The organism is Chitinophaga sp. 05T412, from assembly GCF_056396465.1.
The window spans coordinates 288357-346027 of sequence record NZ_JBFTLN010000006.1 but is presented as its reverse complement, the minus strand read 5'-3'; the positions used below and the strand labels follow the sequence as shown (position 1 = coordinate 346027).

Below are 57671 nucleotides of genomic sequence, written 5' to 3'. Positions count from 1 at the left end.
TTTCACCGATCCAGAAACCTACCACCATTCCCAGGAATACAATCACGAAAAAGAACAGCAGAAAAGCCATCGTTAATGAGAAAAACAATCCCAAAGCTTTCGATAACTTTCCTGCTGCCTGGAGCTTAATCAGGTCCAGTCTGGTTTCCAGGTATTCCCTGGCTACTTTTCCCGTTTGGTTAAAGTAGTTGCCGAAATTATCTTCCATGCAAATAAATTTATTCAAATGGGGTTTACGCCAACTCGTTCTCTAACTCATCCTGAAACTGATCTTTCTTTTTTCTCCATTTTTCTTTCAGCTTGTCAGACTGATCTCTCAGCTTTTCTACCAGCTCATCTTTTTTGTCTGAATTCAGAAAATAACCTACTGCAACGCCTACGGCTGCGCCAACGATAAATGAAACCACGGCTTTTGAACTGTTACTCATAACTAAGGTTTTAAAGATGTTATAAATTAGGTTTTCTTTTTTTGTACCATGGATTCAACAAACATTATTCCATAAATGACAATTATACAAAACTTGCGTGCCAAATCCCCGCTTTAAGAACAAGCACCCTGCAATTTTGTTTACTGCTTAGAGCGGCATCTCCATTGCTGTTGGTCTGCTTTTTGACATTCGGGAAAATTACACGATATTATGTACTATGAGCTATCTTGATAATGACCGCCTTAAACAAATCGGCTTTCTGTTACTGATCCTATTCCTTGCCATTCTCCTTTTTCTGGAGATGTTTACCTTTTTCCCCGGCTTTCTAGGGGCTGTAACCCTGTACGTGATTTGCCGGAAGTGGATGTTCCGGCTAACGGAACAACGCAAATGGAATAAGAGCCTGGCTGCCACGCTATTGTTGGTGCTTTCCTTCCTCATCATCCTGCTCCCGGTAGGCATGCTCGTTAACATGCTCACCGCCAAAGTAACTTATGCTGTTGGTCACTCTACGGAGTTGATTAACAGCCTGAAACAAACCAATACCCGACTGGAAGAATACCTTGGATTTGGCTTGCTCACGCCCGATCGCATCCAAAAGCTACAGGAAAAAGTTACCGCCATACTACCGGGCTTCCTGGGCGCCACCTTCAATACCCTCACCTCCATTGCCATGATGTATTTCATGCTCTTTTTTATGCTGGTAAACGGACGAAAAATGGAGGAAAACCTGTATGAATATATTCCCCTGAAAGATGAAAATGTGGAACGATTGGGTAAAGAGTTCAACACCCTGGTCATTGCCAATGCGGTGGGTATTCCGCTCATTGCGATTGTGCAGGGCATTGTGTCGCTGATTGGTTATTTAATATTCGGTATCCCGCAGCCCTTCTTCTGGTTTGTGGTCACCTGTTTTACCGCTATGCTGCCTGTTATTGGTGCGGCGGCGGTATATGTACCATTGGGCGTATATCTGCTGGCGGTGGGCAATACCTGGCAGGGTGTTGCTATACTGGTGTATGGGTTTGGTGTTGTGGGTACTTCCGATAATATTGCGCGAATGCTGCTGAACAAGCGGATTGCAGATGTACATCCGCTGATTACCATTTTTGGGGTAATCATTGGCGTTAGTCTGTTTGGTTTTATCGGACTTATTTTTGGGCCATTGCTGATTTCCATGTTCATCCTCTTACTGGAAATATATGGAAACGAGTTTGTGGTAAAGAGAAGAGATCTGACCACCAAAAAAGCAGCCGCCAAAGATACCGATTAACGGTAATAGTTATTGTCGCCGATATATTGAATCACATTGTCCGGCACCATAAAACGTACCGACTTCCCTTCTTTTATCCATTTGCGTACATCCGTGGCCGAGATATCCAGCATAGGGGCGTCCAGTATTTCTATTTGTGCACCAAAGGTATCTGTAATATCATGCCCCGGGCGGCGGTATACATAAATCGGATAGTTTTTTACGATGTGCTCATAATTTTTCCAGCGGGGCAAATTTTGAAAACTATCGCTACCCATAATGATGGCGAATTCCTGGGTGGGGAATTTTTCACCGAGGTAAGCCAGGGTATCTACCGTATAAGAGGGTCGTGGTAAAGAAAATTCGATATTACTGGCGCGCAGGCGTGCTTCGTCTTTGATGGCCAGTTCCACCAAATGAAAGCGATCATGCTCGTTGAGCAGTGCTGACTGGGGTTTCAACGGATTATGCGGAGAAACCACCAGCCATACTTTATCGAGATCAGTATTGTACGCTACGTAATTGGCAATAATCAAATGCCCCGTGTGTATAGGATTAAAAGACCCAAAATACAAGCCTATTCTCATGTTTCGTCGTATAAATTGCCAATGGCGACATCAAATAATGCGTGTAAAAATAGGTATTTAAAGCGGGAACATAGAAATAAGGCTTATTCCAGTGGCTTAAACTGCTCAAACACTTGTCCACATGCCTTGCAAAAATGAATCGCCCGGCAAAGCGTAGAACCAAAAGGAGAACGTAAATAGGTTTGTTCGCTACCACAATGCGGACAGGGAACTTCCAACATTATTTCTGTACTTACTTCTCCGGTTAATACCTTCGGAGGCGCAATGCCAAAGTTTTTCAGCTTCTCTTTGGCAGCAGGCGTCATCCGGTTGCTTTGCCAATGTACCTGTTTATCTACTTCAACACTTACGTGGACGCCTAGTTCATTTTCCAGGGTTGTTTTTATGTTATGCTGGATATAACTCACAGCCGGACAGGCCGCAAATGTGGGAATCATTTTCACATGTACGCCAGCGTTACCCAGGTCCACTTCCGTGATCATACCCAGGTCCATGACACTTAACACCGGTATTTCAGGGTCCATCACATGTTCCAGCGATTCATATACTGCCGCTATTGTTATTTTGTGAGACATTCTTTACCAGCTGGCCTCCGCATCCAGGTTAAACACTTCGCTCATTTCTTTTAGCAAGGGCTGCAGGTGTTCCGTATGAAATCCCTGCCGGCCGCCATACACCGGCGTAATGCTTTTCATATCCGGCAAATTAAGCGACGCCTGCACCAACACCGGGTAAATACGATCCATCCAGCGATGAAACAGCTCTTTCTCTCCCGGATATACTTTATCTGCTATCAATACCGATTCATGTTCCGGAGAAGCTTCAAACAAGCCAGCTGCCAACGCGAATGTATCATTCAGCGATTGCTGCATCCGGTGATAACTCTCGTCTCCTGCTTTACTGAGTTGCATTAACCACGCATTGGCGTGGAGGGTATGATATTTCAACTCTCCCTTTACTTTTATACTCAGCATCCGGAATGGTTCAAAACTGCTATCCAGCAAGCTTTCATAACGGATCGCTTCTGCATGGTCAAACAAGAAGTGTCTTATCAGGCTAAAGTCGTACTCACCGTTAGGCATCTCTACCAGGTGCGCCGATTTGAATTCCTTTTCCGGCCGCAGGAAGGCAAACTTATCCGGATCAGGACCGGCCAGGTCTTCATGAAGAATACGGTACAATGCCCAGGCATGGCCTATTTTGTCCTGTGCCATGGAAGAAAAAGCAATGTCTTCTTCCATCACAGGTCCTAACCCTGTCCACTCAGAATTCCGATGTCCCTGAATCAGTTCATCATCGGCCATTTTTATGATCAAATCCGATATTGCTGCGTTATTCATTATTTGGACTGTTTGAATTTATTAATCTTCTCCATCACTTTAAAACCGCTGGCATCACGATAAGTTTTCTCCATGTTGTTGGCAAACATATCTTCGTCTTCCACATCAAAAGCCAGTATATCTGCACTTCTTACTACCCAGAGATTTACACATTTCTTGCGCCGGGCAAATTGTTCTTTGGCAAATACCAGCGCCAGTTGTGGGTCGGGAGCATGCACACATCCCACATGTTCGTGATGGGCGCCTCTTTTCTCCTGGTGAAATACTTCGTATACATTCCAGTTTTCCCCTTCTTCCACTTTCACTACTTCTCCCGCTTCGCCTAATTTCAGCCTGTTTACGCGGGGATCTAAAGAATCGTTCGACATGAATTATTGCGTAGTTTAAAATAGTAATCAGATGCGCTATGCCACTGGCAGGGCTCTTTTTTCTGTTGGTCTCATTAACGCCTTACGTACCCAGCGGCCTTGTTCTTCCGCCCATTTACGCACCTGTAAACGTTCTGCATTGCAAGGACCACCGCCATTAATGACCCGGAAAAACTCGTCCCAGTCGGGGTCGGTATATTCCCATTTGCCGGTTTCTTCATTTTTCTTCAACGCCGGATCAGGCAATGTCATGCCCAGCTCACGGATTTTCGGCACATATGATTCCAGGAATTGATTGCGCATATCATCGTTGCTGGCCATTTTCACTTTCCATTGCATCAGCTTTTCGCTGTGGCTGGAAGCTTTATCCGGTGGGCCAAAGAAGTGCATGATAGGCTGCCACCAACGATTCAGGGCATCCTGTAGCATCGCCTTTTGCGCCGGCGTACCAGTAGCCAGTTCAATAAAGGCATCATGACCTTGTTTCAGGTGAAAGCTTTCTTCATAACAAATACGCTCTAATGCCCTGCAATAGGGCCCATAGGAGCCTTTTGCATTGGCCACCTGGTTTACAATGGCGGCCGCATCTATCAGGAATCCAATTACGGCCACATCGGCCCAGGTTTCGGCCGGATAATTAAACACGTTAGAGTATTTGGATTTTCCACTGAGCAGATCGTTGATCATGGCCTCCCTGGACTTACCCAGTGTTTCGGCTGCATTATAGAGTAATTGTCCATGGCCTATTTCATCCTGGACTTTGGCAATCAATGCCAATTTGCGCTTAAATCCCGGCGCCCTGGTAATCCAGGTGCCTTCCGGTAACGCGCCAATGATTTCAGAGTGAGCGTGTTGTTCAATAAGGCGTATCAGCTGCCTGCGGTATTCTGTGGGCATCCAGTCGCCAGGTTCAATCTTTTCCCCTTTGGCAATACGTTCCTCGAATGCAGCGAGTTTTTCTGGCTCGTCATGCTGTTCTTCTTCACTCAACTGTTTCCTGTTGGGTTCATCGAAAATATATCCACCGCCGTACATAGTGCGATTGTTTTGGTCGAGAGTAATTTACGGAAAAAAGCCCGTTTTAGCCCGAAATCATTGTCAAATCCTTATCAATGAAATGTTATAGAATCGCCAAATTTTCCCGGTATGAAACAGATAGCCCGGTATTACATTAATTTTATTCCGGTCTATTTCGCTCATGCTATCATATACCGCTATACTGTGCTCACTGTTAATGTCCAATGGACAGCACCAACCGTGCGTTCCTCCGGTAAAGCACCACCAGTTTACGGTGATACAGCTGAATTTTGAGGAAAAACAAGACGGCGCCTCTCCCACTTCAGATACCGTTTTTTACACCCCCAACCGCCGGCTGGAATGGACCGATTTCCTGGCCCAACCATCGCCTTCCGGCCCCAGCGCAGCCGTGGCATACACCAGCTTCGCCTACGATGGCAACAGCAACCTGGAAAATGATACGCTACGCATCACATTACGACTGCAGGTATTTTTCATCAAAAGCGCTTCGTGGGTAAGACCAGATGCCAGAAACAGCTATGCCCTGGCACATGAACAATTGCATTTCGATATCACCCGCCTGGTAGTAGAGCGGTTCAAACAAAAGCTCCGGCAAACAGCCCTCAACCGGGACGACTATGATAGTATCATACAATATCAGTATCTTCAGTCCTTCCGGGAAATGAATAAGCTGCAATACAAATTTGACCAGGAAACCAATCACGGACTGAACCCTGCCGCACAATTGCGCTGGCGGGATAAAGTAAATGTAGGCCTTAGAAATAATGGCGTACTCCCTGAAGAACTGGGTATTGAAGGTAACGTCATCATACCGGACCGTTAAACTATGCCTTACGTATAACCATACGCGTTATACAACCTAAAAACTATCATTACATGCAACCTGGCCACTTTAGCAAAACACTGCTCGGAGCGTTTTTGGTGTTTCTGACCCTGCAAGCCTGCAACAAAAACGATACTATCACACGGAACCGGAATACCGGAAAAGGCATTTATGACAGCCTCTTTTTCATTTCCAAAGATATTTACCTATGGACAGATGCGTTGCCCGATTCCGCCACATTCAAACCGAATGGCTTCTCAGACCCCAAAAAGATGTTTGATGCGCTAATGTCTTACAAGCGGGATAAAGATAACAACTACCTGGACCGGTATAGCTTTCTGGATAATGGCGGCACTTCACGGGTGCTCCAACAGGGCATAGCCGGTGATATTGGCTTTGAAGTGGGGTTCCAGACCGCAACCACCCTGAATGTGGTATACGTGTATCCCGGATCACCGGCAGATAAAGCGGGTATAAAACGTGGCTGGCAAGTGACAGCGGTGAATGGAGTTACCAGCTTCCAATATCGGACTGATAATACCAACAATTTACTGAACAACGCTTTTTCCAGCAACAGCGCTACATTTGCCTTCCGTAAACCAGACAACTCTACACAGCAACTTACGTTGAATGCGGCTACCTATAAAGTAAATCCTATTCTTTATTCACACATATATGATTTCAATGGTACTAAAACAGGTTACTTTGTTTTCAATAATTTCCTTGCTTTAGATCAGGTCAAAACCTCCATTGATACCACTTTTAACGCGTTTGCCAAAGCCGGCGTAAAACAAATTATCTGCGACCTCCGCTATAATGGCGGTGGCGCATTAAATACCGCTGAATATCTCGCAAATAAACTGGCGCCGGCCGCCAAAACAGGTACGGAAATGTATACACAGTATTTCAATAATAATGTGAATACTCAAAAGTTTAGCCCGTATTTCCAAAACATGAAGGCGGTACCCTACTATCCAACCTATAACTGGTCTGAAATCTTTTATCAGGAAGCCACTACTTATAAAACGGCTAAGTTCCAGAAAGAAGGCGCCATGGAATTCACCAAAATAAACTTCCTGGTAACAAGAAGTACGGTGTCTGCCAGCGAAATGCTGTATAATGTGCTGAAACCTGTGATGAACGTGCAATTGGTAGGCGATTCTACCTATGGTAAGCCAGTAGGATTTATTGCTATTTCCTTTGGCAATTATGATATGTATGCAGTAAATATGCAGCTTAAAAATGCCGCTGGTCAAGGAGACTACTTCAAAGGGCTACCACCGGCAATTAAAGCCAAGGATGATTTTTCGCTTGATTGGGGTGACTTAAGTGATCCCCTGCTTCGTGCTGCGTTAATAGATATGGGCGCACCAGCAGCAGCTTTGGGACGTACTGCTAACCTTTCTGCAGACAGGCTGGCCCAAACACCGGCTAACAGACTGGATGCCACCCACTTTAAAGGCATGATACAGACATTCAAAAAATAAGTGCATTATTTGCAGCTGCAGTAGATAGCCGGCGTTATACATCTCCCGAAACTACCTACTGCAGCTATTTTTATTACATTGTTTTTGCCTCACTAAACTTATTCTCCGGCATATCACTATCCATTTTTTTCACTACCGATATAATTGTTTGCACCGCCCTATAGTAAAACGAATGATTAATCCGGGAATACTCATCCGAAACGTGGTGATAATCGGGATGGTCTTCTACGCCAAAATAAAGGAAAGGAATTTTTTGCTTAAAAAACTCGTACTGATCACTTTGCGAGATCCAATTATCTGCGCCACTGTCGGGCTTATCATGTCCGGCAATTAGCTGTACACTGCTGCTGGCAGCTATTTCATCAATATATTTTTTGGTATCCGGAAACTGGGTAGTGCCACAAACATATAGTTCGTTCTTATCATTATGGGCAATCATATCCATGTTGATATTCTGACGGATCTGTTGTAATGCAATGGGAGGCTGTGATACAAAAGCTTTTGCTCCCTGCAGCCCTTCTTCTTCCCCATCCAGCGCTGCAAAGATGAGGGTATAACGTGGAGGGTGTTTCTTAAAGTAGGCCGCCAACGCCAATAATCCTCCTATGCCGGAAGCATTATCATCCGCGCCGTTATAGATAGAATCAGTGCTGTTGCCGGAACTGCGTATCCCCAGGTGATCATAATGCGCAGAAATAACAATGACCGTACTTAATTTACCGGGAATATAGCCGTAAAGGTTAGTTCCCATGACCTTCTTATCTCCATCCTGGAAATAAAACGGATACTCGTAGGTGTCGTGATATGCAGAGATGCCTATCTCCTTGAAGCGGTCGATAATATAAAACTGCGCCATGCGACTGCCACGGGTGCCGGTTTTACGGCCTTCAAATTTATCGGCCGAAAGCGTGCGTACGTCTTTCATGAGTTGGGAAGAGTCTACTGTACTTTTTTGGGCCACCACGGGTAGCGCAAATAGCAGACAAAAGCTATAACAAAGCAATTTCATAAACATCGCATTTATGATGAACGATAAATGCAATGTACAAGATATTATTTGAAGATATTAAAGATGATGAAACTGCAGATATAGGCCAGTGAAGTCATATACAATAGCTGTATGGCCGGGTATTTCCATGATTTTGTTTCACGTTTAACAATGGCCATAGTACTCATGCACTGCATGGCGAATGCGTAGAAAAGCATTAACGACAATCCGGAAGCCAGCGTATATACCGGCGCTCCATCCGGCCAGGTGGCAGATGAGAGCTTTTCGCGCAAAGTGGCGTTATTGTTATTCGGATCTTCTCCTACACTATAAAGCGTTGCCATGGTACCTACAAATACTTCGCGGGCAGCGAAAGAAGTAATCAAAGCAATCCCTATTTTCCAATCGAATCCTAATGGGCGAATAGCTGGTTCAATCGAGTGTCCCAACATTCCTGCATATGAATTAGATAACCTGGCTGATTGGAACTCCTTATTCAGCACGGCCGCTTCTTCGGATTTGGGATCTACTTTTGCTAATAACGGCTCGTATTTCTGATGTACCGGCTGCATGCGGCTGGCAGGGCCATAAGAGGCCAGGAACCACAATACCACTGATATCACAACAATCACTTTACCGGCGTCTTTCACAAATATTTTTGCCTTTTCTACCATGGTAGTACCTACGTTAGCCCAACGGGGAGAACGATAAACCGGCAGCTCCATGATAAAATAACTCTTCTCTTTAATACGCACAAACAACTTCATCAGCGCCGCAATAAAGATGGCCATGAAAAATCCGAGCAGGTATAAGCCCATCATCACCAGACCTTGCAAACCAAGAATACCAAAGTGTTTATCTGGTATTACCAACGCAATCATCATGGTGTAAATAGGCAACCTGGCCGAACAGCTCATCAATGGTGTTACCATGATAGTGATGAGTCGTTCCTTTTTATTTTCGATGGTGCGGGTAGCCATGATCGCGGGTACTGCACAGGCAACGCCACTGATGAGCGGCATCACCGATTTTCCGTTTAGTCCTACCTGCCGCATTAAGCGGTCGGTTAAGAAACTGATGCGCGCCATGTAACCGGTATCTTCCAGGATGGTGATCAGCCCAAACAGGATCATGATCTGTGGAATAAATACGGCAAAGCCGCTGATACCAGCCAGTATACCATTAATGAAGAAGTCTGTGACTTTATTATCGGGCAGGGTACTGCTGAGCCATCCACTCAGCGCGCCGAAACTGCCTTCAATCCAATCCATTGGATAAGAGGCCAGCCAGAAGATGCTCTGGAACAGGAGGAACATCACCACCAGCAAGATGGCATATCCCCAGAAACGGTGCAGGAGGAGGTCATCAATTTTTTCTGAACGCAATTGTTTTTGCAGCGGATCATTTTCCACTACGGTTGCTTTCATGATATGTTTGATACGGGCATACCGTTGTACGATTTCCTCTGCCTGTATCTTGGTTTTATTAAACGGGTGGGTTTGCAATGCAGTTTTGATGGACTGCTTCTGCGTATTGTTGATAAAGCTGAGGTCTTCTACGTTAACGGCTATATGTAAAGCACCGTAATCGCTTTTACAACCTGGCACTGCACTCTTCACTTCGTCAATCACCTCTTTGGCCAATGCGCTGTTATTAATAAAATCCCTGGGCGGGGTTCTATATTGGGAGCGGATCGCCAGGTCTATTACTTTTTTGATTTCAGTTACCCCTTTGTTCTTCCTTGGGTTGATGGCTACCACCGGTACGCCCAATTCTCTTTCCAGACCATCGAGATCTATTTCCACCCCTTTCTTGCGGGCAATATCCATCATGGTGAGTCCAATGATCACGGGTATTTTCAGGTCTATGATCTGGGAGCAAAAGAGCAGGTTACGTTTCAGGTTAGAGGCATCGGCCACGATAATGACCAGGCGGGGGGTATCTGCGCTGTTTTGATCAATCAGCACATCGTATGTCACATATTCATCCGCACTTTTAGGATACAGGCTATAGGTTCCGGGCAGATCAATAATATTGGCGGTGACGCCAGCAGCGATCTGAGCTGTTCCTGTTTTCTTATCTACTGTTACTCCGGGGAAGTTACCCACCTTTTGATTTAAGCCGGTGAGTGCATTAAAAAGGGAACTTTTACCACTATTCGGATTTCCAACCAGCGCGATGTTTATTGGTGCCTGCATTCCTTATCTTATCCAATTGTTAATGTTGTGACCTGAATGTGCAAAGTTAAACATTAATCAGCCGGTTGAATGATCCGATCGGGAAAATCTGACGGATGGGGTATGTTAAAAAAAAGTGAAGTGAAAACATGGCGGCGTTTTCACTTCACTTTATTCGTTATTAAGACATTATGCTTACTAACTATTATATCTATTTACCATTACAAACCTCAGAAATGCAACGTTCACATCGAAAGAGTCTGTTTTTTTGACGGCTTTGATCGTGTTTTGAGCAGAAGGGCCTTTGTAGCGATATCCTTCGTGAGAGGTAGAATCACTTTTCTCTTTCGGAGTAGTTGATTTTTGCTCATCCATATCATTGGCGCCATCTGGTGTCATTTTCAGGTTCAGTGGACCGTTTTCATCATTATCGTAGTTATCGCTGTCCCAATCTTCGTCACGGCTGTTGCGGCTCACAGAGTAGTTGCGGGATACTTCCCGGTCAACGCTGATGGTTTTACCCACCGGCACTCTGATCGTAACGATCACATGTTGATTACGATATTTGGTACCCCGTGGCAAAGAGAATCCTTCTGGCAGGTAAAGAATAGAATCCTTTTGATTCAGGCGGAAGGAGATATCATCTGCGAATTCTTTTGCCTGTGTTACGTTACGGCCTCTTGATATACGTGCTACCTCAACGGTAAAGCTGTCGGTAGGACTTTTCAATATTTTTATACGGATGTCATTAATGAGTACGGTATCGTCAGCAATCAACAAATGATCATCGAAGAAGGCGAAGTGTATGTCATCATCTGATTCCGTGAGGATACCACCTGGTGCTCTTTTCAGGATCAGTTTACCCTTTGTTGGCTGTTGAACAGCAAAGGTTTCAGTTTCCGTAGCGGGTCTTCTGAAGTCTTTTATCATGGAGGTAGTTACCACGGCAGCAAATACCAGTCCCAGCAACCAAAGGAAAGTCAGGGTATAGCCAGCGTAGCGGTTAGTTTCTTTCACTCCGGTGAGTTTACGGATGATGAAAATAGCCATTGCAACAATTGGAATACCGATAATCAATCCAAGGGCAGGCCATAACAGCATACTTTGTCCGCTGGTGAACAAAAGACTTTTCATTGGGAAAACGGCCGCGGAGAACATTGCCATACCAATAGCTGCTATAACGAAGCAGATCAGTATAACTACCAGGATAAAATAAAAGATTCCTTTGGTAACAGTTACTAACACCTGTCCTAAACCATTTGCGAGGTTTACGAAAAAGCGTTCAATGTCGCTACCGACTTGCTTTCCGCGGCCCTGAGAAAAATTTCGGATATCATCTCCTACATTTTTCGCCTGACCTTTAATATGATTTAATTCTTCCTGGATGGTAGATCTGATGTTATTCAGATCTACCTTTTCGCCTCTCATTTCAAGTTTCTCCGCAGCTGTATCTGCAGATGGGGTGGCAATCCAGAGGATGAAGTATACCAACACGCCGGAGCCAAATCCACCAACGGCCAGCAGGGCGAATATGATACGGAATATAACCGGATCTATATTAAAATAGGCGCCTAAACCGCTACATACACCACTCAGCACTTTACTCTCCGGATCACGGTATAGTCGTTTACGCGGACGGGGAATGAAGTTATCATCAGCGGTATCCTGTTGCTGTTTCGTATTTTCAGAAGAAGCGGCATCGTCAAACTGCTCAGGGGTACCCATGGAAGCTTTTACGGCTAATACATCTTCATCGGTAATGCAATGTGCACCTTTCTTAAGTTGGTCCTGGAACACTTCAGCAATACGGCTTTCAATGTCAGACACAATTTCATCTCCACCCTCCTCTTTCGAAAAATATTTTTTCAGGCTGCCAAGATACTGACTCAGTATCTCGTACGCGCTATCCTCTATGGGGATAAGGCGGCCTGAGAGATTTATATTGATGATCTTTTTCATTACTAGTTCATTTAGGTTTTAGGTAAGTCTTCTCTTAAAGAGGTGTACTATTTTGCGTTAGTTGATGTACTGCGTTAGCCAGTTCATTCCAGGTGCTTTCCAATTCTTTATAAAAGGTTTCGCCTTTATCTGTCATGGAAAAATATTTTCGTGGAGGTCCAGAGCTACTTTCTACCCAGCGATAAGTGAGTAGTTCCGCATTTTTCAATCTTGTTAATAGGGGATAAAGTGTGCCCTCCAGGATATCCAACTTTGCTTCTTTCATCTTTTCAATGATATCTGAAGGGTAAGCTTCTCCCTGCTTAATGATGGACAATATGCAAAACTCCAGCACTCCTTTCCTCATCTGCGATTGTGTGTTGTCAATGTTCATGGCAAGTGAGCTTTAGTTTTATTAATGGTGGTTTCTGACAGTTTGTATTTAAAGTGTAATAGCTATTGTTTCATTTCTACAACACAAAAATAGGAATTATTTACTACTATGCAATACACAATACCATAGAAAGCAAAATAACTTGCTTAGGCTATTACCTGTTTGGGGAGCTAAAAATGAATACTGGCGTGTGTTTTCTATACACAGGCAGATAAAAGTGGCAACACTTAAAAGTGATGAACGGTATTATTAAGGGATAAATGGATATTTACGACAAAAGCGGTTTTTTGTGTTAAATTGCTTTAACATTTTTTTAATTAACCATCATCACCATTTATGCTTTCCCTCAATTACATTTGTACAAGCGTATTATACACATGAAGAAAATTATCGGCATATTCCTGCTGGCACTTATGGTGTCTCAACTGCTTCCTATCAAGGAAGTAGGGAAGTTGCTGTTTAATAATCAGATTGTGGAAGAGCACCCGGTTGACTGTGGTGCTGATCATGTAAAAATTGCGAAGGACCTGAAATTCTGTAAGCAATTTGATGAAATACAGTTCAATCCGCTGCTCATTATTGGTATTATGCAATATCAATTTATGGAAGATATTCCGAGTAACCCAGCTCAGGAAATACACGCTCCCCCTCCCAATATGCATATCGCATAATTTCTATTGCAGTTGTACGCACAACCGCTGACGTTTCTATTCATTTTATTTTATTCATCTTATTACTGCATGGACTTCGTGTATCCGCTAACGTGATACGTGTATCAAGTCTTCAACAGTAGTATCATTCTTCCTGGTTGTTTCCACGGTGGCGGCATTGACGCTATCCGGAAGCGCGATTCCTAAACGGAAAAGCTTATTTTATGAACAAGCAAACCTCTTTATTCTCCAATATAAAAGGCGATTTTTCAGCCGGACTTGTTGTATTCCTCATTGCGGTGCCACTGTGTCTTGGTATTGCCCTGGCTTCCGGCGCTCCCCTGTTTGCCGGTATGATTTCCGGTATTGTGGGCGGTATTGTCATCGGCTTTCTGAGCGGCTCGCAATTGAGTGTAAGCGGTCCTGCGGCCGGCCTTACAGCAGTAGTACTGGTAGCCATCACCAAACTGGGCATGTTTGACGTATTCCTGCTTGCCGTGGTGATTGCCGGCGCCCTTCAACTGGTGCTGGGGTTAATTAAAGCGGGTACCGTAGCCAATTACTTCCCCTCCAATGTTATTACAGGGATGCTGACGGCTATCGGTATTATTATTATCCTGAAACAGTTACCCCATGCTTTTGGCTATGACGCCAACTCAGAAGGTGATTTTACCTTTTTCCAGGTAGATGGGGATAATACTTTCAGCGCACTATTGTCTGCTGTTAATCACATCAGTATTGGCGCCACATTAATTACCATCATATCCATTTTCATTATTCTGTACTGGAGCAAGATCCCGAAACTCAATGTAGTGCCAGCGCCGCTGGTAGCAGTAATTACCGGTATTTTGCTGAATATGGCATTTTCCGGCAGCGACTTGCTGGCACTGGGATCTAACCATTTGGTAACCTTACCCGTTCCCAGCAGCTTCGGTGATTTTCTGAACCAGTTTACTTTACCCGATTTCAAATCCATCACTAATAAAGAAGTGTGGATAACTGGTATTACCATTGCGATCGTTGCCTCTGTAGAAACATTACTGAACGTGGAAGCCACCGATAAACTGGACCCCATGAAGCGCCACACCTCTCCTAACCGGGAGTTGAAAGCACAAGGTATTGGTAATATGGTCAGCGGTTTAATTGGCGGTTTGCCCATCACCTCGGTGATTGTTCGCTCCAGCGCCAACATCAATGCCGGAGGAAAAACCAAAATGGCAACCATGGTACATGGCGTGCTGTTGCTGGTATGTACCGCATTGATTCCTGTTGTACTGAATAAAATTCCGCTGGCTACGCTGGCTGCTGTATTACTCGTAACAGGATATAAGCTGTGTAAGATTTCCATCTTTAAAGAGATGTTTAAAAACGGAAAATACCAGTGGGTACCTTTCGTGGTCACAGTAGTAGCTATCGTGTTTACAGATCTGCTGGTGGGTATTGCCCTGGGTATGGTAGTAAGCGTGCTGGCTATTTTACGCGGTAATATGAAAAGCTCTTACTTTTTCCGCAAGGAAAAATACCATACTGGCGATAACATCCGCCTGGAGCTGGCACAGGAAGTTTCTTTCCTGAACAAAGCCAGTATCCTGCTCACGCTGGATCATATGCCAAGCAATATTACCCTGGTAATAGATGCACATAAAACGGCTTACATAGATTTTGATGTACTGCAAACCATTCGTGAATTTAAAGACATCAAAGCACCACAGAAAAATATCAAAGTAATCCTGACGGGTTTTAAGTCGGTGTATAATATCCAAAACACACCCGACCTGACGGCTGAAGAGCAATCGAGACTTACCTCCATGCAGGTGCATACGATTTCTTCCGGTAGCCACAGAGAGTTACTGAAAGAATTACAATTAAACTAAGGCATAGGCCCACGGGCCTGTACGCTGATTCGAATAAAACGGAACCATGCTTATATCTCCGTTCATTTTCTCAATTTCAAAAAATGACAATCATGAAAACATTAAATAAAGTTTCTCAAGCCAATATAACACCTAAGAAAGCACTGGAATTATTGAAAGCCGGTAATGGTCGCTTTGTGGATAACCTGCGTATTAACCGCAACCTGCTGCAAATGGTTAACGATACCTCCGATGGCCAATGGCCTATGGCTGCTATTGTTAGCTGTATGGATTCCCGCACCTCTGCTGAATTGATTTTTGATCAGGGATTGGGCGACATCTTCAGTATTCGTTTAGCCGGTGGCGTTATTTCTGATAACGTATTGGGTAGCCTCGAATATGCTTGTAAAGTAGCTGGTTCAAAATTCATCGTTGTATTGGGTCATACCAAATGCGGTGCTATTAAAGGCGCCTGCGACGCCGTAGAACTGGGCAACCTCACCGGATTGCTGAATAAAATTGCGCCAGCTGTATTTGCAGAAAAAACTATCAAAAACGAACGTAACTCCCACAACAGCCAGTTTGTGGAAGCAGTAAATCACATACACGTAGAACGTTCTGTACAAGCCATTATGGAGCAAAGCAACATTCTGCGCGACATGATTCAGAAAGGAGAAGTAGGTATTATTGGCGCCGTATACGATGTAGAAACAGGTGTAGTGGCTTTCAAGGAACACACCTTAATCCTTGAAACCGCAAAACCGGCGGCCACAACAGCGGTAGCGGTATAATAAAATGTCTTTTATAACAGGGGAATAAATTTGCTTTTTCGTAAAAAGAAGAGGGCTTTAATAACCCGTTTGATCCATTTTTTAAAGGCAATGGATCAAACAGTTATTAACAGCCTTCTTTTTTTTTAAATGTGTATCAATTTCGCAGCGGCCTGCTCCAGCGTGGATTGTTTTTTAGCAAAACAAAAGCGGATCACATGGTCATCTTTTCCATCCTGGTAGAAAGCAGATACCGGTATTACGGCCACGCCAAAATCTTTGGTGAGGCGGATAGCAAATTCTTTATCTCCTTCTTCCGAAATCCGGTCATATTTCATCAGCTGAAAATAACTTCCCTGGCTGGCCAGCGGCGTAAAACGGGTATCCTTCATTAATTGCAGGAAGTAATCCCTTTTTTGCTGGTAAAATGCCGGCAACTCCAGGTAGTGAGCCGGCGTTTCCAGAAACTTAGCCAACCCATATTGCATGGGGGTATTCACAGAGAAGCAGAGGTATTGATGTACCTTCCTGTATTCCTTCATCAGGTGCTCTGGTGCTACACAGTATCCCATTTTCCAGCCGGTGTTGTGAAATACTTTACCAAAAGAAAACGTCACAAAGCTGTTGCGGTAAATGGCCGGGTAGCGCAAAATACTATGATGTTTGGCGCCATCAAAAATCAGGTGTTCATATACTTCGTCCGACAACACCAGCAGATTAAATTCCGCTACCAGCTTTTCCAATTCCACAATATCATCTTCCTGTAAAATGCTACCCGTAGGATTATGCGGTGTATTCAGCATGATCATTTTAGTACGGGGCGTAATTTTACTACGGACTTCTGCCCAGTTGATACGGTAATCAGGAAAGGAAAGTGATATCAGCACGGGCGTTCCGCCATTTACCAATACGTTGGGAATGTAGCTATCGTATGCCGGTTCAAAAATAATCACCTCATCACCCGGATGTATACACGTAGCAATGGCCGTAAAAATAGCGTAGGTACCGCCTGGAGTAATGGTAATTTCTGTATCCGGATTAATAGATTGCTGATACAGGTGGCTTATTTTATCTGCGATGGCTGTGCGAAGTGGCATTAATCCCGGCATGGGTGCATACTGGTTATGTCCTTGCTGCATGGCTTCATTGACCATTGCTTTCAGGTCATCATTGCAGTCGTAGTCCGGAAATCCCTGGGAGAGGTTAATGGCTTTGTGAGCGGCCGCCAATGTGGACATGACGGTAAATATAGTGGTGCCAACCTGGGGCAGTTTTGAGATCATTTTCTATTTTTTGATATTGAAATTTAGGCATTTAGTGTTAAAAGCGAATGCCTTTGGCCTGCTAAATATCTAAATTTCAATATCAAAAAGAGAAAAACCTTAGAGGAACTTTTCGCCTTTATTGCGTTTTATTTCTCCTACGTATTCTTTAATCTGTTGTTCATTTTCTTTTTTGCAGATCAACAGTACATCGTTGGTATCTATTACGATGAACTCATCGAGGCCCTGCAGGAGTACCAATTTTTCGTTAGGCACTTTAATCATACACTTGGTAGCGTCGATCACTACAACGTTTTTGCCTTGTACGGCGTTGCCGAGGTAGTCTTTCTCCAGGTTTTCATAGGCAGAAGCCCAGGTACCGAGATCGCTCCAACCAAAGTTAGAAGGGATCACATACACGTTATTGGCTTTTTCCATGATGCCATAGTCGATAGAGATGTTGGTACACTGTGGATATACTTTCTCTATCGCTTCCTTTTCCTGTGGCGTATTAAGCGCCGGAGTAGCCTGTTCAAACAGTTCATCTATTTCCGGCAGGTATTGTTTGAATGCGGCCAGGATGGTTTTCACATTCCATACAAAGATGCCGGCATTCCAGAGGAAGTCGCCGCTTTGCAGGAAGGTTTTGGCCAGTTCCAGGTTAGGTTTTTCTGTAAACGTTTTCACCTGGTATACATTGTCAGATACCTGTTGTGGTTCAAACTGAATATAGCCGTAACCGGTATCCGGACGAGTGGGCTTAATTCCCAGTGTTACCAGGGCGCTGTTTTTCTGTACAAACAGCAATGCGTTGAGGCATGCGTTGGTAAAAGCCGGGCCGTCCATGATCAGGTGATCTGCCGGTGCACAGATAATGTTGGCCAGCGGGTCCTGCTTATGGATTTTATGGGAGATATAAGCAACGCAGGGTGCCGTATTTTTGCGGGAAGGTTCGCTCACAATATTGGCAGCTGGCAGTTCTGGTAGCTGTTCGCTTACTTTGCCGTTATATTGATGATGCGTTACCACAAAAATGTTCTCCTTTGGAATGAACTGCGCGAAGCGTTCATAAGTCCATTGGAGGAGGGTTTTCCCGGTATTCAGGATATCCAGGAACTGCTTTGGATTATCTGTGCGGCTGTGGGGCCAGAAGCGGCTTCCGATACCCCCTGCCATTATTGCCACATAAAAATGGCTGTTCAGCTGTGTCATTTCTAAATAATTCCTTCTCTGATTAAATCATGTAAGTGAATAATACCTTGATATCGCTCTCCATCCATTACCAGCAGTTGGGTAATATCGTGCTGACGCATCATTTCAAGTGCGTTGATGGCCAGCTCGTCCTGCTGAATTACTTTTGGGTGCAGCGACATAATATCATTGGCCGTTACAGCTGCTGTGGGAACATCTTTCTCCAGCATTCTGCGCAGGTCGCCATCTGTAATAATGCCTTTTAATAATCCTGATTCATCTACAACTGCTGTTACTCCCAGCATTTTAGAGGAAATTTCCACAATTACTTCTCTTAGTGAACTATTGAGCAGTACCTGTGGGGACTGGTGTTGTTTACTGAGATCCCCTACTTTGAGATACAGTTTTTTGCCTAAAGCGCCACCAGGGTGGAACTTTGCAAAATCAGCTGCCGTAAATCCGTGCCATTCTATCAGGCATACCGCCAGCGCATCGCCCATGGCAAGTTGCGCAGTGGTGCTGGTAGTGGGTGCGAGGTTGTTAGGGCAGGCTTCCTGACTAACGGTGGTATTCAGTACAAAATCGGCTTCCTGGGCCAAAAAGGAGCTTGTATTCCCCACCATGGCAACTAAAGTGTTGCCAAAATTCTTCACCAGGGGAACCAGTACTTTTATTTCAGCAGACGTACCACTTTTAGAGATACATAGTACGATATCTTCCTCTCTGATCATTCCCAGATCTCCGTGGATGGCATCAGCAGCGTGCATGAAAAGTGCAGGGGTACCAGTAGAATTAAATGTGGCGACTATTTTCTGGGCAATGATGGCACTTTTACCGATGCCGGTCACTACTAACCGACCCTCACAAAGCGCTATTCTTTCAACAACTTTCTCAAAATCTGCATCTATAAACTGTTGCAAATCATTAATAGCTGCTGCCTCCATCGCAATTGTGCGCCTGGCTACCTGTCCTATATTAATAGTTTGATTCCTTTTCATGTCGATTTACAAATTTATCATTTTTTAGTCAGCACTGGTGCGGTTAAGTAATTTATATTGATACTCCGCGCTTTTTTAAGTAACTTCGTGTCCCCTAAAAAACATATAAAATTATTTCGTCATTTGTTAGTTCTTTAGAGTTAAAATTTGAATGCAATGGCTGTTGTTAAGGAACGTTTGATGGATGCATTACGCGAACACTTCGGGTTCGATTCCTTTAAAGGAAATCAGGAAAAAATTATAAATAGCATCCTCTCAGGCAAAGATACTTTTGTTATAATGCCAACTGGTGGAGGTAAATCACTATGCTACCAACTACCGGCATTAATGAGTCCCGGGTGCGCGCTAATCGTATCACCACTGATAGCGCTGATGAAAAACCAGGTTGACCTGGTAAGAGGCTATAGCAGTAAAGACAATGTAGCCCACTTTTTAAACTCCACCTTATCCAAGGCGCAGATTAAAAAAGTGCGGGCCGATTTAACTGCTGGTAAAACCAAACTACTGTACGTAGCTCCGGAAACGCTCACCAAGCAGGAAAACCTGGACTTTTTCAAGGAACTACAAATTTCATTTATTGCGGTAGATGAAGCACACTGTATTTCTGAATGGGGCCACGATTTCCGCCCGGAATACCGTCGTTTGAAGGAAATGATAGACCAGATTAGTGATAACCTGCCCATCATTGCCCTGACCGCCACGGCTACCCCTAAAGTACAGAGCGATATCGTAAAGAATCTTGGACTGAATAAGGCCAGCATCTTTATTTCTTCCTTTAACCGCCCTAACCTGTATTATGAAATCAGGACCAAGCGCAAAAAGGAACAAACGATCAAAGATATTGTCAAGTTCATTCATCAACATAAGGGCAAAAGCGGTATCATTTACACGCTAAACCGCAAAACCACGGAAGAACTGGCAGATATGCTGGTGGCCAACGGGGTGAAAGCAGTAGCCTATCATGCCGGCCTCGATCCTACTACCAGGGCCCAGCGCCAGGACATGTTCCTGCATGAAAATACAGAGGTGATTGTAGCTACTATCGCCTTCGGTATGGGGATAGATAAACCAGACGTACGCTTCGTTATTCACTATAATATTCCGAAAAGCCTGGAAAACTACTACCAGGAAACCGGTCGCGCCGGTCGCGATGGACTGGAAGGGATCTGTGTCTGCTACTATTCCCACAAGGATGTACAGAAACTGGAACACCTCATGCGGGATAAATCGCTCAGCGAACGTGAAATGGGTGCACAACTCATCAACGAAACCGTTGCCTACGCAGAAAGCGCCGTATGCCGCCGTCGTGTAATTCTCCACTACTTCGGTGAACACTTCGAAACAGAAAACTGTGGACAATGCGACAACTGCCGCAATCCTAAGGAAAAAATTGAGGTAAAAAACCGCGTAGTTATCATGCTGAAAGCGATTCGTTCCCTCGAAGAACGATTCGGCAGCGAATACGTGATCAACATCATCACCGGTAAAACCTCCCCGCAAATCAACACCTACCGCCATGATCAGCTGGAAGTGTTTGGAGAAGGCAAAGAATTCGATGCACATTTCTGGAATTCCCTCATGCGTCAAATGATGCTCGAAGGACTGATAGAAAAAGATATAGAAGAATATGGCCTGCTGAAAGTCACCGACAAAGGCACCAAATTCCTCAAAAAACCTTATTCCATCATGGTGGCGCTGAATCATCAGTTTGATGAAGACGCCCTGGATGACGAAGAAGAAGCAGCCGCAGAAGCACAAGCCTCCGCAGATCCGGCTCTCTTTGAAATGCTGAAAGAACTGCGGAAAAAAGTAGCGAAGGAAAAGAACCTCCCTCCTTTCGTTATCTTCCTGGAAACATCCCTGGAAGATATGGCTACACAGTATCCTACATCTACACAAGAACTGGAAAAAATCCAGGGAGTGAGTAAAGGTAAAGCCATCCGCTACGGAAAACAGTTCCTCGATATAATTACCCGCTACGTTGCCGAAAACAACATCACCAAACCAGATGACTTTGTCATGAAAAGTGTGGTGAATAAAAGCGGCATGAAAGTATTTATTATCCAGAATATCGATAAGAAAATACCGCTGGAAACCATCGCTAAAAACAAAGAATTATCGCTCTCTCAGTTACTCGATGAAATGGAAACCATTGTTGCCAGTGGTACCAAACTAAACATCGATTACTGCCTGGATGAAGAACTGGACGACTACGCTCAGGACGAAATCATGGAGTACTTCAAAGGCTGTGAAACTTCCAGCCTGGCATTAGCAAGAGAAGAGTTGATTGAAAACGACTATACGCTGGAACAATTGAAATTGATGCGTATTAAATTCCTGGTAGTATACGGCAACTAAGCCGGTACTATCAGCACCCAAACAGTTAAAAATGAGCATCAGAAAAATACAGGAAACCATTGCTGCCAACAGGCAGAAAGTAGTTGCACACCCATTATACGCGGAACTGCAAACACTGGAAGACATACGTACCTTCATGCAGTACCATGTTTATGCCGTCTGGGATTTCATGTCCTTACTCAAAGGGCTGCAACAACAACTCACCTGCGTAAATGTACCCTGGGTACCCGTTGGCTCTGCAGCTACCCGTTACCTTATTAATGAAATTGTTACCGGTGAAGAAAGCGATGTGGATCAGGCAGGTAACCGCTGCAGCCACTTCGAATTGTACGAACAGGCAATGCAACAGGCAGGCGCCGATATCGGCAATATAAAGGCGATTATAGCCGATGTAAAGGCCGGGAAGCCTATCCACCACATACTGGAAACATCTTCGCTCCCTAAGGCCGTAAAGGGCTTTTTAGGCTTTACCTTTGAGGTAATTGCCACCGGAAAGGCACATATCATGGCGGCCGTGTTTACTTTTGGCCGCGAAGATCTTATTCCGGATATGTTCCTGGCATTAGTGAAAGACCTGGATCAGAAATTCCCGGGTAAACTGGATACATTCATTTATTATCTCGAAAGACACATTGAAGTGGATGGTGATCATCACAGTCATTTAGCCATGCAAATGGTTACAGAACTTTGTGGTGCAGACGAAAATAAATGGGAAGAAGCAGCCCAATATGCCCAGCAGTCGCTGCATTGGCGCCATGAACTGTGGAGCGGTGTGCTGCATGAAAAAACAATTTTATAAGTTTTTTGAAAAAATATTTTGCAATTCAAAAGTTTGTCTTACTTTTGCAATCCCCTCACGAGAGAGGGCAACAAAAAAGGATGGTGCGGTAGCTCAGTTGGTAGAGCAAAGGACTGAAAATCCTTGTGTCGCCGGTTCGATCCCGGCTCACACCACGAAGAAAGCTTCACAGAAATGTGAGGCTTTTTTTATGCCCATAAGTCTCGTATTGCTGGTCTCAACCTCTCCAGTTAAAAAATCCTCCTGAATGCAGGAGCTACTGCAGTAAAATAAAATCTCCACCTCCACGCATAGTATTCAAGCTTCAGAGAATCCCCTCTCCCGCTCTGGAAAGAAAGGCATGCCTAAACCGAAAAGAGAACAGCTGAAAAGTTTTATATTGATAGAGATTTCATCTAACCTATATCTACATGAAAAGATTCTTATTCCTCTTACCGTTCCTGGCAGCAATTTGTACCGCCTCCGCACAGGACAACGACCATAAAATAGCTGCTATTGAAGCAGAAGGAAGAAGCCTATACCGCTCGGAGATGGCCTCCTGGTATGGAACAGATGTTTTCCAGGCAGACTATATCGCGCCAGACAAGAGTGGTGGCTATGTCTCCTATTCCAGTGGCAACAATGCTACCTGCATCTTTTATAGCAAAGGCGATACGCCCGTAGTAATTGCCACCATTACATTTGACAGCACCTATGATACCAAATCCGCCAAAAAAGATTTCTTTGACCGCCCACTGACAACCTACGAACACGACCTCCTGACGATGCGTAAAAAGTCAGCAACATTGATAAAGTCGGACACTATCTTCAAAGCGTATCGCAATACCCGCCTKAATTTGGTGCCGCTCATCAGCAATGGCGAGAGAAAAGTATATGTGCTTACGGGCCCGGAAGTAAATGGAGTAGTCATCTTCGGCAATGATTATCTGATCAACTTCGATGAACAGGGGAATGTGAAAGAACGGAAAGCCTTACACAAAAATATTATCCCCATTAATTATTCAACAGATAAAGGGGAGCTTACGATGCATAGCCATCTCCCTGAAACAGGCGATTTTATCACTCCTACTGATATCTGTACATTGATGCTGTACGAAAAGTTTGCGCACTGGAAACAGCATATTGTTATTTCTCAAAATTATTATTCCATCTGGGACTGCGAAAGCGACCAACTGGCAACGCTTACCAAGGAAGCCTGGGATAGGATACAAAAAGGTAAAAAAGGTGATTAACTCCCCATCCACAAAAAAATCCTCACAAAAATGTGAGGATTTTTTATTTCCTGTCAGCCCCCTGATCCGGAAAAATTAAAAATATGCTGTCTTTTTTGAAATTGTTGTCACGTTTTGAGTGTCTTCTTTCTCTTTATATCAGAACAACGCAAACAATTAAATCATCAGTAAAAAAGACTCATATGTCAAACAAGATAGAACAAGCCATCACCAACTTTGTAAGAGGCGGCGACAACAGCGATGTAGCATTATTAGACAACGTATTACATAAGGACTTCCGGGTTACCAATAATGGCTTTATGGGAATACCTGGCGTAACCATTATCGGGAAGGAAAAGTACCTGCAAAATATCCGGGATGGCATTTTCGGAGGCCTGCCGAGAAAAATGGAGATTGAATCGATAGAAGAAAATGGCACCATTGCCATGGTGAAACTACGCCTGGAAAGTTCCCAAAACTACTTTGTTTCCTACAACTCGCTGGTGCTGGATACAGATAACGAATGGCGACTCGTCAACAACCTCGCGGTAGTGGAAGCAAAAAAATAAGCAGTAGGATTTTACCGATATCTTTTGCAGGCAAATCAAAATTATTTGAATTGGTGGTAAGCCAAACTTACCTTTGGTTTACCACCAACAATACCTTGTTCTCCGCATTAGAAAATATGATCGAAATGGCAAACATGCCCGATGGGACTGTAGAGCTCCTCTATGATCACATTGTTTTTATGAATGCCCCTAAAGGCCATATCCTGATACGGCAAAGACAACAGGTTAACAGCTTTTATATTATTGAAAAAGGGTTTGCCCGGATATTTTCGGTTATTAACAACAAGGAGATGACCACCTTGTTTGCCAGAGAAAACGATATCATTACATCCACTTATTCCCTATTTACACAAATGGACAGTAATGAAAATGTGGAAATATTAGAAGATTCCGTTTTGTTGGAGATAAATTATTCAACGTTCGTCCACCTTTGTGGGAAACATCCCCATCTATTTAACCTTTACCGTTTTTTGATGGAGAAGTATTATCTCGCTTTGGAAGAAAGAACATTGTCTCTTCAATTCGACAGCGCCCTGGAACGCTACCGCAAACTTGTTTCACTACACCCCTTTATCCTGCAAAGAGCTTCCCTCTCCTCAATAGCTTCCTTTCTGGGCATGTCGCCAGTAACACTGAGCCGTATGCGAGCTCAACTCTAATGGCCTTTTTAGCAAATGCTAAAAAATCGTCTACGAGCCGCATCTAAATTTGCTTTATCAAACGTCAGTCAAATGATCACAAGTATCCAAAGCAAAATTTATAGAGCACTCATCCGCATAGCGGGTATAAAAACAAAGATCGAAAGAGCGTTCACTACAGGAGATTTTAGTAAATTTCATAAAGCCGCCAGTATACCGGACAAGGTTACAAATCAATGTGAAATCTTATATAAGACCTCTTCAACAGGAAGAACAGTCTGGGAACTGAAGAAAAAAAACAGCACCCCACAACACTATATATTTTACCTGCATGGAGGAGGGTTTGTTGCTAATATCACAAAATACGATTGGCATTTCGTAAACAAGATTATACAACAAACCGGCTGGGGAGTTGTTATCCCTGACTACCCATTGGTGCCATCAAACAATTACAAAAATGTGTTTGATATGGTGGTACCAGTGTACAAAGAACTGCTTCAGAAGGTAGGTGCCCAAAATGTAGTATTAATGGGGTTCTCGGCTGGAGGCGCCATCGCTTTTTCACTTGCACAATACACCCGAAACAATCAATTTTCCCAACCCGCTCAGATCATTTTACTATCTCCCCTTCTGGATGCTGCCATGCAAAACCCTGAAATTCCGATAATAGACAAGTACGACCCATACATTGATATTAAGGGCGTCAGCAAATCTCTTTCAATTTATGCAACAGGTACCAACACCTCCGATTACATGATAAGCCCAATAAATGGTACGCTGGAAGGGTTGGCCCCCATCCATTTATTTGCAGGAACACATGAGGTAGTAATGCCCGATGCACGAAGATTAATCGCTATGGCTAAAGAAAAAAAGATAGCCATCAACTATTACGAATACCAGGAAATGTATCATGCCTGGATTTTTCTGAATATGCCTGAAGCCAAAGACGTATTCAATAAATTGATGCGTATTTTAAATGCCACTAAAATGCCTGCCACTTGCCTTACAGCAGCGTTGCATAGAGATTCGCATTAATCAATCATCTTACTCTTAAAATACACGAAATGGTACAGCACTGCCTGCTTCCAATATGCAGCATTATGATTGCCGGGTTGTGTGATAAAAGTAATAGGGATCTTCATGCTATCCGCCAGCGTTTTCAATGCTATTGTGCTGGGGTATAAAATATCTTCTGTACCACAATCAATAATAAACGGTTTTATATCTTTTTGCCCTTTGAGCAAAGTGGTAATGCTGTATTGGCGCCAGTCATTTGTGCCGGGATTCCCCAACAGGCTGGTAAGATCGTTGACAATCCTGTTGTTGTTAAGAAACAGTAAGCTTACCTCCCGCCAAAGGTTAGCATCTATGATGAATGCACCACTGGTACTACCGGCTGTATTAAAATAATCCTGATGGCCGATGAAATACCGTAATGCACCATAGCCGCCCATACTCAAACCTGAGATGAAAATATTCCGGCGGTCTATATTGAATGAAGCATGAACTTTTGGTACCAGTTCTTCAAAAAAGAAATCTTCCACCTGCAACCCTTTTTGATAAGGGCTGTTCAGATACCAGGATGCAAATCCGTCGGGCAACACAATGAACATTTGATACTGATCAGCAATTTTTTGCAAATCTATCATGCTTGCCCATTGGCTATAATTTTCATTATACCCATGCAACAGGTAAGTCAATGGATATGCCTTCTTTGCATCATAACCCGTTGGCTTAAATATCAATACTGTGTCTGGTGTGGAAAGATGAACCGACTTGAAGATCCATTTTTGCTGCGCTTTTGCCTTATATAATACGAGCGTAAAAACTATGATAAGGGCAACCTTAATTGTTGTTTTCATTCTATATTTGAGTTTTGACAATGCAAAAAACATCAAGTTTTGGCTACCTACCAATAACGCTCAAAATTGTGAGTAAGATGAAAAAGGAAACATCCAGCAATAGTTTAAACGAGCAGTTTCTGTTTCAAAACTGCGAGTTAAACTCGGCTTTAAATGTAATCAGCGGTCGCTGGAAAGCGCAAATTGTCTATTCAATCTGGTCTGGAAATGATCGTTTTAGTAAACTGAAACAGGAGCTCCCCGCTATTTCTGAACAAGTGTTGAGCCGGCAGTTAAAGGAACTGGAAACACATGCCATATTGGTTAAAATACCAATTCCGGAAACAGTTCCAGCCGGTATCTGTTACCAGTTAACGGGTAAGGGGATTGCGCTTGTGCCTATTTTACAGGCCCTCTGCGCATGGGGCAAGCAATATGCAGAAGGAGAGGAATGTATTCCGCTTTTAGCATGCGTATAAGGAGTCAACGAAGAAGTGGGATATTTCACTGTAACGATATCCCACTTCTTCGCAAGTGGCTTTAATTGCCTTTATAACAATGCCGGTAACAGCAGCAGCTGTAGCCCGACAATATGCTGAATAACGGCAACTTTAACTGGTTTTGCAGCCAGGTGAAAATCATCCGTAGCAATGAGTCCATACCGGGTAATTTCTTCTTCCGTGAACAAATCCTCAAAGGGAATAAAACCCGTTTCAAACCCTTGCTCAGCTAACTTATCTTCATAGTCTTCCCCGTAAAAACGAATATGGCCTTGGTCACCAAAGGTGATGGCCCGTTGTTCAGGCGTAGTAATAGCATCGTCTTCAAAGGTTACTTTCAGCCCTTTCTTAATAGGCACCTGTAACAAAGCAGCACCGCCGGGCTTTAAGATCCTGCATAACTCCCGCATGGCTTGCAGATCTTCTTTTACATATTCCAACACATGTGAGCATAAAATCACATCATAAGTATTGTCTGGTATTTCTGGCATCTTTACAATGTCGATGTACACCGTATCAGGCGGATAAGTACTTTCAAATGACGGTGCAAACTTATCTGCCGGCGTATAATGCAGTCCTTTTATTCGTTTGAAATACCGATAAAAAATAGACTCCGGCCCAATATGCAAGAGCTTTTTACCTGCTGAAACCAGCTCTGTATTTCGCTCCAGATACAGCCATAATGCGCGGTCACGTTCATTTGATCGGCAACGTGGACATTGTCCGGGCCGCTGGTCTACGCCCAGTGGTAGAAATTTGGAAAAAGATTGCTTACAGCAGGGGCAACTTACTTTTTTGCCACTATAGTACAGGCCGCGGAAACGTAGATACAACGGCAATGCTGTTTTCTTTAGAAATGTTTTCACAACAGGTTGCATAACGAGAATATAGGTTGATAGGGAATAATTACGGCATATTATCACAAATATGCTAAGTATGGCTGAACCAGACAGCAAGATTTTACGAGCGGTAAACTCATGGTCAGTATTTTTTTAAATTAAAAAATAATGCCGCATATATCTACATATATTCATTCAATTTACCTTCACCTTTTCCTGGTAATAGCCATAATACATTCCCCGCAGCACAGCCGCAGCAATGCGTTTCCATCTCACCATATCTTTTCTGTTACAATTTCCTGTGCTCAAAAACAAACAGGCTTTTTCTCCAACACCTTTGATATCAGTGCTACAATATCGCCAGCGCGGTCGTTAAGGCGGATCAACGATGCAGTGACCATCCTATCCAATACATGAACAGTACCATTCGTAATCTTCGCTTGCAATAGCGTAACAACTTCATTACTAAGCATACACTCACCATGCCAGCTACTGCTTAATACCAGATAATGCACTTCGAAAACTGATCCGTTAAAGTACTCCAGTATACATTGCACCTCATCGATAGACTCTGCAGACAGCAAGTCAAGGACAACAAAAAAAGAAGTATCTGACTCCCGATGAACCTGTATCAGCTTTTTGATATACACCAGGTACTCGCGGGGATCAAGCGCGCGGGGAAGAATAATCACAAACGGCTCCTCTCCTAATGCCGCCGCCTTAATAGGCCCTTTAAAAGGAAGGAATTTGCTTCTTCCAAAAATTTGCTGGGTCGTTTTTCTTTTGCCTGCATGGGGGGTACCAACAATGACAAAGAATCTTCTGGGGTTAACAATCATATCCCAAAGAAGCAAAAAAAATAAATAGCATTTGTTAATGAATTCCAAACAGATCCGGAACTACACTTTCTGCTAACAATAAGTCAATACAGAATCTTTATTCTGTTCTAAGGCTACCTACCGGATTTTTTGTAGCTAACTTCCCCGTCATGCCAACAATGATAATAGTTACCAACAGAATTAATAAGCTTCCCACCATCAAAAATGGCGCTACGCCCATGTGTATCCTGTAAGCATAGTCCATTAACCAGTTATGCAACAGATACCATGCTAACGGCCACGCCACTACGTTAGACAACAGTATAATCCAGGAAAATTCTTTTATAAAAAGAGCGACAATATTCAGCACCGATGCACCTAATACTTTTCTGATTCCCATTTCTTTATTTCTTCTGGCAATACTTAGTGTAACAATACCCAATACGCCTAACAATACAATCATCAACGACACCACAGTGGCTACTCTGGCAGCCTTCTGCATTTGTTGTTCGGTTTCATATAACTGCGCGAGACTATCATCCAGGAATTTAAAATCAAAAGGAGCATCTGAAAAAATAGTGCGCCACTTCATTTGCAACGCCGCTATTTGCTGAGAGGTATTACCCGGATTTAAGCGGAACGAAAGATACCGGTAGATAGGAATTGCCTGTACCGGCGTATACAAAATAGGCGAAATAGCATTCTTTAGTGTACCAAAATGGAAATCACGGGTGACACCTGCTATATATACCACCTGGTTAAAGTTATAGATCCGCAACGGCTTATTCATGGCTTCTGCTGCGGTTCTCCATCCTAAGGCACGCGCCGCTGCTTCATTGATAACAACCTTTGCGGAATCGGTGGATGTTCCGGAGTAATAGGTCCCGGCACTCATTTTAATACCGTAGGTATCCACAAAACGCTCATCAGATATAATAGACGTGGCAGATATCGCTGCACTGGAGTCATTCTCCGGCCTGTAAATCATACTACTACCACTGCTCCATCCATTCATCATTTCATAAGAAAAAGACGCATCCTTTACTTCCGGCATCGCACGAAATTCATCACGCATTCTTTCCATGTGCTGTACACCGGCAACGGTCCAATCGCGCGGAACTGCCGTAGTGATCACCCGTTCCTTATCATAGCCCAGATTCGAATGGAAAAAGAAGGCAACCTGCTTATCTATTACAATAGCGGCAATGAATACCACAATCGCCGTCACAAATTGAATGGTGATCAAACCACGCCGGAATAATAACTTCTCCTGAACATTCTTCAGCTTTCCCTTTAGTGCTGTTACAGAAGGCTGGGCAGATAATACAAATGCCGGATATATGCCGGCCAGCACACCCGTAAACAGAATGATCAACACCGGCAAAATAGCAAACCAGCCCGGGAATGAAGACAAGCCCGGAATATCCTTTCCTATAACCTGGCCAAACAAAGGCCTTAACAAAGCGAATAATATAATGGATACAATAAAAGAAAAAGTTACCACTAATACAGATTCCGTGATAAACTGGAATACCAGCTGCAGCTTCATTCCACCCATAGCCTTTCTCACTCCTATTTCTTTCAATCTCGTTAATGAATTTCCAATAGAAATATTGACGAAATTAATGATCGCCATCAGCAGAATAAACAGGGCAACAAATGAAAAAATGGCGATCATTCTTCCCGCCAATCCTTTATTCAGGCCCAGGTAAACATCCTTCAATGCTTCAGGATGCACCTCCAGCATTTTCCGTAATTCAGGCGTAACATTTGTTTTCATTAGCGTGGCGATGGGCACTGTCAGCTGGTCAGGACTTACGCCCGGTTTCAACAATACATAACTGATAATATTGGTCGTTTGCCAGCTTAAAAAACTTTGTTCCCGTCCAAAATATTTGAGACTGGCTGGTCCCATGAATACTTCATTCTCCGGCTTACTATAATTGGTGATCGTATTAAAAGGCAGATCTTTGATCACCGCCGTCACCTCAAAATCATCATTCTTTCCGTCGAACGATTGTATCTTAATCAACTTGCCTACGACATCTGTTTTGCCAAAATATAATTTTGCCCTTTTCTCTGTAATGACTGCCGCATTCGGCTTATCAAAGGCTGTACGCGGATCTCCATAGGCCACCGGGAAATTAAATACATCAAACAAGGTAGCATCTCCGGGATGTACCCCCTCACGATAATGTTTATCTCCTACCGATACTACCGTTGTAATACCATCATGGCTATATCCTTTATCAACAAGCGTAGGATAATTATCCTGTAATGCTTTCGTTAGTAGTCCTAACGTTGCAAATTCCACTCCCTTGTCGGGAACGGCCCACTTACTTTTCAGCAAAAAAATACGGTCATTATTTTTAACAAACCGGTTCACCTGTAATTCTCCCCACGCATATGCACCTATCAATAACACAAAGGTGATTCCTATAGACAATCCCCAGATATTTACCATCGCAAAAAACCTGTTCTTGACGATGCTTCTCCAGGCCACAAGGAAGTAGTTTTTTATCATAAGGCTTTTATATAGTGTTACTCCTTTCCGCTAAAAAAATGCCGCAAGGTAACAAGTTGATAATCAAATAAATATTCCAATTTCCTTTGTCCGATAATGTACAATGGCTGTCCAATTTTGTACAGACATCTTTCCACAGAAAAATAACAACCACAGGTACACCCTTTCTTTTTATTTGTATTTTGTACGCTTATTCCCGTTAGTAAATGTCAACATATGAAAAGAACTCTGGTGCTATGCCTGATATTGCTGAGTTTCCGGCTCTCAGCACAAAATATACGTATTGCTACACAGCATACCAGCCTGGTATATAATGTGAACCACGCCGGTCGCCTGGTACAACAGTACTTTGGACCATCAATAGCTCCTACCCTGGCTGATACTGCAGCAAAAGGGCAACAGGAAGCTTATGTTAGCGCTGGTATGGAAAGTCTGCTCGATCCTGCCATCCGTATTGTACACAGCGACGGAAACCCGTCACTGGAGCTGAAATACGTATCTCATGAATCTACGCAGCAGCAAAATAACAATGTTACGGCCACCACCATCACATTGAAAGATCCCGTATATCCGGTAACCGTTATCCTTCATTTTGAAACCTATTTCAAAGAAGATATCATTAAAGCCTGGACAGAGATAAAACATACGGAGAAAAAACCGGTACAACTCACTGCCTATGCCTCCTCCATGCTGCATCTGACGTCAGATAAATACTGGCTCACACAATTTCATGGGGACTGGGCCAAAGAAGTAGACATGCAGGAACAATATCTTACCACCGGCATGAAAATTCTTGACAGCAAACTGGGTACCCGCGCCAATATGCAGCAGTCGCCCATGTTCTTACTATCGCTTCATCAGCCTGCCGAAGAAGAAAGTGGCGAAGTGCTGGCCGGCACCCTGGCCTGGACTGGCAATTTTAAATTTGGTTTTGAGATAGATGAACATAATAAGTTGCATATCAACTCCGGTATTAATCCCTACGCCAGCGACTATACGTTGAAACCCAACGAAATATTTACTACGCCGGCATTTATCTTCACCTTATCCACCAAAGGAAAAGGGCAGGCCAGTCGCAACTTTAACCGCTGGGCACTGGACTACGGCGTACTAGACGGTCGCGGACCACGGCTAACACTGCTGAACAACTGGGAAGCCACCGGAATGGATTTTAATGAACAACGCCTGGTCGGCTTATTTGGTGGCACCAAAAAACTGGGTGTAGATATGTTCCTGCTAGACGACGGTTGGTTTGCCAACAAATTTCCCCGCAATGCAGATAATGCCGGACTGGGCGATTGGGAACCCAATACCACCAAACTGCCACATGGCCTGGGATACCTGGTACAGGAAGCCGAAAAACAGGGCATTAAATTCGGTATCTGGCTGGAGCCTGAAATGGTGAATCCTAAAAGTGAGTTGTATACCAAACATCCGGACTGGGTACTTCGCCTGCCTAACCGCGCAGAAAATTATTACCGCAATCAAATGGTGCTGGACCTTACCAACCCAGCTGTACAGGACTTCGTATATGGTATCGTTGATAAAACCCTGTCGGACAATCCCGGGATCGCTTATATCAAATGGGATTGCAACCGCATGCTTACCAATACATGGTCGCCGTATTTGAAAGAAAATCAATCACATCTCTTTATAGAATATACCCGCAGCTTTTATAAAGTGCTGGACAGGGTCCGGGCAAAATATCCGCATCTGCCCATTATGCTTTGCTCAGGCGGCGGCGGCCGTACCGACTATGGCGCTTTGAAATACTTTACCGAATTCTGGCCCAGCGATAACACAGACGGACTGGATAGAATCTATATCCAATACGGTTACTCTCACTTCTTCCCATCTAACACCATGGCTGCCCATGTTACCAACTGGGGACATCAATCGCTGAAATTCCGCACAGATGTGGCTATGATGGGAAAATTAGGTTATGATATAAAGGTAGACGACTTCACACCACAAGAGCTGCAATTCAGTCATGATGCTGTTGAAACGTATAGGCGTATTAGTGATATTGTATGGTATGGAAATCTTTACCGTTTGGTTTCTCCCTATAAAGAAAACAGGGCAGTATTCCAATATACCAGCGATGATCAGAAAAAAAGTATTCTGTTTAATTACCTGATGAACATTGCAAAGAATGATGTATTTACAGCCGTAAAACTACAGGGACTGGACCCTAATAAAAATTATCGCGTCCGTGAAATAAATCTGTTTCCCGGTACCCGCTCTCCTTTCCATTTTACACAGCTGTATAGTGGTGATTATCTGATGAAAGAAGGTCTTCAGCTAACAGGCCATGGAGGCTCACTCACCAGCAATATACTGGAAATAACGGCGGAATAATTTTCCTTAAATAAAGATCCCTGGTTCCGATAGAACCAGGGATCTTTATTTAAGGAAAAGGCGGTTTCCTATTGATGCTGTATCTTCAGTGTATCAAAGCGATATAACTATTTTAGTGGAAACGCGTTAATAATATATCTTGGTCATCATTTATGAAAACGCTGATCGGCTATCTTTCGGGTACAGAATGGCACCCATATATTAAAATAGGCAGCAGCATTTTGTTGGTGCTTATTTTCGTTGGACTTGTAGCCACCATTCTGCTTGAAAACCGCAATCCAGTAAAGGCGGTAGCATATATTCTACTGTTATTATTTATTCCTGTTTTAGGACTGATTGTATACTATTACCTGGGAAGAGATTTACGAAAGAAAAGACGTTTTACTTTAAAAGGAAGTAAAGACGAGGCGTTGTTTCTGCGATACTGGGAATCGCAGCGATCGCAGATAGAAGAAATGCAGCTGGAGCTGCGACGACAGGCCGGTAATAAGCAGGAACTCTCTGCCATGTTATTAAACACCCGGCAATCTATTCTGAGTAAGAACAACCAGGTACAACTGCTCATCAATGGAGAAGAAAAATTCCCGGCGGTTTTTAGTGCCTTACGTGCTGCCAAACACCATATCCACATTGAGTATTATATGATTTCGGCAGATGATGTAGGCAATGAGATCACGGAAATATTGATCGAAAAGTTAAAACAAGGCGTACTGGTACGTTTACTCTATGACGATATGGGAAGTGATCGTATCGGCGATATTCCCAAACGACTGAAGGAACATGGCGCCCATGTATATCCTTTCTCTCCGGTATTGGTTGATTTTTATCTGAATGCCAATTACCGTAATCACCGTAAAATAATTGTGGTAGATGGTACCATAGGCTTTGTTGGCGGTATCAACCTGGACGAACGTTATATCAATAACGGCAAACATTCTACCTTTTGGCGCGATACGCACCTGCGTATTGAAGGCGATGCAGTAAACATTCTGCAGCTTCAGTTTCTGATGAGTTTCCGCTATTGTAGTAAGGAGGTATTTCCTTTTGCGACGCCTTATTTTGTCCGGTCGGCCTTAACAGGTACCTGCTTTACCGACATCGTGGCCAGTGGCCCTGATTCTGAATGGCCAATAGCCATGCAAAGCATTCTGATGGCTATTAACATTGCCAAAAGAAGAATACGCATCAGTAATCCTTATTTTATCCCTACAGAAGAATTACTGACCGCCTTGCAGATAGCGGCCCTGGCGGGAAAAGACGTGCAATTACTCTTGCCTTTAAAAGGCGATTCTTATATCGTTCAACACGCAGCACTCTCTTATATAAAGCCACTGCTGGCGGCTGGCGTCAAAATATTCTTTTATACCCGTGGCTTTATTCATGCCAAAACCATGGTAATTGACGATAATCTGGCCTGGGTTAGCTCTGTTAATTTCGATAACCGCAGCTTTTACCTGAACTGTGAAATCGGCGCACTGGTCTACGACAAAGAAGTAGCCGGCAAATTAAACCGGGCGTTTGATGACGACCTTTTATACTCGGTACCGGTTCAGGAAACCCGCTGGAATAGGCGTAATTTGATTAAGCGGTTCATGGATGCGTTATGCAGGCTCCTTACACCGCTATTATAAGGCCCTAATTTCTGTCTTCGCCCAGGTCAAGGAACTCACCGTTGTCTTCTTCGAGATCTTCGTGTCTGTCGCCTCCTATGCTATAAATATTATTTTCTTCGTCTTCCTCTCCTATATTTTCCTCGTCATCATCCAGTTCTGCTCCGGGAACATCGAGATCATCTCCTACTTTATCTTCCCGCCAGGTTTCTTCCTGCTCATCCGTTGATGGCTCTGCTGACTTCTTTCTTTCGGTAGGTAGTTCACTGTTATGGCGGAAAGAACCTGTGATCTGGTTCATGTCCACATCTACTTCGCTATCGCGGTTCCGTTTATTCATGATATCTTCTCCAGCCGGATATTCGGGATAACCTGGAAATTCTTCTTCTTCCTTTTTCTCTGGCTTAGAATTTCCCTTACCGGGTTTGTTATCTTTATTACTCATAATCATACCTTTTAATGTGGAAAATGCAGAAAATGTCATGCCACCCAGGTAGCAGACATGTTATTATGAGGATAACAATGTAGTATAATGATTGTTTAGCACGGGCAGACGACCATTAGCGCTTCTTCCCCACCAGGTTCAATTGGAAAGATATACCGGCAGAGTACAGTTTTACCTGTCCCAATCCGACCCCATGCAGTGGAATTTTGGCGTAGGGTTGTACCCCAACAATCAGGCGTTTCCCCGCGGGATGCTGATATAATGCGCCTACGTTTAAAATGGCCAGGTAATGTTGATTTTGATTCTCTACTGTTTTCTCCCAGTTTGGGGTGTATTTGTAGATATACTGATATTTTTCTTTCAGCATAAAATAGTTCGATAATCCCAATGTTGCGCTAACGGTGTTATTGTTGACCTGTAGGAATGTATAGTTCATATTCACAGGAATATCGAGTACATCACAATTCGCATTCACTTTTACGAGGTCGTAAGGCATATAGTTACTAGTGTAGTCGTTACGGGTAGCACCATATAATTTTTTACTGTATACCGCTCCTGTGGTAATAAACCAACGGCTATTAAAATAATAATGTGCCAGCACACCGGCATTAAACCCAACTTTCCCGTAATTAAAAGACGGTGCCACATTCAGATCCGGTCCAAGTGTAATGCCAAAATAAAGTCCTTTGTTATTAATTTTTCTTCTGGGTATTTTATGACTTACATTCAGTGTAATACTTGTATCAACAGCTATTTCAGGGATGCTATTTATTTTCGTATAGTCGTTTCCGTTATTTATTCTTTTTGTCTTAATGAAGTCAATATTATTGGCTGGTAGAACTATTCCGATGTTCTCATTTAATGTGCTTGTTTTCCCGGAAGTAATAAGATTATCTGATTCGCTATTGCTGTTTGTGTTTATACTTTTTTTAGGGAGATGAATACCTTGTTTGCTTGTTGTAGGATGATTTAATTTGTTTTTGGGAGATGACAATGCATCCGACAGATTTGCTGCTTCATGTTGTGACGCTTTTGCAATATCAGGCTTAGTAGCCGCTGGAAGGGTTGTAGTGGATTGATTAGATGTGTGCTCCTCTGCATTAGAAGAAGTAACGGTGTTGCTCAATTTGTTTTCAACAGCGGAGCGTACACCTGGATGGTGCAGGGGCTTACCTTCATTGGAGCCTATCATCCACCAGCCGATACCACCGAGCAATGGTAACAGGAACAGCCACCACCACCAGCCACCGGGGCGTTTTTTATCTTCCCCGGCATCCAGCAATGATTCCATTTTTGACCAGGCATCCTGATCAAAAGGAATATCAGCTTCGTTTAGCTTTTTACGGATGCTATTTTCAAATGCGTCACTCATTTTTGTATAAGGGCATATTTACGTCTAACCCATTAGTTCCACTTATGGATGATTTCGTAATTTTTTCCTTCAATATTTTCTTTGCTTTAAATAAGTTTGATTTGGAAGTACCTTCCGATATGCGCAGCATGGCTGCTATTTCCTGGTGCTGGAATCCTTCCATAATGTACAGGTTAAATACTGTTCTGTAAGCAGGTGGTAATTCCTGTACAAGTTTTAGCAACTCTTCATAGGATAGCTTATCTATTATTTTTTCATCCGTTCCTGGCTCTGGTATCTGGCTGATGTCATCTACAAATACCAACTTCTTCTTACTCCTTAAAAAATCGATGGATGTATTCACCATGATTTTTGCCAGCCATGTTTTAAAAGATCTGCTGGTGTCAAATGAATGAATGTGCTGAAATATTTTAAGGAATCCGTCATTCATAATTTCAACTGCCTCTTCCCGATTTTGCGCATACCTCAAACAAATGCTTAAACCGTATCCGAAAAAATTTCGGTATAACGCTTCCTGACTGCTGCGTTCTTTTTTGCAGCAACCGGCAATCAGGTCATTCAAATTATTCAGATCCTGCACAAAAATATTCTTGTCTGCTTTTTGGATACTAAATGCGTTATAGCCTTTTTTTGAAAATAATTATTTGATTTTGGTTTTTAGAAAAATCAAATCCATTCATAAATACGATTACTGGTAAAGAAAGGTTGCTTTCCCCGCAAAAAATGATTCTCCTTTAAAAAACGCGTTTTTAGCCCCTTTAAGCCCTCATGCCCTATTTACAACACTTGCATCCAACCTTTAAGAGATATCCAAAATTCACCCACTTTCTGAAGGCCACTTTTTCCGCATTTTCCACTTTTTTTTGCCATTTTCGACCTTCTGCTAAAAAGAAAAGCGGATAAATTGTAAAACAACTTATCCGCTTTCAACATCTTATTTTTTCTTTATCGTCCCATATACACCATCAGAATTTGTACATCACTTGGATTAACTCCACTTATGCGACTTGCCTGACCTAAAGTATGCGGACGAATTTTGTTGAATTTCTGTCTTGCTTCATTTGATAACGAAACCAATTTCGCGTAATCAAAATTCGAAGGAATTACGAGGTCTTCCAGTTGACTCATTTTCTGCACCAGCTCATTTTCCTTCTCAATATATACATCGTACTTGATCTGAATTTCGGCTTGCTCTAAAGTGTCTTTATTAAATTCAGCCAGTGCTTCTCCTATTTTAGGAACCTGTTCTTTCATAGAAAAGATGTCCAGATTAGGGCGTAATAATATCTGGTAAGCCTTCTGTTTTTGTGTCAATGGAGCGGAAGATCTGTCTTCCAGTAATGCCCCAATTTCTTCCTGCTCTACAGATATTTCCTTCAGAATGCGTTTTATTTTTTCTACGCCATCTTTCTTTGCCTGCACTTTTACCATCCTTTCTTCTGAAGCGAGCCCCATTTTATAGCTTCTTTCTGTTAAGCGCAGGTCCGCATTATCCTGGCGAAGCAGGGTTCTAAACTCTGCTCTGGAGGTAAACATGCGATAAGGTTCTTCCGTTCCTTTATTAATCAGATCGTCTATCAATACGCCGATATATGCTTCACTTCTTTTCAGAACGAATGGCGCCTCTTCTTTTGCTTTCAGGTGTGCATTGATCCCAGCCATAAGACCCTGACATGCGGCTTCTTCATATCCGGTGGTACCATTTATTTGTCCGGCGAAGAACAGGTTTTGTACATGTTTCGTTTCCAGGGAAAACTGCAGTTGCGTTGGTGGGAAGAAATCATATTCAATGGCATATCCTGGTCTGAACATCCGGCAATTTTCAAAGCCCGGTACCAGGCGTAAAGCTTTCATTTGAACATCTTCCGGCAAGGATGTAGAGAATCCATTTACATAAATTTCAACGGTGTCCCACCCTTCCGGTTCTACAAACAGCTGGTGTCTTTCTCTCTCTGCAAAGCGATTTATTTTATCTTCGATGCTTGGGCAATACCGTGGTCCAGTTCCCTGTATACGTCCCTGGAACATAGGTGATCTATCGAAACCGGTACGTAACATATCATGTACAGCTTCGCTTGTATAGGTAATCCAACAGCTTCTTTGTTGAGCAGGTTTTATCCTTTCTACATCCAGATAGGAGAAGCCTACGATCTCATCATCGCCGGGTTGTTCTTCCATTTTGGAATAGTCTAAACTACGTCCATCAATACGAGGAGGCGTACCTGTTTTCAAACGGTCGCTTTCAAAACCAAGGGAAACCAATTGTTCAGTAATACCAGTTGCTGCTTTCTCAGCTACCCTGCCACCACCGAATTGCTTATCTCCAATATGAATTACGCCATTCAGGAACGTACCATTAGTGAGTACTACTGCTTTCGCCTGGATCTCATGTCCCAGCCCGGTGATTACACCATGGCATCGGCCATCTTTAACCAACAGTCCCTTTACCATGTCCTGGTAGAAGTCGACGTTGGGCGTTTTTTCCAATGCTTCCCGCCATTTTGCGGCGAAGAGCATACGGTCGTTTTGTGTCCGGGGACTCCACATAGCGGGTCCTTTTGAACGGTTCAACATCCGGAACTGGATCATAGATTGATCTGTAACAATTCCTGAATATCCGCCCAAGGCATCTATTTCTCTTACAATTTGTCCTTTTGCAATTCCTCCCATGGCAGGGTTACAGCTCATTTGAGCTATGGTTTGCATATTCATGGTCACCAATAAAACTTTGGAGCCCATATTGGCAGCAGCGGCAGCGGCTTCACAACCTGCGTGTCCTGCGCCTACAACAATGATATCGTATGATGGAAACATAATAACTTTAGAAAGTGCAAAATTACGTAGAAGAAGGGAGATTGTTTGTAGAAAGTAGAATGTTCCACGTGGAACATTCTTATGCGGTTTCCAGGTATGATCTTTTAGGAATGTTCCACGTGGAACATCTCCTTTTCTCGAGCTTATTCAATAGAACATCGGCACGCTGTCGGATCAATACTCCTGCCGCTATAATTAAGAGTCAAATGAAAAAAGGAGACCGCTAGTTAAAAGCCCTTCTCCTTTACTGACTTTCTGGAGCCAATAATAATGCGTTTACATAGCATCCAAAGTTCTACATTGACCTTGCATCAAAAGCAACCTTTCTTACCCTAACGCTATACTTTCCTAAAAGTAAAATATACAGGACATCCCTCCTTGTTTCAACATTCCCCTTAATGCACGAAAGCGTGGCTAAGGACGTCCATACTAAAAACTTTAAATTAGCCAAGTGTCACCCTTTAACCAGGTTCACCTTCTCATTTGCATAGCACCTTAACTAGGTTGCCCCTGCTAATCTTGAACTTAATAACACAACAGCCACTTTGATATCCTAGTAAAAGTGATTAGACTCTCTCTTAATATCTTTACCTATAGAACTCCCAAGTAATCTCGAATTTCACAAGGCGGCCTCTCTATCAGGTTTCCCGTCCATTATTACCAGGTATCATTTACGGAAATATATTTCTCACCTGAATGTTCCACGTGGAACATTCGATTCTCTATAAAAAGAAAAGGGAGAATATTCCTAATTAGAATATTCTCCTTTAAGCTTTATGTTCCACGTGGAACATCTACTTTCTTAAACGTTCTTAAACGAAAAATGTCCCTTTCGGAACATTTTAACGTTGAAAGACGATGGTTATATCACTTTCCAAAATATTTTACCAGATACTCATCCTCTTTGCTTCTCATCAGAGCGGAGTCCTTTTTACTCTTATCTTTAAATCCACATAAATGCAAAGCGCCATGAAAAATTACCCGATGCAGCTCCTGGCTGATTGATACTTTAAATTTCTCTGCATTATCCAATACCCTATCTACGCTAATATAAATCTCACCCTCCGTAACTGCGGGGTCCTCTCCCATTTCAAACGTCACTATATCGGTATAAGTATCATGCTGCAGAAACTGCTTATTAATTTCCAATAAGTAGACGTCTGAACAGAAAACATAATGCATACTTTTCAAACCTTGTCCTTCTATAGAGAAAAGCTCAGCCAGAAATAACTTCAACTTCCGCTTCTCCTTTAAATAATCTTTTACCTCGTGCGATGTAAATTGAATTGCCATTTAAACTAAAAAAATTAAGTGGATGTAAAAGTAAAGTGAAATTTTGGATTGAACGACCTTTCTTTTTGCATATTGGGCTTACAAGGGTACCTTTGCTTATCATTCATAAGTGAGTTTCCCAATTGTCCCGGAACAAAGTTTAAACAGATTAATAAGCAGGAAATGAAAAAGGGCATTATAAAATTATCTTCCCTGACAACAGGAAAAAGCGCAATTATTATAGAATTCGAAAAAGACGACCTTCATATTAAGCTGATGGAAATGGGCTGCGTACCAGGTGAAACAGTTAAAATAGAAAAGATTGCTCCCCTCGGAGATCCGATCTCCATCATGGTAGCCGGATATAATTTATCGCTTAGAAAAACAGAAGCAGATCATATTTGGGTAGAGGAAATTTAGTTTTCCTCTATCCTCCCTTCCCAATAATCCCAAAAATTTTGATTTTCCCTCCCCACTTGCCTGGATCTTCCCAAAAAAGAAAAAGAAAACCTGGTAAAAAAGAAAAAATTTTCTTGTTTTTCCACATTCTAAAGGCAAACATCTGAAAATTGAAAAATTTTTATTTTTTCCACATTTTAAAGACCCAAAAAAACAAAAAAATTTTTTTTTAACCTCGTCTCTCAGAAAAAGGAAAAAAATTTGCCGATTTTTCCACATTTTCTGTCATATTTCCTTTAAAAATTCCAATTTCTTGGAAAAAACCTCTCTTTTTCAACATTTTTTGCCTCTTTCAAAGAAATAAAAGTAAAAATCTCCGTCCTCAACTGCTTATTCCCATCTACTTTATCCACATAAATTGCTTCGAAAAGAGAAAATATTCTTCATTCGTTCTTTTCCACGTAGCTATTGAGAGAAATTTTCTCTTCTCCAACAAGCCCCTGAAAATTCAATCCTCCCCCTCATCCCATGACAAAGAAAAATTACCGAAATCTCAGCGCCTGACGAAAGCGCTGAGAATAGCACGGCACTTCTTCATCACTATTCTCCTGATAAATCTGCAAATACCCAAATCTCACGACCCTGGTAATCCATTGAGAATTCATTCCTCTCCAAAGATCCAGCCCTACCACACACTATTTCCCAATACCCAAATCTCAACGCACTCATAAGCGCTTCTCTTAAAGACGAAAAAATTAACTCCGGGGATGACGAAGAAAATCAGCAAATATTGAAACCTCAGCGCACTCGGAACGTTCTGAGATTTCATTCTATTTATTTAAAACCTCTTATCCATTATTCCAAGAAAAGTATGTGATTCTCAGGCTACTCATGTGCCCCTGAGATTGTCTTCAAAACTACGATCCTAAAAACACCGCACGTACAACTTTAAATATTCGATTCTCAGCGCCTTACCTATGCCATGAGATTTGCATGAAAATCATCCCATATTGCACAACTGAGAAAAATAAAAAATATCTAATTCTCAGGACATTGGGAAGGCGCTGAGAATCAAACCAAAAAAATAACTCCTGGGATACCCCAATGCGCACCTCATTCTCAGCGCCTTACAAGTCCTTTGAGAATCAAATGCATTTCAAATACTCGGGGTACCCCAATGATTAGATAAAATATTGGATTCTCAGGGCACTCGAAAAATCAAATGTGGTATACTTCAGAATCGTTATATCCCCGTCAAAAGCAGTAAATGGACACCTTATCAGCCAGGAAACCCGCCTTCAAAAATGAGGATAAGGGCAACAAAATTAAAAAAGAGGTAAAAAGGAATGCGCTGAGAATAGCGCCGAAAAGATCTATACGGCATAACCCAGGGAAAACAAAAAATACTCAAATCTCAAGGCCTTCAAAAAAAGCTCACTCACCGCAGCATAAAATCAAAATATGCCCACCCGTCAGCAAAATAATTAAATATGCAGTTGTCAGCGGACTATCAGCGCGCTGAGAATTTAATATTTCACAAATTCCTTCACCTACCCAACATCAAATTTTTTTTTTCAATTCTCAGCTCCCTAAAAATTAAATTCAAACGGTTTTTAACATTCAATTCCACCGTTTCCCATTTTCTCTGATTCCATTCTTCCAGCAAAATATGCGGTATGCTGTCAAATATTCAATTCTCAAACAGTTCATAACACGCTGAGAATTAATCGATTCAGGTATAAATACGAAGGCCGTGAGAATATTACATTCTCACGGCCTTCGTGTTATTCCTTATTTATTATTACTAATAAATACTATTCAAATTAATTTGAAAATCAGTTAGTTATATTAAAGCCCAGCAGCCGCACTAATTTCTAACATTCGCTCAATTGGCTTTTTAGCGGCTATCCTCAGACTTTCTTCCATCGTTATTTCCGGCTGTTCGTATTCCATACACAGGTACAATTTCTCCAGCGTATTCAATTTCATGTGTGGACAATCGTTACAAGCGCACGCATTGTTCGGCGGAGCTGGAATAAAAGTTTTTCCAGGATTCTCTTTTTGCATTTGATGCAGAATTCCTGTTTCTGTTACTACGATATATTCCTGCGCGTCGTCCCGATGGCTAAATTTCAACAGTCCTGTTGTGGAACCAATGTAATCAGCAATAGCCAAAACTGCTGGTTCACACTCCGGATGCGCTATCACCTTGGCTTTCGGGTGACGAATTTTCAATTTTGTGATCTTTTCCAGGGAAAAAATCTCGTGTACCATGCACGCGCCATTCCAAAGCACCATGTCCCTACCCGTTTTCTTGATCAAATAAGCCCCTAAATTTCGATCAGGTGCAAAGATGATGGGCTGGTTGTGAGGAACGCTTTTAATGATTTCTTCGGCATTAGAACTCGTACAAATGATATCGCTGAGTGCCTTGATACCCGCCGAACAGTTGATATAGGAAATAACGATATGGTCAGGGTAACGGTCTCTAAACTTCTTAAACAGCTCCGGAGGCGCACTATCAGCCAGTGAACACCCTGCTTTTAGATCCGGCAAAAGCACTTTCTTCTGCGGACTTAGAATTTTTGCCGTTTCCGCCATAAAATGAACCCCGGCAAAAACAATCATGTCGGCATCTGTTTTGGCAGCCTGCTGACTGAGGCCTAAACTGTCTCCGATGTAATCTGCGATATCCTGGATATCTGGTTCCTGGTAATAGTGAGCGAGTACAATTGCATTCTTCTTCTTTTTCAGATTTTCTATCGCTTCAAACAAATCCAGGGAGGGATCGACTGATATATCCAAAAATCCGTTGTGTTGCAAATTTTTTTTCGCTTCAGCGATTTCCATAATCATAGCTATATACTTCTTTAAATATTTAAAAGAAAAAGCCCACTACTATTAGGGCTGTGAATATGTGGAAATTAAATTTCCGGCTCGTGTACAAATGTAGTTGTTATTCCTTTTTACTACGCTTTCCACATGAAATTAACATGCTCTTTCCGCGTCATTACTGGATTTTCCTGTTTTCATCCACATAGGTGGATATCGTTGTTGGTGAAAATCTTTTTCGTCAACAGGGTATTAGGAAAATGTTAAAAGATGGCATTTACTATCCACAATTCACATCTCCATTTTTTAAGGGTAAATTTAACCACAATAACAAAATTAGTTTTACCTGTGTGTAAGGGTACCTTTTCCCACGTTATTTTACGTTTTACAGGGGTTTTTACACATCAATTGTGGAAAAGAATTGGCTGGGAATGGAAAATGGTCAAAATGCATACACGGCTAAATTAGCCCTGTTTTATTCACATTTTTATGTGGATTCCCAAAAACAGCTTTTTAACATTTGTGAATAACCCTTTAATGTTATTCTCTTCCCATTTTTGTCAAAATACCAGCAACAGCCTGCATTTAAAAACACTAAAACCCGCAAAAAAAACAAGTTGTGAATAACGGCTTCATGTGGAAAACCTGTGAATCATACATAGTCCACAAAAGTGTTATACCATCCTGAAACCCTTTGCTGTATTGTGTTTCAGGCTTTAAAATACTCTTTTGCAGTTACAGTTATTTTATTCTATTTTTGCTATCCTTAAAAATGTAGACTATATAATATATGTCAGTAATTCAGAAAATCAGGGACAAGTACGCCGTCATGATCGTTGTAGTGATTTGCCTGGCTATTGTTAGTTTCCTGTTGCAGGATGCCTTTTTTGGCAAAAGTTCTCTCTCCCGTCGCAGTACAAGCGTGGGTAAAGTAAATGGTGAAGATCTGGACTTAGCAGACTATCAACGCCGTATTCAGGACGCGGAAAATAACGCCCGTCAGCAAATGCCTAATATTGACGACCAAACACGTCAATATATCCGTGAACAGGTTTGGAACCAGTTTCTGAATGAACAAATTATGCAGGCTCAATACAAAAAATTGGGTATTGTTGTAACTGAAGCAGAAGTGGTAGACCAGATCAGAGGTAAAAACCCTAATCCGGTAGTTATCCAGCAATTTACACGCGATGGTCAATTTGACCGTGCCGCTTTGCAACAAGCTATTTCACAGGCATCGAGCAACCCTCAGATCCGTGAAGGACTGCACCAGATGGAAAGCTATATTGCTAAATACCAGGAACAACAGAAGTATATGACCCTTATTAAACAAGGTGTATACTACCCAAAATGGCTGGCAAAACAACAACAGGAAGATAACAGTCAATCCGCTACTGTATCTTATGTAAGCGTTCCTTATGCAACTATTTCTGATTCTACTGTTAAAGTAACAGACGCTGAACTGAACCGTTTTATTCAGGATCACAAGCAACTGTTTAAAGTAGAAGAATCCCGTAAAGTAGAATATGTATCCTTTGATGCTATTCCTTCCCCTGCGGATTCCGCGGCAGCTATCCAACAGATTGTTGCCATGAAACAAGAGCTCGATACAACTAAAGATGTTGCTGGTTTTATTAACCGTAACTCTGATATTAAATATTACGATGGTTATATTTCTAAGAACGAAGCAAAAGTTCCTCAGAAAGATTCTATCGTAAACTTGCCTGTTGGCGCTGTTTTCGGACCATATTATGATAATAACCTGATCGTATATGCGAAAATGGTAGATCGTAAGAATATGCCGGATAGCGTTAAAGTTCGTCACATCCTCATCGCTTCTTCTGCACAAATGGGTGTAGCTGATTCAGTGGCTAAAAAACGCGCTGATAGCATTGAAGTTGCTGTAAAAGGTGGCGCCGACTTTAAAGCGCTGGTTGCTCAATACAGCGATGATCCAGGTAGCAAACAAACTGGTGGAGAATATGATTTAACTCCTTCTTCTCCTTTTGTTCCTGAATTCAAAGAATTTGCCTTCGATGGTGCAAAAGGCCAGGTGAAAGTGGTGAAAACACAATTTGGCTACCATGTTATGCAGATTATGGATCAGAAAAACATTGGTCCTGCTATTAAAGTAGCTTACCTCGGTAAATCTGTAGAAGCAAGTAAAGAAACCAATAACACTGCATACAGCTCTGCAAGCGACTTCGCCGGTAAAGCCCGTACTGCTGCTGCTTTCGAAAAAGCAGTACAGGAAGGTAAACTGAATAAGAAAATTGCTGACAACGTTCGCCCAATGGATTTCGTAGTCCCTGGTGTTGGACAAGCACGCGAACTGGTTCGTTGGGCTTACGAAGCAAAGAAAGGTGAAGCCAGCAACGTATTTACTTTTGACGATAAATATGTAGTTGCTGTTTTAACCAGTGTTCGTGAAGAAGGTACTGCTCCTCTGGAAGATGTAAGACCTCGCGTGGAAGCAGAAGTTAAAAAGCACAAGAAAGCAGAACAAATTATAGCTAAACTGCAAACTCCGGCTAGCCTGGATGCAGCAGCAAAAGCAACTAATCAGCCTGTGCTGAAAGCGGAAGGTGTAACTTTTGCTACTCCATTTATCGCTTCTCTGGGCTTTGAACCACGTGTAGCAGGAGCTACCTTCAACAAAAGCTGGGGTACTGCTAAAGTATCTGCACCTATTGAAGGAACCGCTGGTGTATACGTAATTAAAGTAGATAGCTTCCAACCATCGGCGCAACCAGCTCAGGATGTAGCTACTCAACAAGCTGCATACGAACAAGGTGTTAAATCTATGCTGGATCAGCAACTGTTTGAAGTGCTGAAAAAGAAATCTGACGTGAAAGATACCCGTGGTAAATTTTTCTAAACCGCTACATTTTTTACTGACATAAGAAGAAGGGACGCATAATTGCGTCCCTTCTTCCATTTATACCCTTTCCCCACCGGCGAAGCCACTTATTCACATTCCTGCACCGATATTCGTAAATTTGTATCCTTAAATAAGGACAAAATGGAAGAAATTATAAATAAAGTAGCACAGAGTGGATTGGAAACCATTGACCTGGAAGACTATTATCCACAAGGAGAGACCGTGATTTTTGATATGAAAGACTACCTTTTCATGGGCCTGATCCTGAAAGAAAAGGATTTCCGCGCCTCCCTGAAAGAGCTCGACTGGGAACAATTTCGTGGAAAAAGTGTAGGAATCATTTGTAGCGCCGATGCGGTGATCCCATTATGGGCTTATATGCTGGTAATGACTGAATTAGAACCAATTGCCACATTTGCCGCCTTTGGAGACGCCGACTTTATCCACAAAACACGTTATCTGCAGAACCTCGCGAAAATTGATATAACGTCCTTTACTGATAAAAGAGTGGTGATAAAAGGATGTGGGGATAAGCGTGTGGGTGAAATTGCCTATGCGGAAATAACCCGCCTGCTTCGCCCGGTAGTAAAGAGTATTATGTATGGAGAGCCATGCTCTACAGTACCGGTTTATAAAAAGAAGGCTTAGAACCAGCCTCGCTTTCTAAATATGAGGATCATCAGCAATAATAAGATGCCCATTCCTCCCAGCGTATAATAATATCCGTGCTTGTTTTCCAGTTCGGGCATATTATGAAAGTTCATCCCATAAATTCCTGCTAAAAGTGTTGGCGGAGCCATCAAAGTAGTTACTACCGCCAACACTTTCATGATTTCATTCATTTTCAGGTTGAGCTGCGTATGATACATTTCCTGTAAGTTCAATACCATATCGCGGTAGTTATCTGCCAGGTCGTTGCACTGAACAATGTGATCATACACGTCTTTATAATATTTAGTTACTTTATCATCCAACAGATCACTTTCACTTTTGAGGAAGCCGTTTACTAATTCCCTCACAGGAGCAATTGCTCGTTTGAATAGAAATACTTGTCGCCTTAAATAATTGATCCGGGCTAATGTGCGGGTATTGGGCTGATGTTGCACCAGGTCTTCCATCATTTCTATCCTTTCTCCCAGCTTATCCATCACTATAAAGTAGTTATCCACAATTACATCCAGTAAGGCATAGCATAAGTAATCGGCGCCACCATTGCGAATTCTGGAGCCTTTCAGCAAAAGTTTGGTTCGCACGGGATCAAACACATCTCTGGTGGGATCTTCCTGAAACGAAATCACGAAATTTTTGCCGAGCACAATACTCACCTGCTCCATATCCACCGAAGAAGATTCACTATTGAAGTAAATCATGGGAAGTACACAGAACATCCTGTCGTTTATTTCATCCATTTTTGCCCGCTGTCCAACACTGAGTATATCTTCTTCCAGCAATGGATGTATCAGGAACTGCTCACAAATAGCGTGGACATCGTCTTTTTTTATACCATCCACATTGATCCAGCTGAGTTGCGGCGATTCTGCATATTTGAATGTGTCCTCTACTTTATTCAATACTATTTCTGAACAAAGACTGGTATTATAATCGAAAACAGTGATTTTGCTGTTATCTGGCTGCTTCCGGAGCGCTACTCCTTCTGCAGGATTAAAATTCATGATACGCTGCTTCTTCACCTTGAAAGGATTCAATACTTGTACTACGCCGGGAATAGGCAATTTGTTTTTCAATGCCATATACAACAGATGTTATCAGGATTTAGCACCGAATTTAAAATAAAAATTGGGTTAATAACCGGAATAATGCCTCGTTGATAATTAAGGGAAAAAACGGAGGTCGACCAGAAAATTGTCGTGCGGGCTCAAAAGTAAATGCGTAACATCAGTCCTATGGGGTATATAGACTGATTGAATGGAGGATTATGCACTTATAGCATTGATCAATAGTCAGTTAATATATTTTTCGGGAGATAAAAAAACGAGGATGTATCGTTTTCTCCGATATATCCTCGTTTCTGTTGCCATTTTAAATGGTTGTTATTTAGAATTGTGGCAATACGATGGTAGGTGGTGTACCGGTGGCTGGCCGCTCAAACAAATCGCCATATTGCGCATTAGCTGGTTTAAAGCCGCTGTTCCAGAGATAGAACCAACCATTTTCTGCACCGCCGCCATAATCGAGCCTGTCTTTCGCCTTGGCGGTGGCGTCGTTACTGAATTTGGCCTTTGTCAGTTCAATCCATTCGCCAGTATTGGTTTTGATCCAGTGGTTACCGAAGTAGCCTTTACGTCCGAGATGCCCATTTTCAAAGGAGAAGTTTTCCAGGAAAGAGTAAAGGTGCCCCATGTATTTACCGTCTTTAGGCGCTCTAAAGCTGGCGATGAGCTTCCACTCTTTATGTTCTGGTACGTAGAAGTAAGCGGTATAGGTAGTGATATTTCCGGTGGGCGCGCTGTGCATCAGGAAACGGTAGGTTTCACCTGCTTTCCAGTTATATACCCAATGACTATGACCTCCGGTGCCTTCGCCGCCAAATCCGCTGGCATCTACACTATCCCCTTTTGCCAGCATCACTACCTGATCTTCATACTTTACTTTGCTCCGTTCTTCTGGCTCTCCACCCGCATCCCATACGGAGAAAATGATTCTTCTTTCGGTAGGAGAATTCACCTGCATTCCAAAGTAACCCCGGTGAAAACCGCAGGACATGAAATAAGTACCGAGTTTATCTTCTCCTTCCGGCACTTTAATTTCTCCATAAAACCATTCTACATTTTTACCTTCCGGAACAGGATAGTTTAAATGTACAGAAGCCGCACGGCGCCAGGGCTTAGCGTTGAACTGGATGTCTTTAGTGGCGGCACCAGTCAATGAAACAGCCTTCACGTCTGCATATACAGATCCGGATTTCTCTACTCCTTTTAAGGAAACGCAGTAGAAGCCGGGCTGCTTAATATTGGTTTGTAAAATAGGAATATTTACAAAATCACTATTGTTAGGAATGCTAATTGTTTTTTCAATACCATTTACAGATACGCTTACTTTACTTGCAGCATCTGCTTTTGCAAGGAGTGCGACTTTCAGAGGACCGGTAGTAGCGGCATGAAAATAGAAATTAACGGTGTTACTATTGCCCGTCCAGTGAATAACGCCTTTGTTATGGTTGATGTCTACCCCTTCTTCTACCGGATCGGCGTAGGCGGCAAAGCCGGGAAGTTCTACTGCGGGGGCTTGTGCGAAAGTGTGATCAGCAGCCAGGCACAACGCCAGCAATGCTGAGAGAAGTGTTTTCTTGTTCATTGTTCTGTATTTGTATGTTAACAAATAAAAGCGCATCTGTTTCCAAATGCAATTCCGTCCGTAAAAAATTACAAACGAATGAGAATACCGGTTTCTACCTAAGCAACGGTATGGGCATAATGAAACACTGCGTTTAACGCACTTCTCTTTGGTAAAGGCCAGGTGGCGGCAACAAGTGCCTGGAAATCGTTTTTGAGGATCAGGAAAAACAGCAGAAAGTTCAACATCTGCCGAAGGCTAAAAATAATAACACACCTTAAAGCGGGCGGGAGTATACTTGTTCGTTTATTTCCTCTTTTTCTTCTTTTGTTTGTACTTCACTTCCACATTGGCAACGCCAGTATTTACCATACCCAGTTTAGCGGCAGCTTTGTGAGACAAATCAATAATGCGTCCTGGTACAAATGGGCCACGGTCGTTGATGCGCACTTTCACACTTTTTCCATTGGAAATATTGACTACGGTAACGCGTGTACCAAAAGGCAATGTTTTGTGCGCAGCGGAGAGCTGGCGTTGGTGAAAGGTTTCGCCACTGGCAGTACGTTTGCCATCAAAGGAATCGGCATAATAAGAGGCTTTTCCTGTTTCGGTGATTTTCCGACTACAGGAAGAGGTGACGGCAAGTATCAATATAGCAAATACCAATACAGTATTACGATGCAACGGGGCAGGGATAGGTTTCATTGGTAGCAATTTAGATAGATATAAAAATAATCAATTTTCCGGGGCTTTTAGCTGCCGGAAACAGGTAAATGAGCAACGGTATGTTTTAACATGGCCGGTACCAACAGCTTATGAAACGGTTTAACAAAGAAGAAGTAGATTTTGCCCCAAAGATTATTGTAATGAACCACCGTGGTGCAGATTAACTGTTGTTGCGTGGATTGCTGCTGTAAATAAAGCGATACACGGAAGTCGAGGTGCTTATCATTTTCTCCCAGAATTACTTCCTGTTCATTTTTCTCCAATATTTTGAAAATGCCGAGCTGATCACCGCAATTGAATGTAGTGGGAGGATTTCGGGGTAATTTCTGACTGGTTTTCAGTCCAAAAATACGGACTATCCGATCTCTCCATTTCATCATTTGTGAAACAAAGCGTGGCGCGGTAGTAACAAAGGCAATACCTGTTTGCTGGATGGTAACGGGATGTGCAGTAACAATGTTGGCTGCAAAAGTATCCTGGTAGTGAATAGTTGCTGATTGTTTGTTCAGCAAGGAGTTGGCAGGCAGGGTGGGTTTTAAAACGGTCATGCGGCGATGGTTTACTATCACAAAATTAAGCGTATTGCCGATGCTTTCCATGGCCTGTTTATTGAGCAGGGGAAGATGAACAATGTGGGCAGGCAACTGTTTTATCATTCATCTTTATTAACACAAAAAATATGGCAAAACTTGTAGCGGATCAATTAGTGGAGATGCTGGCGGATGCTGGCATTCAACGTATTTACGCAGTTACCGGCGATAGTTTAAATCATATTAATGATGCCGTGCGTCGTGATGGCCGTATTCAGTGGGTACATGTCAGACACGAGGAAGTGGGCGCTTATGCAGCGGGTGCAGAGGCCCAGCTGAATGGGCTGGCCTGTTGCGCGGGCAGTAGTGGTCCCGGACATGTACACCTGATCAATGGGTTGTATGATGCGCACCGGTCGGGGGCTTCCGTGTTAGCAATTGCTTCTACGTGTGCTACCAATGAAATTGGCAGCGACTATTTTCAGGAAACCAACACCATTAAATTGTTTGCAGATTGCAGCTGTTATAACCAGATTGCTAATACCGTTGAACAAGCGCCACGTATGATGCRGGCTGCCTTACAACATGCGGTACATAAGCACGGAGTAGCGGTGTTGGGTTTACCGGGAGATATAGCTGCTGCTGACGCCAAAGATATTCCTACTGCCACGAGGTTATATCATCCACATCCGGTTATTTGTCCCTCTCCTGCTGAATTAAAAGAATTAGCAGCCTTACTGGATGGTGCAGAGAAAATAGCTATTTATTGCGGATTAGGTGCGGTGCCAGCGCATGATGAGGTGGTTGCTTTGTCGCAGCAGTTAAAGGCGCCGGTAGCCTATTCTTTCCGKGCTAAAATGGGTATCCAGTATGATAATCCCAATGAGGTAGGGATGACGGGCCTCCTGGGGCTGGCATCCGCTTATAAAAGTATGCATGAAGCGGATGTGTTATTGTTGTTAGGCACCGATTTTCCGTATACACCGTTTATGCCATCGAAAGCTAAAATTGTGCAGATAGATATTCAGCCGGAGCGGCTGGGACGACGGGCAGCACTGGAACTAGGCCTGTGTGGAGATATCAGGGATACGTTGAAAGCGCTGTTGCCACTACTTAAAGCTCATGCTGATACAACTTTCCTGGAGGAAATGACGGCCTTTTACCAGGAAGTAAAAAAGAAAATGCAGACCTATGTGGAAGATCGCGGAAAGGAAGACGCTATCAGTCCGGAGTATGTGGCGTCTACGTTGAACAAGCTGGCCGCAGATGACGCCATCTTTACCGTGGATACCGGTATGACCAATGTTTGGACAGCGCGCTACCTGGAAGGTACCGGAAAGCGAACGTTATTGGGATCTTTCAATCACGGCTCTATGGCCAATGCGATGCCACAGGCCATTGGCGCTGCTTTTGCGCAACCAGGCCGGGAAGTATTTGCACTCTGTGGAGATGGTGGTTTAACCATGTTGCTGGGAGATTTGATGACGATTAAACAATACCAGCTTCCGATAAAAGTGATTGTATTTAATAACCGCGCGTTAGGGATGGTGAAACTGGAAATGGAAGTGGCCGGAATCCCCGACTGGCAAACGAATATGGTTAATCCGGATTTTGCTGCTGTGGCCGTAGCGATGGGCTTTACAGCGTTCACCGTTCATAAGCCGGAAGAAGTAGAAACAGTATTATCACAAGCCGTTAAAACCGGAGGATCAGTATTGGTAAATGTGTTTACCAACCCGGATTCACTGGCGATGCCTCCTAAAGTAGAGTTTGCACAAATGAAAGGCTTTGCACTCTGGATGGGGAAACTGATTTTGGGCGGAAGATATGAAGACGTATTCGATGCTGTAAAGTCGAACTACAAGCACTTGAAAGACGTGCTGTAAGATCGTTTATAGGGAGACTACACCGAGGTTGTCATCTCCCTATAAATAAACTTATTGTTAAAAGGGATAGCCGATAGCAATGTTGAGAATTAAGTTCTTTTTACGCCATTCGGGATCTCCGAAATTAATTTGATTCAACACCCATCGCTCATTTTCCGGTAGAGAAGGAATGCGGAATGGTATCGCCAGATCAAGACGTACTACTACAATCGAGGCATCAATACGTACGCCTACCCCACCACCAACAGCGATTTCTCTGTAGAAGGAGTTAAATTGAAATTTGCTGCCTGGTTTATCCGGCACATCTTTTTGTAGCCAGATATTACCAGCATCAATAAACGCCGCTACATTGAATACGCTGGCAACGTGCACCCGCAGTTCTGTATTAAGTTCCAGCTTGATGTCGCCGGCTTCATTGGCAAACAATGCAGCACTATCTGCTGCTTTGCTGCGAAAGGTGCCGGGGCCTAACGTGCGTGCCCGGAAAGCCCGGATACTGCTGCTGCCTCCAGTGAAAAACTGTTTCACAAACGGAAGTGTTTGAGAGTTGCCATAGGGTAAACCGTAGCCTATTAGTAAGCGGTTCACCCATTGCTTTCCTTTGCCAATATTCCAGTAATGGCGACCTTCCAGCGTAAACCGTTCATATTGGGCAAAGGAATTACCCAGTATGGTGCGCTGGCCGGTATCGTTTTTAGGGACAAACAGCCCTGCCAGGTTGCCGGAGATATCCACATTGCCACTCAGGTAAAAGTTATGTATCTGGTTAGGACGTTGATTATTGTAAGTGATGGTATAGTTGCTACCCAGGATAAATTGCTTTTCAATAGCAGACCGTTGACTAGGATCGTGGATCAGTATACTGTCGTAGGCACCGGTTGTTTTAGACGGCAATACATACGTTACAGCAATAGGTGCAAAAATATGACTGAGGTATTGTGAGCGCTGCCATAGGTATTGTAATTGCAGCGTGTATGCGTTTAAGTTATATAAGTCAGCGCGGCTGTATAATTCATAAGTGGCGCTTATACGTGTTTTAGGTACATATGGTGTACGGATATTAAAGCCTCTGATAGGTGTAAGAAACCGGGGGAAAGTAACGGCTACTTCTGCACCGAGTGAATATGAATTAGATCCGCCGGCACTTTTATTGCCTGTTTGCCATTCCATACCGCCGCGCAGGCCGATTTCCAGCAATGCAGCAGAGTGGAGCCAGTTCCTGTTTTTGGCAGTTAGCCGGACTTCAGATCCAATGAATCCATTAGATTTGGAAGTGCCACGAAGCTCTGCCTGCAACGACCGGCGTTTATAGGGAGTCAGGTAAAACTTTGCATCAAGCCATCCGCTGTCAAGAGAAATACGGTTGTTGACCATGGCCCGGTAGTTGCTGGCCAATGAAGTATCACGTGAATAGGTAGCATCCCTTTTAAATCCAACACCGGAGGTATCACGTTTGCCGCCGACTCCTCTTCTATTGTCCGGCTGATTGGGATTGCCACCCACGATATTGTGGATAGAAGTATCTCTTATAGGAGTGAATTGTCCTTTGACGAATTTGAAAACACCGAGGTTGATTAACCGTTGAAGGGTAATATTATGAGAGCTCAAACGGTATAAACTATCCGGACGCAGGAACACGGATCGGTTAAATGCAGTTGGTTTAAAGCGTTTAGCGGAATCAACAATGTTAATACCTCTATACTGCACAGGCGTACCTAAGGTAGAGGTGGAATCATTATCCAGGGAATAATCCGGGAACAGCGTAATATCGTGCATGCGATAAGGACGTAATGCAGCCAGTGGCGTATTATCCTTGATTTTAACAAGTAAAGCAACTTGTCCCATATTGGTACTATCTGCCTGTATCAGTAAATAATCCGGCGTGAAGTAATAATATCCCTGTTCTTTTAACATGGCGTGTATGCGTTCCCGTTCTGCTTTGATAGAATCCAGCGAATAAGGAGCGCCAACAATCAAAGAGCTCTCCGGTTTAGTGGCTTTAACAGATTTACCAATAGCGCTGGTATCTGTTATATAGGTAACGCTTTTGATCGTATACCGGTGATTGGGTGTAGCGGTGTATTGGATGGAGGCTTTTTTCTTACCGGAGTACTTCACCTCGGATGCCATATCGGCCTGGAAATAGCCATTATCAATGAGGTAGCCATCCAGGATTTTTGCCGTGTAATCTGGTTTTGCCTGACTCAGTAATACAGGCGGCTCGCCCCATTTTTTCCTGAGTAAATAATTTAATCCTTTTCCTTTAGGCTCGTTGCCCAGATTGTATAGCCATAGTTTAATGGGCATACCGAGGAATTTCCTGTTCCTGTTGGGACGAATCTTTTTTTCCAATCCATCCATCAGCGTGCTGTAATCGCGGGGCCTTTTTCCGGACACTGTATCTTTTATCCATTTTACTTCACTACCAGTATATAGCCGGTCCCCTTCGGGCACCGTGCGTGTGGTGCTACAGGAGCTGATGACCAGGTATCCCAGGCAGAGCAGTGTACAGCAGAAGGTAATATGGCTATTTCCTATTCGCATCAGGCGTTGTCGTATTTTTATCGTTGTTTTTTTTCTTATCGCTTATTTTTTTCTTTTGAGATGGCGTTTTTGCACGTTGCAAAATTTCCCGGAATTCATCATAGTCCATTACCAATGCAAAGGCCACTCCTGTTTCTATTACTTGTCCGTCAATAACGGTGGTGTTATCATTGTTTTGATATACCCTGATCCGGTAACGGCCATCACGGGTAAGTTTATATTCCACGGAGATATCACCAATCAGGGAGCTGGCATTTTGCTGGTTGCCTTGCAGCATAATGTTTGAACCAACGGAAACGGTTAAACGATCATTGAATAATTGCTTGGAGGCGCCTACTTTCAGATTGGTAGTTTCCTGCGCATTACCACTGGAATAATCCTCCTGGTTTTGCAGGTCAAAATTGAGATCCACCCCTTTAATCAGATTACCTGCCAGGTTGTTAAGTTGTTGGGAGAGTATTTTACTCACACTATTTTTAGCTGCTTGTCCTACTCCTCCACCGGTGCCACCATCGAGCGTACTCATGGGGTCTTCCGGAATGAAACTATTGAGCACCAGCAGTCCCATTACCTGTTTATTMAGTTCAGATGGTGTCTGGTTAATTTGTTTAAGTTTATTATAAGGGGTACCATCTAACATGTTTCTTTCTTTTTCGGGCAGGTCGAGACGGAAGCTGATGTCGGGCTTCATCAGGTTACCTTTGATCATCAGGTATACTTCAAACGGCATACGTTGTTTATACGTATTTCGTTTTTCTGGCGTCATCCTTTGCATCTGATCGGAAACCAGGTCATATGCAGGCGCATTTACGGTGTATTTGGCGGTAATATCCAGATCGGCCTTGGTAGCGTCGCCGCTAAAGGAGATAAAACTTCCTTTTTGTATGTCAAAAGAGCGTTTGATGAGTTGATTGAGCGACATCTCATACTTACCCTCCGATATTTCATAGCGGCCGGTCAGGCTTAGTTTACTGCTGGGGTCCAATGTGGCATTGATACTGGCGGTACCTTTTGCCTGTACATAGTCGCCATTCTGCGCGTCGATAATGATTTTGATGATAGACGCC

The 57671-nt window shown here is 43.0% G+C and carries 50 protein-coding genes and 1 tRNA gene (2 of these 51 cut by a window edge); 20 read left to right on the top strand and 31 right to left on the bottom strand.

What is annotated here, in order from left to right; genetic code table 11:
• Positions 1-208, bottom strand: partial view of a hypothetical protein gene (locus tag AC1DFM_RS15980; protein WP_477077729.1) — the 5' end (the start) only. The gene continues 269 nt to the left of window position 1, outside the view; the window shows 208 of its 477 coding nt (coding positions 1-208); the start codon lies at positions 206-208; its stop codon lies off the left edge, out of view.
• Between the two features lie 25 nt (positions 209-233).
• Positions 234-428, bottom strand: a complete 195-nt coding sequence (locus AC1DFM_RS15975) for a YtxH domain-containing protein (RefSeq protein ID WP_477077728.1) — start codon at positions 426-428, stop codon at positions 234-236.
• Positions 429-645: 217 nt separating this feature from the next.
• On the opposite strand from AC1DFM_RS15975, the gene AC1DFM_RS15970 reads away from it, so the two are divergent.
• Positions 646-1701 carry an AI-2E family transporter gene (locus AC1DFM_RS15970; protein ID WP_477077727.1) on the top strand — a complete coding sequence of 352 codons (1056 nt, stop codon included), beginning with the start codon at positions 646-648 and terminating at the stop codon, positions 1699-1701.
• Here AC1DFM_RS15970 and nadD read toward each other — a convergent pair.
• The 5 genes from nadD to paaA form a co-directional block, all read right to left on the bottom strand.
• Complete coding sequence (gene nadD, locus AC1DFM_RS15965; protein WP_477077726.1) at positions 1698-2267, bottom strand: nicotinate (nicotinamide) nucleotide adenylyltransferase; 570 nt, start codon at positions 2265-2267, stop codon at positions 1698-1700. The two genes, AC1DFM_RS15970 and nadD, sit on opposite strands and share 4 nt — an antisense overlap.
• 83 nt (positions 2268-2350) lie before the next feature.
• Positions 2351-2842, bottom strand: a complete 492-nt coding sequence (gene paaD, locus AC1DFM_RS15960) for a 1,2-phenylacetyl-CoA epoxidase subunit PaaD (RefSeq protein WP_477077725.1) — start codon at positions 2840-2842, stop codon at positions 2351-2353.
• Between the two features lie 3 nt (positions 2843-2845).
• Positions 2846-3607: a 1,2-phenylacetyl-CoA epoxidase subunit PaaC gene (gene paaC / locus AC1DFM_RS15955; RefSeq protein WP_477077724.1), complete on the bottom strand. Its 762-nt coding sequence runs from the start codon at positions 3605-3607 to the stop codon at positions 2846-2848.
• Positions 3607-3975, bottom strand: a complete 369-nt coding sequence (locus AC1DFM_RS15950; RefSeq protein ID WP_133807807.1) for a 1,2-phenylacetyl-CoA epoxidase subunit B — start codon at positions 3973-3975, stop codon at positions 3607-3609. Before AC1DFM_RS15950 ends, paaC begins: the two co-directional genes overlap by 1 nt.
• Positions 3976-4011: 36 nt before the next feature.
• On the bottom strand, positions 4012-5010 hold the full coding sequence (paaA, locus tag AC1DFM_RS15945) for a 1,2-phenylacetyl-CoA epoxidase subunit PaaA (protein ID WP_477077723.1): 999 nt from the start codon (positions 5008-5010) through the stop codon (positions 4012-4014).
• A 199-nt stretch (positions 5011-5209) separates the two neighbouring features.
• On the opposite strand from paaA, the gene AC1DFM_RS15940 reads away from it, so the two are divergent.
• The gene (locus AC1DFM_RS15940) at positions 5210-5836 is read left to right on the top strand and encodes a hypothetical protein (protein WP_477077722.1); all 627 of its coding nucleotides are present in this window, start codon (positions 5210-5212) and stop codon (positions 5834-5836) included.
• 53 nt (positions 5837-5889) lie between these two features.
• A complete protein-coding gene (locus tag AC1DFM_RS15935) occupies positions 5890-7323 on the top strand; it encodes a S41 family peptidase (protein WP_477077721.1) in 1434 nt (477 codons plus the stop codon).
• A 73-nt stretch (positions 7324-7396) separates the two neighbouring features.
• On the opposite strand, the gene AC1DFM_RS15930 is transcribed toward AC1DFM_RS15935, so the two are convergent.
• From AC1DFM_RS15930 to AC1DFM_RS15915, 4 genes are all read right to left on the bottom strand, one after another.
• Positions 7397-8332: a M28 family peptidase gene (locus AC1DFM_RS15930; protein WP_477077720.1), complete on the bottom strand. Its 936-nt coding sequence runs from the start codon at positions 8330-8332 to the stop codon at positions 7397-7399.
• Between the two features lie 44 nt (positions 8333-8376).
• Positions 8377-10509 carry a ferrous iron transport protein B gene (feoB, locus tag AC1DFM_RS15925; protein ID WP_477077719.1) on the bottom strand — a complete coding sequence of 711 codons (2133 nt, stop codon included), beginning with the start codon at positions 10507-10509 and terminating at the stop codon, positions 8377-8379.
• 177 nt (positions 10510-10686) lie between these two features.
• Entirely contained in the window at positions 10687-12447 is a 1761-nt protein-coding gene (locus AC1DFM_RS15920) for a PspC domain-containing protein (protein ID WP_477077718.1), read from the bottom strand.
• A 34-nt stretch (positions 12448-12481) separates the two neighbouring features.
• Positions 12482-12820 (bottom strand): PadR family transcriptional regulator, encoded by a 339-nt coding sequence (locus AC1DFM_RS15915; RefSeq protein WP_477077717.1) that lies wholly within the window; start codon positions 12818-12820, stop codon positions 12482-12484.
• 377 nt (positions 12821-13197) lie between these two features.
• On the opposite strand from AC1DFM_RS15915, the gene AC1DFM_RS15910 reads away from it, so the two are divergent.
• The 3 genes from AC1DFM_RS15910 (at position 13198) to AC1DFM_RS15900 (ending at position 16114) form a co-directional block, all read left to right on the top strand.
• Positions 13198-13491 (top strand): hypothetical protein, encoded by a 294-nt coding sequence (locus tag AC1DFM_RS15910; protein ID WP_477077716.1) that lies wholly within the window; start codon positions 13198-13200, stop codon positions 13489-13491.
• Between the two features lie 203 nt (positions 13492-13694).
• On the top strand, positions 13695-15344 hold the full coding sequence (locus AC1DFM_RS15905; protein ID WP_477077715.1) for a SulP family inorganic anion transporter: 1650 nt from the start codon (positions 13695-13697) through the stop codon (positions 15342-15344).
• A gap of 92 nt (positions 15345-15436) precedes the next feature.
• Entirely contained in the window at positions 15437-16114 is a 678-nt protein-coding gene (locus tag AC1DFM_RS15900) for a carbonic anhydrase family protein (RefSeq protein WP_477077714.1), read from the top strand.
• Positions 16115-16239: 125 nt separating this feature from the next.
• Here AC1DFM_RS15900 and AC1DFM_RS15895 read toward each other — a convergent pair whose 3' ends face one another.
• The 3 genes from AC1DFM_RS15895 to AC1DFM_RS15885 form a co-directional block, all read right to left on the bottom strand.
• Entirely contained in the window at positions 16240-17376 is a 1137-nt protein-coding gene (locus AC1DFM_RS15895; RefSeq protein WP_477077713.1) for a methionine aminotransferase, read from the bottom strand.
• A gap of 99 nt (positions 17377-17475) precedes the next feature.
• Positions 17476-18567, bottom strand: a complete 1092-nt coding sequence (locus AC1DFM_RS15890) for a mannose-1-phosphate guanylyltransferase (RefSeq protein ID WP_477077712.1) — start codon at positions 18565-18567, stop codon at positions 17476-17478.
• Positions 18568-18569: 2 nt separating this feature from the next.
• Positions 18570-19544, bottom strand: coding sequence for a KpsF/GutQ family sugar-phosphate isomerase (locus AC1DFM_RS15885; protein WP_477077711.1), 975 nt, complete (start codon positions 19542-19544; stop codon positions 18570-18572).
• A 156-nt stretch (positions 19545-19700) separates the two neighbouring features.
• On the opposite strand from AC1DFM_RS15885, the gene recQ reads away from it, so the two are divergent.
• The 7 genes from recQ to AC1DFM_RS15850 all read left to right on the top strand — a co-directional run bounded on the left by recQ (position 19701) and on the right by AC1DFM_RS15850 (position 26154).
• Positions 19701-21902, top strand: a complete 2202-nt coding sequence (gene recQ / locus AC1DFM_RS15880; protein WP_477077710.1) for a DNA helicase RecQ — start codon at positions 19701-19703, stop codon at positions 21900-21902.
• A gap of 31 nt (positions 21903-21933) precedes the next feature.
• Positions 21934-22701 carry a DUF3050 domain-containing protein gene (locus tag AC1DFM_RS15875; protein WP_477077709.1) on the top strand — a complete coding sequence of 256 codons (768 nt, stop codon included), beginning with the start codon at positions 21934-21936 and terminating at the stop codon, positions 22699-22701.
• Between the two features lie 82 nt (positions 22702-22783).
• Positions 22784-22856: transfer RNA gene (locus tag AC1DFM_RS15870), tRNA-Phe, on the top strand.
• 255 nt (positions 22857-23111) lie between these two features.
• Complete coding sequence (locus AC1DFM_RS15865; protein WP_477077708.1) at positions 23112-23933, top strand: hypothetical protein; 822 nt, start codon at positions 23112-23114, stop codon at positions 23931-23933.
• Positions 23934-24115: 182 nt separating this feature from the next.
• Positions 24116-24481 (top strand): nuclear transport factor 2 family protein, encoded by a 366-nt coding sequence (locus AC1DFM_RS15860; RefSeq protein ID WP_477077707.1) that lies wholly within the window; start codon positions 24116-24118, stop codon positions 24479-24481.
• Positions 24436-25140, top strand: a complete 705-nt coding sequence (locus AC1DFM_RS15855) for a Crp/Fnr family transcriptional regulator (RefSeq protein WP_477077706.1) — start codon at positions 24436-24438, stop codon at positions 25138-25140. Before AC1DFM_RS15860 ends, AC1DFM_RS15855 begins: the two co-directional genes overlap by 46 nt.
• 72 nt (positions 25141-25212) lie before the next feature.
• On the top strand, positions 25213-26154 hold the full coding sequence (locus AC1DFM_RS15850) for an alpha/beta hydrolase (protein ID WP_477077705.1): 942 nt from the start codon (positions 25213-25215) through the stop codon (positions 26152-26154).
• Here AC1DFM_RS15850 and AC1DFM_RS15845 read toward each other — a convergent pair.
• Positions 26151-26981: an alpha/beta hydrolase gene (locus tag AC1DFM_RS15845; protein WP_477077704.1), complete on the bottom strand. Its 831-nt coding sequence runs from the start codon at positions 26979-26981 to the stop codon at positions 26151-26153. The two genes, AC1DFM_RS15850 and AC1DFM_RS15845, sit on opposite strands and share 4 nt — an antisense overlap.
• 20 nt (positions 26982-27001) lie before the next feature.
• Here AC1DFM_RS15845 and AC1DFM_RS15840 point away from each other — a divergent pair, with 20 nt between their 5' ends.
• Complete coding sequence (locus tag AC1DFM_RS15840) at positions 27002-27439, top strand: winged helix-turn-helix transcriptional regulator (protein ID WP_477077703.1); 438 nt, start codon at positions 27002-27004, stop codon at positions 27437-27439.
• Positions 27440-27510: 71 nt separating this feature from the next.
• Here the strand turns inward: AC1DFM_RS15840 and AC1DFM_RS15835 are convergent, their stop codons facing one another.
• From AC1DFM_RS15835 to AC1DFM_RS15825, 3 genes are all read right to left on the bottom strand, one after another.
• Complete coding sequence (locus AC1DFM_RS15835) at positions 27511-28338, bottom strand: class I SAM-dependent methyltransferase (RefSeq protein WP_477077702.1); 828 nt, start codon at positions 28336-28338, stop codon at positions 27511-27513.
• 266 nt (positions 28339-28604) lie between these two features.
• A complete protein-coding gene (locus AC1DFM_RS15830; RefSeq protein WP_477077701.1) occupies positions 28605-29138 on the bottom strand; it encodes a hypothetical protein in 534 nt (177 codons plus the stop codon).
• Positions 29139-29235: 97 nt separating this feature from the next.
• Positions 29236-31641, bottom strand: a complete 2406-nt coding sequence (locus AC1DFM_RS15825; protein WP_477077700.1) for an ABC transporter permease — start codon at positions 31639-31641, stop codon at positions 29236-29238.
• 216 nt (positions 31642-31857) lie between these two features.
• On the opposite strand from AC1DFM_RS15825, the gene AC1DFM_RS15820 reads away from it, so the two are divergent.
• Together AC1DFM_RS15820 and cls are read left to right on the top strand one after the other, a co-directional pair.
• Entirely contained in the window at positions 31858-33999 is a 2142-nt protein-coding gene (locus AC1DFM_RS15820) for an alpha-galactosidase (RefSeq protein ID WP_477077699.1), read from the top strand.
• A gap of 152 nt (positions 34000-34151) precedes the next feature.
• Positions 34152-35630 (top strand): cardiolipin synthase, encoded by a 1479-nt coding sequence (gene cls, locus AC1DFM_RS15815; protein ID WP_477077698.1) that lies wholly within the window; start codon positions 34152-34154, stop codon positions 35628-35630.
• A 4-nt stretch (positions 35631-35634) separates the two neighbouring features.
• Here the strand turns inward: cls and AC1DFM_RS15810 are convergent, their stop codons facing one another.
• The 5 genes from AC1DFM_RS15810 to ybeY form a co-directional block, all read right to left on the bottom strand.
• On the bottom strand, positions 35635-36054 hold the full coding sequence (locus AC1DFM_RS15810) for a hypothetical protein (RefSeq protein ID WP_477077697.1): 420 nt from the start codon (positions 36052-36054) through the stop codon (positions 35635-35637).
• A 115-nt stretch (positions 36055-36169) separates the two neighbouring features.
• Positions 36170-37426: an outer membrane beta-barrel protein gene (locus tag AC1DFM_RS15805; RefSeq protein ID WP_477077696.1), complete on the bottom strand. Its 1257-nt coding sequence runs from the start codon at positions 37424-37426 to the stop codon at positions 36170-36172.
• Complete coding sequence (locus AC1DFM_RS15800) at positions 37419-38006, bottom strand: RNA polymerase sigma factor (RefSeq protein WP_477077695.1); 588 nt, start codon at positions 38004-38006, stop codon at positions 37419-37421. The genes AC1DFM_RS15805 and AC1DFM_RS15800 overlap by 8 nt, the downstream gene beginning before the upstream one ends.
• Positions 38007-38371: 365 nt before the next feature.
• Entirely contained in the window at positions 38372-40240 is a 1869-nt protein-coding gene (mnmG, locus tag AC1DFM_RS15795; RefSeq protein ID WP_477077694.1) for a tRNA uridine-5-carboxymethylaminomethyl(34) synthesis enzyme MnmG, read from the bottom strand.
• A gap of 867 nt (positions 40241-41107) precedes the next feature.
• Positions 41108-41533, bottom strand: coding sequence for an rRNA maturation RNase YbeY (gene ybeY, locus AC1DFM_RS15790; RefSeq protein WP_477077693.1), 426 nt, complete (start codon positions 41531-41533; stop codon positions 41108-41110).
• A gap of 162 nt (positions 41534-41695) precedes the next feature.
• On the opposite strand from ybeY, the gene AC1DFM_RS15785 reads away from it, so the two are divergent.
• Positions 41696-41932 carry a FeoA family protein gene (locus AC1DFM_RS15785; RefSeq protein ID WP_291915891.1) on the top strand — a complete coding sequence of 79 codons (237 nt, stop codon included), beginning with the start codon at positions 41696-41698 and terminating at the stop codon, positions 41930-41932.
• A gap of 1827 nt (positions 41933-43759) precedes the next feature.
• On the opposite strand, the gene nadA is transcribed toward AC1DFM_RS15785, so the two are convergent.
• On the bottom strand, positions 43760-44761 hold the full coding sequence (gene nadA, locus AC1DFM_RS15780) for a quinolinate synthase NadA (RefSeq protein WP_477077692.1): 1002 nt from the start codon (positions 44759-44761) through the stop codon (positions 43760-43762).
• Between the two features lie 772 nt (positions 44762-45533).
• Between nadA and AC1DFM_RS15775 the strand changes: the two genes are divergently transcribed.
• Together AC1DFM_RS15775 and AC1DFM_RS15770 are read left to right on the top strand one after the other, a co-directional pair.
• Positions 45534-47621: a peptidylprolyl isomerase gene (locus tag AC1DFM_RS15775; protein ID WP_477077691.1), complete on the top strand. Its 2088-nt coding sequence runs from the start codon at positions 45534-45536 to the stop codon at positions 47619-47621.
• 144 nt (positions 47622-47765) lie between these two features.
• Entirely contained in the window at positions 47766-48272 is a 507-nt protein-coding gene (locus AC1DFM_RS15770) for a DUF2480 family protein (protein WP_477077690.1), read from the top strand.
• Here AC1DFM_RS15770 and corA read toward each other — a convergent pair.
• From corA to AC1DFM_RS15745, 5 genes are all read right to left on the bottom strand, one after another.
• Positions 48269-49375: a magnesium/cobalt transporter CorA gene (gene corA, locus AC1DFM_RS15765; protein WP_477077689.1), complete on the bottom strand. Its 1107-nt coding sequence runs from the start codon at positions 49373-49375 to the stop codon at positions 48269-48271. The two genes, AC1DFM_RS15770 and corA, sit on opposite strands and share 4 nt — an antisense overlap.
• A gap of 304 nt (positions 49376-49679) precedes the next feature.
• The gene (locus AC1DFM_RS15760; RefSeq protein ID WP_477077688.1) at positions 49680-50939 is read right to left on the bottom strand and encodes a DUF3472 domain-containing protein; all 1260 of its coding nucleotides are present in this window, start codon (positions 50937-50939) and stop codon (positions 49680-49682) included.
• A gap of 98 nt (positions 50940-51037) precedes the next feature.
• On the bottom strand, positions 51038-51166 hold the full coding sequence (locus AC1DFM_RS15755) for a hypothetical protein (protein ID WP_477077687.1): 129 nt from the start codon (positions 51164-51166) through the stop codon (positions 51038-51040).
• A 58-nt stretch (positions 51167-51224) separates the two neighbouring features.
• Positions 51225-51623, bottom strand: coding sequence for a septal ring lytic transglycosylase RlpA family protein (locus AC1DFM_RS15750; protein WP_477077686.1), 399 nt, complete (start codon positions 51621-51623; stop codon positions 51225-51227).
• Positions 51624-51670: 47 nt separating this feature from the next.
• The gene (locus AC1DFM_RS15745; RefSeq protein WP_477077685.1) at positions 51671-52300 is read right to left on the bottom strand and encodes a DUF2867 domain-containing protein; all 630 of its coding nucleotides are present in this window, start codon (positions 52298-52300) and stop codon (positions 51671-51673) included.
• 23 nt (positions 52301-52323) lie between these two features.
• Here AC1DFM_RS15745 and AC1DFM_RS15740 point away from each other — a divergent pair, with 23 nt between their 5' ends.
• Positions 52324-54060, top strand: coding sequence for a thiamine pyrophosphate-dependent enzyme (locus AC1DFM_RS15740; protein ID WP_477077684.1), 1737 nt, complete (start codon positions 52324-52326; stop codon positions 54058-54060).
• A gap of 57 nt (positions 54061-54117) precedes the next feature.
• On the opposite strand, the gene tamL is transcribed toward AC1DFM_RS15740, so the two are convergent.
• Positions 54118-56604 (bottom strand): translocation and assembly module lipoprotein TamL, encoded by a 2487-nt coding sequence (gene tamL, locus AC1DFM_RS15735; protein ID WP_477077683.1) that lies wholly within the window; start codon positions 56602-56604, stop codon positions 54118-54120.
• Positions 56588-57671 carry the end of a translocation/assembly module TamB domain-containing protein gene (locus AC1DFM_RS15730; protein ID WP_477077682.1) on the bottom strand. It continues 3998 nt past the right edge of the window, so only the last 1084 of its 5082 coding nucleotides appear in the window; its start codon lies beyond the right edge, outside the window; the stop codon is at positions 56588-56590. Before AC1DFM_RS15730 ends, tamL begins: the two co-directional genes overlap by 17 nt.

What these genes read in the sequence shown, in the direction of transcription:
- AC1DFM_RS15770 (WP_477077690.1), top strand. Translation starts at nt 47,766, where the DNA reads ATGGAAGAAATTATAAATAAAGTAGCACAGAGTGGATTGGAAACCATT.
- AC1DFM_RS15885 (WP_477077711.1), bottom strand. Translation starts at nt 19,544, where the DNA reads ATGAAAAGGAATCAAACTATTAATATAGGACAGGTAGCCAGGCGCACA.
- AC1DFM_RS15975 (WP_477077728.1), bottom strand. Translation starts at nt 428, where the DNA reads ATGAGTAACAGTTCAAAAGCCGTGGTTTCATTTATCGTTGGCGCAGCC.
- AC1DFM_RS15910 (WP_477077716.1), top strand. Translation starts at nt 13,198, where the DNA reads ATGAAGAAAATTATCGGCATATTCCTGCTGGCACTTATGGTGTCTCAA.
- AC1DFM_RS15915 (WP_477077717.1), bottom strand. Translation starts at nt 12,820, where the DNA reads ATGAACATTGACAACACACAATCGCAGATGAGGAAAGGAGTGCTGGAG.
- AC1DFM_RS15755 (WP_477077687.1), bottom strand. Translation starts at nt 51,166, where the DNA reads ATGTTGAACTTTCTGCTGTTTTTCCTGATCCTCAAAAACGATTTCCAG.
- AC1DFM_RS15785 (WP_291915891.1), top strand. Translation starts at nt 41,696, where the DNA reads ATGAAAAAGGGCATTATAAAATTATCTTCCCTGACAACAGGAAAAAGC.
- AC1DFM_RS15845 (WP_477077704.1), bottom strand. Translation starts at nt 26,981, where the DNA reads ATGAAAACAACAATTAAGGTTGCCCTTATCATAGTTTTTACGCTCGTA.
- AC1DFM_RS15875 (WP_477077709.1), top strand. Translation starts at nt 21,934, where the DNA reads ATGAGCATCAGAAAAATACAGGAAACCATTGCTGCCAACAGGCAGAAA.
- tamL (WP_477077683.1), bottom strand. Translation starts at nt 56,604, where the DNA reads ATGCGAATAGGAAATAGCCATATTACCTTCTGCTGTACACTGCTCTGC.
- AC1DFM_RS15775 (WP_477077691.1), top strand. Translation starts at nt 45,534, where the DNA reads ATGTCAGTAATTCAGAAAATCAGGGACAAGTACGCCGTCATGATCGTT.
- nadA (WP_477077692.1), bottom strand. Translation starts at nt 44,761, where the DNA reads ATGGAAATCGCTGAAGCGAAAAAAAATTTGCAACACAACGGATTTTTG.
- corA (WP_477077689.1), bottom strand. Translation starts at nt 49,375, where the DNA reads ATGGCATTGAAAAACAAATTGCCTATTCCCGGCGTAGTACAAGTATTG.
- AC1DFM_RS15745 (WP_477077685.1), bottom strand. Translation starts at nt 52,300, where the DNA reads ATGATAAAACAGTTGCCTGCCCACATTGTTCATCTTCCCCTGCTCAAT.
- mnmG (WP_477077694.1), bottom strand. Translation starts at nt 40,240, where the DNA reads ATGTTTCCATCATACGATATCATTGTTGTAGGCGCAGGACACGCAGGT.
- paaC (WP_477077724.1), bottom strand. Translation starts at nt 3,607, where the DNA reads ATGAATAACGCAGCAATATCGGATTTGATCATAAAAATGGCCGATGAT.
- paaD (WP_477077725.1), bottom strand. Translation starts at nt 2,842, where the DNA reads ATGTCTCACAAAATAACAATAGCGGCAGTATATGAATCGCTGGAACAT.
- AC1DFM_RS15860 (WP_477077707.1), top strand. Translation starts at nt 24,116, where the DNA reads ATGTCAAACAAGATAGAACAAGCCATCACCAACTTTGTAAGAGGCGGC.
- AC1DFM_RS15830 (WP_477077701.1), bottom strand. Translation starts at nt 29,138, where the DNA reads ATGATTGTTAACCCCAGAAGATTCTTTGTCATTGTTGGTACCCCCCAT.
- AC1DFM_RS15920 (WP_477077718.1), bottom strand. Translation starts at nt 12,447, where the DNA reads ATGAAAAAGATCATCAATATAAATCTCTCAGGCCGCCTTATCCCCATA.
- recQ (WP_477077710.1), top strand. Translation starts at nt 19,701, where the DNA reads ATGGCTGTTGTTAAGGAACGTTTGATGGATGCATTACGCGAACACTTC.
- AC1DFM_RS15810 (WP_477077697.1), bottom strand. Translation starts at nt 36,054, where the DNA reads ATGAGTAATAAAGATAACAAACCCGGTAAGGGAAATTCTAAGCCAGAG.
- AC1DFM_RS15970 (WP_477077727.1), top strand. Translation starts at nt 646, where the DNA reads ATGAGCTATCTTGATAATGACCGCCTTAAACAAATCGGCTTTCTGTTA.
- AC1DFM_RS15835 (WP_477077702.1), bottom strand. Translation starts at nt 28,338, where the DNA reads ATGCAACCTGTTGTGAAAACATTTCTAAAGAAAACAGCATTGCCGTTG.
- AC1DFM_RS15930 (WP_477077720.1), bottom strand. Translation starts at nt 8,332, where the DNA reads ATGAAATTGCTTTGTTATAGCTTTTGTCTGCTATTTGCGCTACCCGTG.
- AC1DFM_RS15855 (WP_477077706.1), top strand. Translation starts at nt 24,436, where the DNA reads ATGGCGACTCGTCAACAACCTCGCGGTAGTGGAAGCAAAAAAATAAGC.
- AC1DFM_RS15825 (WP_477077700.1), bottom strand. Translation starts at nt 31,641, where the DNA reads ATGATAAAAAACTACTTCCTTGTGGCCTGGAGAAGCATCGTCAAGAAC.
- AC1DFM_RS15850 (WP_477077705.1), top strand. Translation starts at nt 25,213, where the DNA reads ATGATCACAAGTATCCAAAGCAAAATTTATAGAGCACTCATCCGCATA.
- AC1DFM_RS15905 (WP_477077715.1), top strand. Translation starts at nt 13,695, where the DNA reads ATGAACAAGCAAACCTCTTTATTCTCCAATATAAAAGGCGATTTTTCA.
- AC1DFM_RS15940 (WP_477077722.1), top strand. Translation starts at nt 5,210, where the DNA reads ATGTCCAATGGACAGCACCAACCGTGCGTTCCTCCGGTAAAGCACCAC.
- AC1DFM_RS15900 (WP_477077714.1), top strand. Translation starts at nt 15,437, where the DNA reads ATGAAAACATTAAATAAAGTTTCTCAAGCCAATATAACACCTAAGAAA.
- AC1DFM_RS15895 (WP_477077713.1), bottom strand. Translation starts at nt 17,376, where the DNA reads ATGATCTCAAAACTGCCCCAGGTTGGCACCACTATATTTACCGTCATG.
- AC1DFM_RS15935 (WP_477077721.1), top strand. Translation starts at nt 5,890, where the DNA reads ATGCAACCTGGCCACTTTAGCAAAACACTGCTCGGAGCGTTTTTGGTG.
- cls (WP_477077698.1), top strand. Translation starts at nt 34,152, where the DNA reads ATGAAAACGCTGATCGGCTATCTTTCGGGTACAGAATGGCACCCATAT.
- AC1DFM_RS15760 (WP_477077688.1), bottom strand. Translation starts at nt 50,939, where the DNA reads ATGAACAAGAAAACACTTCTCTCAGCATTGCTGGCGTTGTGCCTGGCT.
- AC1DFM_RS15950 (WP_133807807.1), bottom strand. Translation starts at nt 3,975, where the DNA reads ATGTCGAACGATTCTTTAGATCCCCGCGTAAACAGGCTGAAATTAGGC.
- paaA (WP_477077723.1), bottom strand. Translation starts at nt 5,010, where the DNA reads ATGTACGGCGGTGGATATATTTTCGATGAACCCAACAGGAAACAGTTG.
- AC1DFM_RS15805 (WP_477077696.1), bottom strand. Translation starts at nt 37,426, where the DNA reads ATGAGTGACGCATTTGAAAATAGCATCCGTAAAAAGCTAAACGAAGCT.
- AC1DFM_RS15890 (WP_477077712.1), bottom strand. Translation starts at nt 18,567, where the DNA reads ATGACACAGCTGAACAGCCATTTTTATGTGGCAATAATGGCAGGGGGT.
- ybeY (WP_477077693.1), bottom strand. Translation starts at nt 41,533, where the DNA reads ATGGCAATTCAATTTACATCGCACGAGGTAAAAGATTATTTAAAGGAG.
- AC1DFM_RS15840 (WP_477077703.1), top strand. Translation starts at nt 27,002, where the DNA reads ATGCAAAAAACATCAAGTTTTGGCTACCTACCAATAACGCTCAAAATT.
- AC1DFM_RS15820 (WP_477077699.1), top strand. Translation starts at nt 31,858, where the DNA reads ATGAAAAGAACTCTGGTGCTATGCCTGATATTGCTGAGTTTCCGGCTC.
- feoB (WP_477077719.1), bottom strand. Translation starts at nt 10,509, where the DNA reads ATGCAGGCACCAATAAACATCGCGCTGGTTGGAAATCCGAATAGTGGT.
- nadD (WP_477077726.1), bottom strand. Translation starts at nt 2,267, where the DNA reads ATGAGAATAGGCTTGTATTTTGGGTCTTTTAATCCTATACACACGGGG.
- AC1DFM_RS15750 (WP_477077686.1), bottom strand. Translation starts at nt 51,623, where the DNA reads ATGAAACCTATCCCTGCCCCGTTGCATCGTAATACTGTATTGGTATTT.